This is a genomic window from Bartonella sp. AA81SXKL (assembly GCF_042196945.1).
Taxonomy (GTDB): Bacteria; Pseudomonadota; Alphaproteobacteria; order Rhizobiales; family Rhizobiaceae; genus Bartonella.
The window spans coordinates 1-57,671 of the sequence record NZ_JBHIRH010000002.1; the positions used below are offsets into that span (position 1 = coordinate 1).

At 36.5% G+C, this 57,671-nt stretch carries 46 protein-coding genes, 1 tRNA gene and 3 pseudogenes (1 of these 50 running past the window's edge); 27 read left to right on the plus strand and 23 right to left on the minus strand.

Annotated elements, in window-relative coordinates; translation table 11 throughout:
- The coding region (locus ACFINZ_RS01275) for an Arm DNA-binding domain-containing protein (RefSeq protein ID WP_375701145.1) at positions 1–167 on the minus strand (167 nt) is incomplete at its 3' end.
- Positions 168–493: 326 nt separating this feature from the next.
- Here ACFINZ_RS01275 and ACFINZ_RS01280 point away from each other — a divergent pair.
- Positions 494–712 carry a hypothetical protein gene (locus ACFINZ_RS01280; RefSeq protein WP_375634205.1) on the plus strand — a complete coding sequence of 73 codons (219 nt, stop codon included), beginning with the start codon at positions 494–496 and terminating at the stop codon, positions 710–712.
- Positions 713–773: 61 nt separating this feature from the next.
- Here ACFINZ_RS01280 and ACFINZ_RS01285 read toward each other — a convergent pair whose 3' ends face one another.
- Together ACFINZ_RS01285 and ACFINZ_RS01290 are read right to left on the minus strand one after the other, a co-directional pair.
- Positions 774–1,046, minus strand: a complete 273-nt coding sequence (locus tag ACFINZ_RS01285; RefSeq protein ID WP_375701146.1) for a type II toxin-antitoxin system YafQ family toxin — start codon at positions 1,044–1,046, stop codon at positions 774–776.
- 9 nt (positions 1,047–1,055) lie between these two features.
- A pseudogene (locus tag ACFINZ_RS01290) lies at positions 1,056–1,336 on the minus strand (type II toxin-antitoxin system RelB/DinJ family antitoxin).
- Positions 1,337–1,612: 276 nt separating this feature from the next.
- Between ACFINZ_RS01290 and ACFINZ_RS01295 the strand changes: the two are divergent.
- From ACFINZ_RS01295 to ACFINZ_RS01305, 3 genes are all read left to right on the plus strand, one after another.
- Positions 1,613–2,575 (plus strand): L-threonylcarbamoyladenylate synthase, encoded by a 963-nt coding sequence (locus ACFINZ_RS01295; RefSeq protein WP_375620641.1) that lies wholly within the window; start codon positions 1,613–1,615, stop codon positions 2,573–2,575.
- A gap of 2 nt (positions 2,576–2,577) precedes the next feature.
- Entirely contained in the window at positions 2,578–3,987 is a 1,410-nt protein-coding gene (locus tag ACFINZ_RS01300) for an FAD-binding oxidoreductase (RefSeq protein WP_375634207.1), read from the plus strand.
- Between the two features lie 144 nt (positions 3,988–4,131).
- Positions 4,132–4,659 carry a DUF6101 family protein gene (locus ACFINZ_RS01305; protein ID WP_375628324.1) on the plus strand — a complete coding sequence of 176 codons (528 nt, stop codon included), beginning with the start codon at positions 4,132–4,134 and terminating at the stop codon, positions 4,657–4,659.
- A gap of 1,059 nt (positions 4,660–5,718) precedes the next feature.
- Here the strand turns inward: ACFINZ_RS01305 and purD are convergent.
- The gene (gene purD, locus ACFINZ_RS01310; protein ID WP_375634209.1) at positions 5,719–6,993 is read right to left on the minus strand and encodes a phosphoribosylamine--glycine ligase; all 1,275 of its coding nucleotides are present in this window, start codon (positions 6,991–6,993) and stop codon (positions 5,719–5,721) included.
- Positions 6,994–7,083: 90 nt separating this feature from the next.
- Here purD and ubiA point away from each other — a divergent pair, with 90 nt between their 5' ends.
- A complete protein-coding gene (ubiA, locus tag ACFINZ_RS01315) occupies positions 7,084–8,088 on the plus strand; it encodes a 4-hydroxybenzoate octaprenyltransferase (protein ID WP_375634211.1) in 1,005 nt (334 codons plus the stop codon).
- Positions 8,089–8,325: 237 nt separating this feature from the next.
- Here ubiA and pdxH read toward each other — a convergent pair whose 3' ends face one another.
- The gene (pdxH, locus tag ACFINZ_RS01320; RefSeq protein ID WP_375611119.1) at positions 8,326–8,949 is read right to left on the minus strand and encodes a pyridoxamine 5'-phosphate oxidase; all 624 of its coding nucleotides are present in this window, start codon (positions 8,947–8,949) and stop codon (positions 8,326–8,328) included.
- A gap of 326 nt (positions 8,950–9,275) precedes the next feature.
- Here pdxH and ACFINZ_RS01325 point away from each other — a divergent pair, with 326 nt between their 5' ends.
- The 8 genes from ACFINZ_RS01325 to ACFINZ_RS01360 all read left to right on the plus strand — a co-directional run bounded on the left by ACFINZ_RS01325 (position 9,276) and on the right by ACFINZ_RS01360 (position 17,904).
- Positions 9,276–10,181, plus strand: a complete 906-nt coding sequence (locus ACFINZ_RS01325) for a DnaJ C-terminal domain-containing protein (RefSeq protein ID WP_375634213.1) — start codon at positions 9,276–9,278, stop codon at positions 10,179–10,181.
- 127 nt (positions 10,182–10,308) lie between these two features.
- Complete coding sequence (fabI, locus tag ACFINZ_RS01330) at positions 10,309–11,127, plus strand: enoyl-ACP reductase FabI (RefSeq protein WP_273787904.1); 819 nt, start codon at positions 10,309–10,311, stop codon at positions 11,125–11,127.
- A 148-nt stretch (positions 11,128–11,275) separates the two neighbouring features.
- A complete protein-coding gene (gene aroC, locus ACFINZ_RS01335; RefSeq protein ID WP_375634294.1) occupies positions 11,276–12,364 on the plus strand; it encodes a chorismate synthase in 1,089 nt (362 codons plus the stop codon).
- Positions 12,365–12,379: 15 nt separating this feature from the next.
- Positions 12,380–13,483, plus strand: a complete 1,104-nt coding sequence (gene ribB, locus ACFINZ_RS01340) for a 3,4-dihydroxy-2-butanone-4-phosphate synthase (RefSeq protein WP_375634292.1) — start codon at positions 12,380–12,382, stop codon at positions 13,481–13,483.
- 7 nt (positions 13,484–13,490) lie between these two features.
- Positions 13,491–13,745 carry an exodeoxyribonuclease VII small subunit gene (locus tag ACFINZ_RS01345; protein WP_375618413.1) on the plus strand — a complete coding sequence of 85 codons (255 nt, stop codon included), beginning with the start codon at positions 13,491–13,493 and terminating at the stop codon, positions 13,743–13,745.
- Positions 13,746–13,986: 241 nt separating this feature from the next.
- Positions 13,987–15,894, plus strand: a complete 1,908-nt coding sequence (dxs, locus tag ACFINZ_RS01350) for a 1-deoxy-D-xylulose-5-phosphate synthase (protein ID WP_375634219.1) — start codon at positions 13,987–13,989, stop codon at positions 15,892–15,894.
- A gap of 16 nt (positions 15,895–15,910) precedes the next feature.
- On the plus strand, positions 15,911–16,654 hold the full coding sequence (locus tag ACFINZ_RS01355) for a TlyA family RNA methyltransferase (protein ID WP_375655278.1): 744 nt from the start codon (positions 15,911–15,913) through the stop codon (positions 16,652–16,654).
- Positions 16,651–17,904 (plus strand): class I SAM-dependent RNA methyltransferase, encoded by a 1,254-nt coding sequence (locus ACFINZ_RS01360; protein WP_375634223.1) that lies wholly within the window; start codon positions 16,651–16,653, stop codon positions 17,902–17,904. The genes ACFINZ_RS01355 and ACFINZ_RS01360 overlap by 4 nt, the downstream gene beginning before the upstream one ends.
- Before the next feature lie 555 nt (positions 17,905–18,459).
- Here ACFINZ_RS01360 and tldD read toward each other — a convergent pair.
- A complete protein-coding gene (tldD, locus tag ACFINZ_RS01365; protein WP_375634225.1) occupies positions 18,460–19,884 on the minus strand; it encodes a metalloprotease TldD in 1,425 nt (474 codons plus the stop codon).
- Between the two features lie 110 nt (positions 19,885–19,994).
- The gene (locus ACFINZ_RS01370) at positions 19,995–20,534 is read right to left on the minus strand and encodes an invasion associated locus B family protein (RefSeq protein WP_375611128.1); all 540 of its coding nucleotides are present in this window, start codon (positions 20,532–20,534) and stop codon (positions 19,995–19,997) included.
- Between the two features lie 344 nt (positions 20,535–20,878).
- On the opposite strand from ACFINZ_RS01370, the gene cyoE reads away from it, so the two are divergent.
- The 4 genes from cyoE to rnhA all read left to right on the plus strand — a co-directional run bounded on the left by cyoE (position 20,879) and on the right by rnhA (position 24,480).
- Positions 20,879–21,814, plus strand: a complete 936-nt coding sequence (gene cyoE, locus ACFINZ_RS01375; protein ID WP_375634227.1) for a heme o synthase — start codon at positions 20,879–20,881, stop codon at positions 21,812–21,814.
- 178 nt (positions 21,815–21,992) lie between these two features.
- A complete protein-coding gene (gene ispH, locus ACFINZ_RS01380; protein ID WP_375636191.1) occupies positions 21,993–23,048 on the plus strand; it encodes a 4-hydroxy-3-methylbut-2-enyl diphosphate reductase in 1,056 nt (351 codons plus the stop codon).
- Positions 23,048–24,007 carry a homoserine kinase gene (locus tag ACFINZ_RS01385; RefSeq protein ID WP_375672016.1) on the plus strand — a complete coding sequence of 320 codons (960 nt, stop codon included), beginning with the start codon at positions 23,048–23,050 and terminating at the stop codon, positions 24,005–24,007. Before ispH ends, ACFINZ_RS01385 begins: the two co-directional genes overlap by 1 nt.
- 5 nt (positions 24,008–24,012) lie before the next feature.
- Positions 24,013–24,480, plus strand: a complete 468-nt coding sequence (gene rnhA, locus ACFINZ_RS01390) for a ribonuclease HI (protein WP_375701123.1) — start codon at positions 24,013–24,015, stop codon at positions 24,478–24,480.
- Positions 24,481–24,506: 26 nt separating this feature from the next.
- On the opposite strand, the gene ACFINZ_RS01395 is transcribed toward rnhA, so the two are convergent.
- Positions 24,507–25,385: a protein-disulfide reductase DsbD domain-containing protein gene (locus ACFINZ_RS01395; RefSeq protein WP_375634235.1), complete on the minus strand. Its 879-nt coding sequence runs from the start codon at positions 25,383–25,385 to the stop codon at positions 24,507–24,509.
- A 71-nt stretch (positions 25,386–25,456) separates the two neighbouring features.
- Here ACFINZ_RS01395 and ACFINZ_RS01400 point away from each other — a divergent pair, with 71 nt between their 5' ends.
- Complete coding sequence (locus ACFINZ_RS01400; protein ID WP_375613019.1) at positions 25,457–26,041, plus strand: YqgE/AlgH family protein; 585 nt, start codon at positions 25,457–25,459, stop codon at positions 26,039–26,041.
- 35 nt (positions 26,042–26,076) lie between these two features.
- Here the strand turns inward: ACFINZ_RS01400 and ACFINZ_RS01405 are convergent, their stop codons facing one another.
- The 7 genes from ACFINZ_RS01405 to ACFINZ_RS01435 form a co-directional block, all read right to left on the minus strand.
- Complete coding sequence (locus ACFINZ_RS01405; protein ID WP_375634284.1) at positions 26,077–28,962, minus strand: EAL domain-containing protein; 2,886 nt, start codon at positions 28,960–28,962, stop codon at positions 26,077–26,079.
- 398 nt (positions 28,963–29,360) lie between these two features.
- On the minus strand, positions 29,361–30,635 hold the full coding sequence (locus ACFINZ_RS01410; protein WP_375618402.1) for a M16 family metallopeptidase: 1,275 nt from the start codon (positions 30,633–30,635) through the stop codon (positions 29,361–29,363).
- 83 nt (positions 30,636–30,718) lie between these two features.
- The gene (gene thrC, locus ACFINZ_RS01415) at positions 30,719–32,116 is read right to left on the minus strand and encodes a threonine synthase (protein ID WP_375634239.1); all 1,398 of its coding nucleotides are present in this window, start codon (positions 32,114–32,116) and stop codon (positions 30,719–30,721) included.
- Positions 32,117–32,753: 637 nt separating this feature from the next.
- Positions 32,754–33,116: a hypothetical protein gene (locus tag ACFINZ_RS01420; protein WP_375684139.1), complete on the minus strand. Its 363-nt coding sequence runs from the start codon at positions 33,114–33,116 to the stop codon at positions 32,754–32,756.
- Positions 33,117–33,325: 209 nt separating this feature from the next.
- Positions 33,326–33,688 carry a hypothetical protein gene (locus tag ACFINZ_RS01425; RefSeq protein WP_375634242.1) on the minus strand — a complete coding sequence of 121 codons (363 nt, stop codon included), beginning with the start codon at positions 33,686–33,688 and terminating at the stop codon, positions 33,326–33,328.
- Positions 33,689–33,866: 178 nt separating this feature from the next.
- Positions 33,867–34,223, minus strand: a complete 357-nt coding sequence (locus tag ACFINZ_RS01430; RefSeq protein WP_375684138.1) for a hypothetical protein — start codon at positions 34,221–34,223, stop codon at positions 33,867–33,869.
- Positions 34,224–36,223: 2,000 nt separating this feature from the next.
- Complete coding sequence (locus ACFINZ_RS01435) at positions 36,224–36,919, minus strand: HAD family hydrolase (RefSeq protein WP_375634246.1); 696 nt, start codon at positions 36,917–36,919, stop codon at positions 36,224–36,226.
- 371 nt (positions 36,920–37,290) lie between these two features.
- On the opposite strand from ACFINZ_RS01435, the gene ACFINZ_RS01440 reads away from it, so the two are divergent.
- The gene (locus ACFINZ_RS01440) at positions 37,291–38,379 is read left to right on the plus strand and encodes a site-specific DNA-methyltransferase (protein ID WP_375613050.1); all 1,089 of its coding nucleotides are present in this window, start codon (positions 37,291–37,293) and stop codon (positions 38,377–38,379) included.
- A gap of 757 nt (positions 38,380–39,136) precedes the next feature.
- On the opposite strand, the gene mutY is transcribed toward ACFINZ_RS01440, so the two are convergent.
- Complete coding sequence (gene mutY / locus ACFINZ_RS01445; RefSeq protein ID WP_375634248.1) at positions 39,137–40,195, minus strand: A/G-specific adenine glycosylase; 1,059 nt, start codon at positions 40,193–40,195, stop codon at positions 39,137–39,139.
- A 142-nt stretch (positions 40,196–40,337) separates the two neighbouring features.
- On the opposite strand from mutY, the gene ACFINZ_RS01450 reads away from it, so the two are divergent.
- From ACFINZ_RS01450 to ACFINZ_RS01465, 4 genes are all read left to right on the plus strand, one after another.
- On the plus strand, positions 40,338–40,838 hold the full coding sequence (locus ACFINZ_RS01450; RefSeq protein WP_375684137.1) for a DUF721 domain-containing protein: 501 nt from the start codon (positions 40,338–40,340) through the stop codon (positions 40,836–40,838).
- A gap of 82 nt (positions 40,839–40,920) precedes the next feature.
- Positions 40,921–41,577, plus strand: a complete 657-nt coding sequence (locus ACFINZ_RS01455) for a DsbA family protein (RefSeq protein ID WP_375611143.1) — start codon at positions 40,921–40,923, stop codon at positions 41,575–41,577.
- Positions 41,578–41,749: 172 nt separating this feature from the next.
- The gene (gene ppdK, locus ACFINZ_RS01460; RefSeq protein WP_375684136.1) at positions 41,750–44,416 is read left to right on the plus strand and encodes a pyruvate, phosphate dikinase; all 2,667 of its coding nucleotides are present in this window, start codon (positions 41,750–41,752) and stop codon (positions 44,414–44,416) included.
- A 718-nt stretch (positions 44,417–45,134) separates the two neighbouring features.
- Positions 45,135–45,332, plus strand: a complete 198-nt coding sequence (locus tag ACFINZ_RS01465) for a hypothetical protein (protein ID WP_375683546.1) — start codon at positions 45,135–45,137, stop codon at positions 45,330–45,332.
- Between the two features lie 847 nt (positions 45,333–46,179).
- Here ACFINZ_RS01465 and ACFINZ_RS01470 read toward each other — a convergent pair.
- Complete coding sequence (locus ACFINZ_RS01470; protein WP_375636199.1) at positions 46,180–47,013, minus strand: peptidoglycan-binding protein; 834 nt, start codon at positions 47,011–47,013, stop codon at positions 46,180–46,182.
- Positions 47,014–48,068: 1,055 nt separating this feature from the next.
- Between ACFINZ_RS01470 and ACFINZ_RS01475 the strand changes: the two are divergent.
- Positions 48,069–48,444 (plus strand): annotated as a pseudogene (locus tag ACFINZ_RS01475) (DUF5330 domain-containing protein).
- Between the two features lie 108 nt (positions 48,445–48,552).
- Positions 48,553–48,963 (plus strand): SufE family protein, encoded by a 411-nt coding sequence (locus ACFINZ_RS01480; RefSeq protein WP_375611146.1) that lies wholly within the window; start codon positions 48,553–48,555, stop codon positions 48,961–48,963.
- A gap of 98 nt (positions 48,964–49,061) precedes the next feature.
- On the opposite strand, the gene ACFINZ_RS01485 is transcribed toward ACFINZ_RS01480, so the two are convergent.
- Positions 49,062–49,499 carry a MucR family transcriptional regulator gene (locus tag ACFINZ_RS01485; protein ID WP_012754848.1) on the minus strand — a complete coding sequence of 146 codons (438 nt, stop codon included), beginning with the start codon at positions 49,497–49,499 and terminating at the stop codon, positions 49,062–49,064.
- A gap of 856 nt (positions 49,500–50,355) precedes the next feature.
- On the opposite strand from ACFINZ_RS01485, the gene ACFINZ_RS01490 reads away from it, so the two are divergent.
- Positions 50,356–52,449 (plus strand): S9 family peptidase, encoded by a 2,094-nt coding sequence (locus ACFINZ_RS01490; RefSeq protein WP_375634276.1) that lies wholly within the window; start codon positions 50,356–50,358, stop codon positions 52,447–52,449.
- A gap of 82 nt (positions 52,450–52,531) precedes the next feature.
- Here ACFINZ_RS01490 and ACFINZ_RS01495 read toward each other — a convergent pair whose 3' ends face one another.
- Both ACFINZ_RS01495 and ACFINZ_RS01500 read right to left on the minus strand, forming a co-directional pair.
- The gene (locus ACFINZ_RS01495) at positions 52,532–53,134 is read right to left on the minus strand and encodes a superoxide dismutase (protein WP_375606385.1); all 603 of its coding nucleotides are present in this window, start codon (positions 53,132–53,134) and stop codon (positions 52,532–52,534) included.
- A gap of 492 nt (positions 53,135–53,626) precedes the next feature.
- Positions 53,627–54,336: pseudogene (locus ACFINZ_RS01500) on the minus strand (tyrosine-type recombinase/integrase); the annotation flags it as partial.
- Between the two features lie 559 nt (positions 54,337–54,895).
- On the opposite strand from ACFINZ_RS01500, the gene ACFINZ_RS01505 reads away from it, so the two are divergent.
- Positions 54,896–54,970 (plus strand) — tRNA-Gln (locus tag ACFINZ_RS01505).
- 233 nt (positions 54,971–55,203) lie between these two features.
- Here ACFINZ_RS01505 and ACFINZ_RS01510 read toward each other — a convergent pair.
- The 3 genes in view from ACFINZ_RS01510 to ACFINZ_RS01520 are tightly spaced (at most 6 nt apart) and all read right to left on the minus strand, a layout consistent with a single transcriptional unit that may run on beyond the window.
- On the minus strand, positions 55,204–55,668 hold the full coding sequence (locus ACFINZ_RS01510; RefSeq protein ID WP_375636201.1) for a toxin-activating lysine-acyltransferase: 465 nt from the start codon (positions 55,666–55,668) through the stop codon (positions 55,204–55,206).
- Positions 55,669–55,674: 6 nt separating this feature from the next.
- Positions 55,675–57,000, minus strand: a complete 1,326-nt coding sequence (locus ACFINZ_RS01515; protein WP_375701124.1) for an HlyD family type I secretion periplasmic adaptor subunit — start codon at positions 56,998–57,000, stop codon at positions 55,675–55,677.
- On the minus strand, positions 56,990–57,671 hold the final stretch of the coding sequence (locus ACFINZ_RS01520; protein WP_375701125.1) for a peptidase domain-containing ABC transporter. Its footprint extends 986 nt past the window's final position; 682 of the gene's 1,668 nt are visible here — the last part of the coding sequence; its start codon lies off the right edge, out of view; it ends in the stop codon at positions 56,990–56,992. Before ACFINZ_RS01520 ends, ACFINZ_RS01515 begins: the two co-directional genes overlap by 11 nt.

Genomic DNA, 57,671 nt, shown 5'->3' on the forward strand with positions numbered 1-57,671 from the left:
AAGGCGCCCAAGCCCATTTCACGGCGCCGACCGTGAATGGTATAACGATAAAGCCATTGAGCACCACCATCTTTACGTTTGTGAAGTAGCAAGCCGGCACCATCATTATATTTACCAGCTCCCAATGTTGCTACAGCCCTTGCATTAAGACGATTCATAAGAACCATTTTTACTCCTTTCTTGTACAATTTTTACCCACACATCAACCCCGCTTGTGACGTGCAAACGAATGGTTTTGATTGATTCAAGATAAGCAGATTTGAAATGAGAGAATCCTACAGTATTAGTTTTTTCATTCAATATGAAAACAATAAGTTATCATTATAAATCAATACATTACACACTGGTTGCGCGACAAATAAATATGTTTCTTCTTGTGTTGGTTGGTTACCTATTTATTTAAGCCGGCAAGATCTGAACACCATTAGCTCAAACTTAGCAAGAGAGATCTTAAAGCATAACAAGCAGGGTCAACGCTTGTGTGGGTGGAAACATGGTTAGAAAAAAATCCAAAAAATACACAGAGCTTACAGAAGCAGAAAAAGAAATGCTTCAAGAAATGATCATCACCTATCAAAGCGTGAAAATGATGTCTCGCTTGATGAAGTGGATAGCATTTTTTCTTTTTTTGCTTATCCTTGATTTTGCATGCCTCATGGATGCGATAGACAACATCTTCGCTCATTTGAAGCAGTGGTTCTCAAAGAATTAGAAAAACTGTCATACAAGCAAAAACTTCGAAAAATTCTTTTTACTATGAATTGGAGATCCAATCATAAGCGTAGTTCAGAATGCAAACCAAGTCGTAAGAGCTCGAGTGTTTTGGTATTCGGCTTTCGATAGATCAAAACTAAATCTGGCTTGATATGACAATCACGACAATTGCGCCATTGACCTGTTAGCGCATAATCTCTCCAATGCGCTTTTAGCGGTTCATTCTCCGCTAACGCTTTGACCAAAAGCAGCAAATCCTTCTCTAGTGTATTAGCATACCTACCTTTGCTTTCACGTTTAAGGTCAGACCGGAATGAACGCGTATAGACAATATAGCAAGCTTAGGTTTTCTTTTCAGATTTACGCATTTCGGTTCTATCTTCGCGTATCATGGTCCTTAAGCTGTCTAATAATGTACGTTCGACGCATCCCATTTCGACATCCTCGATAGCTCGTAATGTTTCCGGATTTGGTTGAAAGATCCAAGCGGTAATGTACGATCTCTAGCAATGCGGGTCATAAACATGCGTACTACATCCGATACAGTTAAACCCGTAGACTTAATAACTGCACTTGCAATTTCTTGAACTTGATCAGGTATGCGGGCTTGAATTTTTCCCATTGCTAAATCCCCTATTCAATTGTAGCACAATGTACTGTACGTTAAGTCTATGTCAAGAGTTTCAACAATAGCTTTTCACAAGAGAACTTAGCAAAATTCAAAAAATTATTAGAGAAAGTTAGCAGAATAAGATATGTTTTGTAGAAGAATATTGGAAAATCCTATTCCCTAACCTTTATTTATGAACCCCATACTTAAAAAACATATAAATCAATGTGATATATGAATAAAAAAGAGCATAATATCACTAAAAGAGTGTTATAGAAATGATGTGTCATGACGATTCTACCACTCGATAGTGCTTCGATAAGAGAGGCAATAGCGCTTCTTGAACAAGGGAAGTTAGTAGCATTACCAACGGAAACTGTTTATGGATTAGCGGGCGATGCAACCAATGGGAGAGCAATTTCTTCTATTTATTCTACAAAGGGTCGTCCGCAAATTAATCCTCTTATTGCGCATGTCAGCGGCATCGAAATGGCGGAACGTTATGTTAAAATTGACTTTCTTTCACGCCAATTAATGGAGGAATTTTGGCCAGGTCCTTTGACATTGGTTTTGCCTTTAAAGGAACAGCATAATATCCATCCTTTAACAACCTCTGGTTTGAATACCTTGGCTGTTCGTTTTCCAGACAGTCGTTTTGCGGAAGTGGTACAACATTTTGGCCGCCCACTTGCTGCTCCTAGTGCGAATCAATCGGGGCGTCTTAGCCCTACTTCAGCTGAGGCTGTTTTTGCATCTTTGGGGGAATCTGTTCCTTTGATATTGGACGGAGGACCTGCTAAAATAGGGCTGGAATCAACGATTATTAAAATTTGTGGTGAAAATATTTATCTTTTGCGTCCAGGGGGGCTTGCGGCTGATGAAATTGAAGAAGTTGTGGGGAAGCCTTTAAAACGGATAGATCAAAGGGCGGCGATTGAAGCTCCTGGGATGTTAAAGTCGCATTATGCTCCCAATGCCACGGTTCGTTTGAATGTAGAAAAGGTGGAAAATGGTGAAGCGCTTTTAGCATTTGGTTCAAAGCGTGTTATGGGGGCTGAAAATGCCGTTTCTATTTTAAACCTTAGCGAAGATGGAAAGTTAGAAGAGGCAGCCTCTCATTTATTTCAATATATGAAGGAATTAGATTCATTTAAAGTGAGATGTATCGCAGTAGAACCTATTCCATTATACGGATTAGGGGAGGCTATCAATGATCGTCTTATACGGGCTGCGGCTCCAAAGGAGAAATGAACATGGAGCAGGAATTAATTGAAGGGTTTAGGGAAATTGTTGGTGCTAAGCATGCTATAACAGATCAAGCGTTGATTGCACCGTATTTGCTTGAAGAGCGTGGGCTTTTTCATGGAAAAACACCTTTACTTTTACGTCCATCTTCTTGCGCAGAGGTCTCATCGATTATGCAGTTAGCGAGCAAAACGCGCACACCGATTGTGCCACAGGGTGGAAATACAGGGCTTGTGGGGGGACAACAACCAGATGAAAGAGGAGAGGGCGTTCTTTTATCCATGGAGCGATTAAATAAGATTAGAGCTATAAATATTGAAGGAAATTTTGTTGTTGTAGAGGCTGGTGTTATTTTACAGGATTTACAGAAAAAAGTGGATGAATCAGGTCGTTTTTTCCCTCTTTCTTTGGCATCTGAAGGTTCTTGCCAAGTAGGAGGAAATCTTTCGTCGAATGCTGGAGGGACAGCTGTTTTAGCCTATGGCAATATGCGTGATCTTTGTCTTGGTTTAGAAGTTGTTTTACCGGATGGGCGTATTTTAGATGATTTGCGTTTTGTTAAAAAAGACAATAGCGGTTACGATTTAAAAGATCTTTTTATTGGTGCAGAAGGTACATTGGGTGTTATAACCGCAGCCGTTTTGAAGATGTTTCCAAAAATAAAAGGAAAAGCTGTTGCTTTGGTGGGATTATATAGTCCGGCGAAGGCTTTAGAGTTTTTATCTCTGGCTCAAGAGTATGGAGGAGGGATGTTGACAGGTTTTGAGCTCATGGGAAATCTCAGTTTGCAAATGGCTTTAGATTATAAGATGTGTGAGAAGCCTCCTCTTCAGCGGAAACATGAATGGTATGTATTAATGAACATTTCATCGTTGCAAGGCAATGATGAGGCGTTATCGGTATTGAGTACTATTTTAGAAGAAGCTTTAAAGAATGCGGTGATAGAAGATGCAGTTGTTGCGCAATCTTTAAAACAGCAAGATTTTTTTTGGCAATTACGAGAAAGTATATCATTAGCACAAAAGTTAGCAGGAGGGTCCATTAAGCATGATATTGCAATCCCACTTGCTTCTATTCCTGATTTTATTGCTGATGCAGCGCTTATTGTTGAGGATATTGCTCCAGGAGCACGGGTGATTTGTTTTGGACACATGGGCGATGGAAATTTACATTATAATATTACACAACCTGTAGGAGCTGATACGACAGTGTTCTTGCAGTTATGGTCAACAATGAATCATCGCATTCATAGTTTAGTGGTGGACTATAGAGGTGCATTTTCTGCTGAGCATGGAATTGGTCAGCTTAAGCGCGAAGAACTTCGTTCTTTTAAATCGCCTGTCGCATTGGATATTATGCAAGGGATTAAAAAAACGTTCGATCCTTTAGGGATAATGAATCCTGGAAAAGTATTATAATTCAAGAATGGTGATCATGCATTTTTGTTTAGATTTTAATAACCAAAAAAGAAACCAGTTGTTTTTTATTCAAACTTTTAATAATCCAATGAGAAAAAGCTGCTAAAGGGTGTATGTTATTTAAGATAAATTGGGATAATGTATATGGCTAATCAATGCTTTAATCAGGCAAAAGCGGTGCTTGAATTTCGGTTAGATCCGTGCCATTTGCCACAAACGACGACATATTTTTCATCCAAAACGGGTAATCAGGTTATTTGTTCGTTAAATGAGCGTGGTGTTTCTTTTAAAACGGATATGCCTTCAAGCTTATCGCATTTAATACCCCCTTATCATTTTCAAGGAATTGCAGCACGTACCGTAAAAACGCGTTCAGGAGAAAGAGCTGTTGCATTAGAATTACTTCATGCCGATGAGGAAGCTTGTATACCGCTTTTGGTTTCCAGAGATTTGAATAATGTTCTTCTGGATTGGCGGTTATGGGCGGATACTTATGGCCTTCCCATGCTTATGATCAATGAAGATAATCGCATTCTGGTTGTAAAAGATCGTTCTGATTTACATCGATTTTTTGGTACAACAGCACATTCTAAACAAAAGCATTTTTTACTTCGTTATAGCAATCCGTTAGGCTTGCGTTTGGTGATTGCGAATCGAATTGCACTCCAGTAAATTAACATGCATTCATTTTTGTACTACCGTCAGCATTTATCTTGTTGTGCTGTAAAACATCGTTGTTTGGGGAGGTAACATAAGGCATGTAAACTTCACACATGAAGTGTTTTTAGAAGATATGGCGAATATTCTTAAGTTTGCTTGTAGGTCTTTGTGTAAGTGCAGCATATTAATGAGAATTCAGACCTTTACAGACGGGATTTGGTGTGACTTTTGGTTCTTTAAAACAAAGAGAAAGTCAATGATTGTAAATGAGAGTTTTTTGACACCATACATTGGCAGCAGGAATCGATGATGTAAAACGCTTTTTTCAGAGAGGTAAAAACGGTTTTCATAACAATAGAAACTGTTTTTTTGCGGTATAATTTTGGGTTTTTGCCACATTATTAAAAACACCAGAAGATTACTGGAAGTGTTTTTGAATTTTTTTATAAATCATTTCTTCATGTTGAATGAAAGCTTTGAATATTGCAGAATATTCTTATTTCATCTCTCTTTTATAATCAAAATCATTTAGATAGAAAGGGTTATCGTAATATTGAGAATTGGAAAATACAATGATGGTATAGGTTTTTATTTTTATTCCAGAAAGCTGGCAGAATGGATTTATACTATTTGCAGGTAGTGTCGTAAAATGGGAATGATAAGCATGAGAGATATTGTTTAAGAGTTTGTATGTGAATAACATAACTATCTTTTTTGGGCATTTCATTTTTCGTAAAAGCGGAATTTCACTAAAAACGCGATAAATAAAAGAAATGATAGTATATACGTTTTTCCTCAGGATTTTATAAGAAAGAAAGTGTTTATAAAAATGATGAGAAAATGCGTTTAAAGTAAAGACAACAGTAAAATGATTATTTTATATTACATCTTCAGATTCAGAAAATTTTCCTATTTTATCATGAGTAGATATCCTATTTACAATATTTGATTGTTCAAAGGAAAGCACACTCATTTTTTCAAAATTATGGTCAACGTAAAACAGTGAGAAAATTTTTGTATCATGCTCTTATATAAAATAAGAAAATCGTAAAAAAAGAATATTCAAAGGATTTAATTTTCTCGCGCAACGGCTCTCCATCCGATATCTCGACGAACAAAACCTTCTGGCCAATCAATACAATCAACAGCTTCATAAGCACGTTTTTGTGCATGGGTAATCGTTTTTCCTGTTGCTGTTATATTGAGTACACGTCCACCATTTGCAATGAGTTCTCCATCACGCAACACTGTACCAGCTTGAAAAACTTTCACATCGAGAAGAGTGTTTACTTGATCAACGTTACGGATAACAGTACCTTTTTGGGGAGAGTCTGGATAACCATTAGCAGCCATAACAACGGTGAGAGCTGTTTTTTCAGACCACCGAAGAGGCTGATTTTCAAGTTTTCCTTGAGCTGCAGCAAGAAAAATTGGCAAAATATCATCTTTGAGGCGCATCATTAAAACTTGACATTCAGGATCACCGAATCGTACGTTAAATTCAATTAATTCGGGTCCTTTTTGCGTTATCATTAATCCGACGAAGAGAATACCTTTAAAGGGGGCACCCATTTCTTTCATGCTTTTTAAAGCTGGTTCAACAATTTCTTTGAGAGTACGATTCACTATTTCTTGGGTCATGATGGGCGCTGGTGAATAAGCACCCATACCACCGGTGTTTGCTCCAGTATCCCCATCACCTACACGTTTATGATCTTGAGCAGATCCAAAAGGAAGAGCAACTTTACCATCACAAAGGCAGAAGAAGCTTGCTTCTTCACCTTCAAGAAAAGATTCTACAACAATTTTGTTTTCTGCATCTCCAAATGTACTTTTGAAGCAGGCATCAACTGCGTTAAACGCTTCTTCCATAGTTGTTGCAACCACGACACCTTTGCCAGCTGCTAAGCCATCAGCTTTAATAACAATGGGAACACCTTGTTGCTGAATGTAAGCTTTAGCTTTAGAGGCATCATTAAAGCATTGGTAACTTCCTGTAGGAATGTTATTCTTCCGACATAAATCTTTTGTAAAGGCTTTTGAACCTTCTAGTTGAGCAGCTTTTTGAGTAGGACCAAATACACAGATGTTAGCGCTATTAAGAGAGTCTGTTATACCCGCCACCAAGGGTGCTTCTGGTCCTACAATTACAAGATCAATAGAATGTGCCTTACAAAAATCAATAACAAGGGGATGGTCATCAATGTTCAAATTAATATTTTCACCAAATTCTGTTGTTGCAGGATTTCCAGGAGCACAATATAACTTTGTTAGCAGTGGTGATGCTGCTATTTTCCATGCTAAAGCATGTTCTCGTCCACCTGAGCCAATAAGAAGAATATTCATTGCTTGCTCCTCTCATAAAAGATAATTAATCTCATCCTCTTCTCATAAGAATGAAATGTCTCTATCGCAAGACCAAAGGTAAATCATTTGATGAAAAAAAATAAAAATATCGCGCATGTTCAGTCCTATGATAGCCAAGGACGGGTTATGGATGCATCTTCCAAACAATGGGTCTACAGCTTCCTTCCCCGTTCTTTATGGTTTTATGCGCAATTGGCGCGTTGGGATCGACCTATCGGTTGGCAATTGTTGATGTGGCCTTGTTTTTGGTCAACAACAATGGCTTTTTTCTCTTATAACATGCATTACGATACTCTTTTATCAATGTTTCTTCATTGGGTTTGGTATCTTTTTCTTTTTTTTCTGGGATCTATTGCTATGCGAGGGGCAGGATGTACTTGGAATGATCTTATTGACCATAAAATTGATGCTCAGGTAGAAAGGACACGTTCTCGCCCATTGCCAACAGGACATGTGAGTCGGTTTCAAGCGAGAGTTTTTATCCTTGTGCAATGTTTTGTTGGTTTAGTCGTTTTATCACAATTTAATAGGTTTAGTTTTTTTCTAGGTATTTCGTCATTGATAGCTGTTGCATTTTATCCTTTTATGAAACGCGTAACATATTGGCCGCAGTTTTTTTTAGGCGTTGCATTTAATTGGGGGGCATTAATGGGGTGGGCTGTTGTCTTTGGAAGTTTAAGCTGGGCACCAATCTTGCTTTATGTGGGATCAATTTTGTGGACCATAGGATACGACACAATCTACGCACATCAAGATAAAGAAGATGACGTTACTGTTGGTGTCCGTTCTACGGCTCTTCTTTTTGGTAAAGCAACCAAGCGTGCTTTAGTATTTTTGTATGGTGGTTTTGTGATGTTCGTTAGTCTAGCATTTTATTTAGCTGGAGTCCCTGTTCTTAGTTTTTTGGGGATTTTTGTGGCAAGTATCCATATGTTTATTCAAATTAAAGTCATTGATATAGATGATAGTTCACAATGCCTCAGGCTTTTCAAATCTAATTCGCTTATTGGTTTTGTGATTTTTTCTGGTTTAGTATGTGGGGGTATATGGATGATATTTTATCCTGCGGTCTAAAAATAAGTTAGCTAAAATCATAGTTTCTACTGAATACAGTATGTTTTTTTTAATAAGCTTGTTGCTAATCTATTTTTAAGCAATACAGTAGAAAATATCACCAATTAACCTTTACAGTGAAAATAAAATTCTTCTATTTAAATAGAATAAATCATCTTCTTTTAGAATTTTTCGAATAAAAAATATTTGTTTAATTGTTGCGAAGAAAAAATCTTCATAACGATGAAGTTTGAAGGATTAGGGATAAAGTTTTTGTCTTTTCCAATCGCTGTGTTCAACACAATCCCGTGTAAAAAGCAAACGATCATGTAAACGAAATGGGCGATCGCACCAGAACTCTATAGAAAGGGGTTTAACACGAAACCCAGACCAATAAGGTGGTCGTGGAATATTGCCTAGAGCATAACGCGCAGTATATTGAGCAATTGCTTTTTCGAGCACAAAACGATTGTCTAAAGGTTGAGATTGTTTAGAGGCCCATGCACCAATTCGACTACCACGTGGTCGCGATTGGAAATAGGCATCGGCTTCCTGTTGACTTACTTTTTCAACGATTCCTCTAATTCTGACTTGACGACGGAGTGATTTCCAATGAAAACCTAAGGATGCTTTCATTGATTTTAAAATTTCTTGTCCTTTACAGCTTTCATAATTGGTATAGAAGACGAATCCTTGGGGACTGTAGTCTTTGAGGAGAACCATACGAACATTAGGGAGTCCTGTTTCGTCAACTGTTGCTAATGCCATAGCATTCGGATCATTTATTTCACTTATCGTTGCCTCTTCAAGCCACTTTGCGAAAAGTTCAAAAGGTTTTTGCATTTTCATAAAATGATCATCTGTTGGTATTTTTGTGCTCATAGTTTCTCCAAATATCAGTGAGCATGGGTGAGGCATTTTCTCATTTACTTGATCATCAAGAAGTTACAGTACTATTTTTTCTTATTTTCAAAAAGCCAATGCTATCGTGTATTTCTATGGTAGTTTAATTATTTTTTACTTTAGCATAGACTACAAGGAGCTATATTAAATAAATGTCTCATTTTATCTGGTATTTTAGTTTATTGATAGACATATAAAGAGAAAAGAAGAAATTATTCTCTAGAATAGACTAATGAAGCTATAAGGGATATTGAACAACGTATCAGTTGATATTTTGAAAACGAAGAAATTGAAAAGAGGGCAATATGCGTGATCCCTACACGATTCTGGGTGTGGCACGTACCGCAAAATCGCAAGAGATTAAATCGGCATTTAGAAGATTAGCGAAGAAATATCATCCAGACCATAATAAAGATGATACAAAGGCTAAAGAGAAATTTGCTGAAATTAATCAAGCCTATGAAATTATAGGTGATAAAGATAAAAAGGCACAATTTGACCGCGGTGAAATTGATATGGAAGGAAAACCGCTTTATCAAGCCTATGGTGCTGGTGAAAATTTTAGCAATAAACAAAATCCCTTTTCAGGAAGAGCAAAGGGATTTGATTTTTCCTCTTCAGGTGGTGCAAGTTTTGATGCGAGTGATATTTTTCGGGATCTGTTTGGAGGAGGAGGTAGCTTTTCGAATTCCACACACTATAACCGTCCCCAACAAGGAGCACATGTTCGTGCTAATCTTGCCATAACATTAGAGCAGATGGTTGGCGCAGAAAAGGTGGAGGCTGTTTTTCCAAATGGAAAAAAGTTAAAAATTAAACTTCCAGATTATATTGAAGACGGACAGACTATTCGTTTAAAAGGTCAGGGAGAAGAGGTACCTCACGGGCAAGCAGGAGATGCGTTGATAACCATTCAGATTCAAAAACATCCTCGTTTTCGGGTTGAAGGAAAAGCACTCCATCTTGATTTACCAGTTTCTCTTAAACATGCTGTTTTGGGAGCAAAAGAAGAAGTTGAGACGTTGGAGGGGCGTGTGGTTTTAACGATTCCTGCGTGGTCAAGTTCTGATCGCGTTTTACGGTTGAAAGGGAAAGGGCTTCGTTTAAAAAATGGTACAAGAGATGATCTTTATGTGCATGTTCGCATTATGTTGCCGGGAGATGAAAATGCCGCCGCACTAGAACAGTTTTTGCAAATGCAACAAGATTAATTTTAAAAATTTTATATATAAAAGCGTAGTTTTTGTTTGATTTTAAACCAATTGCTTGAAGAAAAAGTTGACCTGTGTCATAGGCAGGTGAATAATACTAATTTTAAGTAACAATGGGGCAGTGCTGATGGCTAAGGGTAATGGTTTATTGTACGGTAAGCGTGGTTTAATTTTGGGGTTGGCCAATAATCGCTCCATCGCTTGGGGAATCGCTAAAGCGGCAAGTAGCGCAGGGGCAGAGCTTGCTTTTACCTATCAGGGTGAAGCAATGAAAAAGCGTGTCGAGCCTTTGGCTGAAGAATTAAAGGGATTTGTTTGTGGACATTGTGATGTTTCTGACAGTGTCTCTATTGATACGGTCTTTAGAGAAATAGAGAAGAAATGGGGAAAACTTGATTTTTTAGTTCATGCTATTGGTTTTTCTGATAAAGATGAATTAAGTGGTCGTTATATTGATATCAGCGAATCAAATTTTATGATGACGATGAATATTTCCGTTTATTCCCTAACAGCTCTAACGAAGCGTGCAGAAAAATTGATGCCAGATGGTGGTTCAATCTTGACACTAACCTATTATGGTGCAGAAAAGGTTGTTCCCAATTATAATGTAATGGGGGTTGCCAAAGCCGCTCTTGAAGCGAGCGTGAAATATTTAGCGGTAGATTTAGGTCCCCAAAATATTCGTGTTAATGCTATATCTGCTGGACCAATTAAAACGTTAGCGGCTTCTGGTATTGGTGATTTTCGTTATATTTTAAAATGGAATGAATATAATGCTCCATTACGTCGTACGGTAACAATTGAAGAGGTTGGTGATTCTGCGCTTTATTTTCTTTCAGATTTGTCTCGTTCTGTTACCGGTGAAGTCCATCATGTCGATTCGGGTTATAATATCATAGGTATGAAGGCAGTTGATGCACCAGACATTTCTGTCGTTAAAGAATAAAGTTTGGTTTATAAGATTTTATTAGACAGCAGTAATTTGACCAAATTTAAGGTGTCCAAGAGTATTTGGAAGAAAAGAGTTGTCTTGTGTATAGCACACAACATACGTTATCGTTGTATATATTTGACAGAGAAATGGATCTTTTTTCATGTCGCATAATACATTTGGTCATTTGTTTCGTGTAACAACATGGGGTGAAAGTCATGGTGCTGCTCTTGGTTGTGTCATTGATGGTTGTCCACCTGGAATTATTTTTACTCTTGCAGAAGTTCAAGCTTATCTTGATAAACGCAAGCCAGGACAATCAAAATATACAACGCAGCGCCGAGAACCAGATGAAGTAGAGGTCCTTTCAGGAGTTGTTGTTCAAGACGATGGAACGACATTGGTGACAACAGGTACACCAATTTCTCTGTTGATTCGAAATACAGATCAACGCTCTCAAGATTATGGAGCAATTGCTCATCAGTATCGTCCAGGACATGCGGATTATACTTATGATATTAAATATGGCATTCGTGATTTTCGAGGCGGGGGACGTGCTTCGGCACGGGAGACGGCAGCACGTGTTGCAGCAGGTGCATTTGCTCGTAAAATCGTTCCTGGTTTGATTGTACGAGGAGCAGTGATAGCAATTGGTCCTCATAATATTAATCGTGATCGTTGGGATTGGTCAGAGGTTGATAATAATCCTTTTTTTACAGCTGATGCAGAGATGGTTCACATTTTTAGTGACTATATCAGTAAACTCCGTAAAGAGGGGACATCTGTTGGTGCGGTTGTTGAGATCGTTGCAGAAAATGTTCCGGCAGGTTTAGGAGCCCCTATTTACGCAAAGCTTGATCAAGATATTGCCTCGTTACTTATGTCGATTAATGCGGTAAAAGGTGTGGAAATTGGTGATGGTTTTGCGGCAGCCCGCTTGAGGGGAGAAGAAAATGCCGATGAAATGCGAATGGGAAATGATGGAAAACCGCTTTTTTTATCCAATCATGCTGGTGGTATTTTAGGGGGAATATCGAGTGGACAGCCAATTGTTGCACGTTTTGCTGTAAAGCCTACTTCATCAATTTTAACACCTCGTCGTTCCATTGATGTTGATGGTCATGATATAGACGTTATAACAAAGGGACGTCATGATCCATGTGTTGGGATTCGTGCCGTTCCTGTTGGTGAGGCGATGGTTGCTTGTGCTATTGCTGACCATTATCTAAGACATCGCGGTCAAGTTGGGTGATTGAAAAGGTGAACAATGGCGTATGATGAAAAAAAAATTGTTTCTGCACTTAAAGCTTTTGAACGCGGTGAAATTGTTGTGGTGACAGATGATGATGACCGTGAAAATGAGGGTGATTTAACTGTTGCTGCAGCGCATTGTACAGAAGAAAAGATGGCGTTTATTCTTCGTCACACAACAGGTATTGTGTGCACACCTATGCCAAAAAAAGAAGCAAAACGGTTTAATCTTTCTCCTATGGTACCAGATAATAACTCTGCACATGGGACGCAATTTACGGTTACTGTTGATTTTAAACACGGCATAACAACAGGAATTTCAGCGCATGACCGTACATTAGCTGTACGTAATCTTGCGAATTCAAATGCAAGTGCGGATGATTTTGTTCGTCCAGGGCATGTTTTTCCTTTAATTGCGCATGAAGGGGGGGTGCTCATGCGTTCAGGTCACACGGAGGCCGCTGTTGATTTATGTAAATTATCTAATTTGCCGCCGGTTGGTGTTATCGGTGAATTAGTCAATGATGATGGAAGCGTTAAACATGGCGATCAGATTATGAAATTTGCGCAAGAACATCGGTTGCATATTATAACGGTTGCAGATTTAATTTCTTACCGCCAACGTAAGGAAATATTGATCAAGCATGTTGGAGAAATGCTTATTGAAACATCTGTAGGTCCCGCTATTGTTCAAAGTTATCAACTCCCTTGGGAAGTCGTTCAGCATATTGCAATTGTTTTTGGTGATGTCCGTGAGGGTGAGAATATTCCTGTGCATTTACATCATGAAAACATTATAAGTGACGTTTTTTGTCAAACTTCAGATATTATGGTGATGATGCGGCGTATGATGGAAAAAGAAAAACGTGGCGTATTTATTTATTTGCGTGAAGGATCTGTTATACAATCAACTGTTGGTATTCAAAACATGACAAGAAACAGTTCAGAAAACCATGTGCAGGCGATTGAACGCGAAGAAGAATGGCGCAAAATTGGTTTAGGATCACAAATTTTAAAATATTTAGGAATAGGCTCTGTTATTGTTTATGCTTCTAAAGAGCATCATTATGTAGGTTTGGAAGGTTTTGGAGTTCGTATATCCAGAACAGATATTTTTTGAGGTTCATATGAAAAAAGAGATACAAGAGGGGGATATTACGACCTTAAGCTTTGAGCAAGCGCTTAAGCAACTTGAAGTTATTGTCGAAAATTTGGAACGTGGCGATGTGCCTTTGGAACAATCCATTGATATTTATGAACGCGGTGAAGCGCTTAAAAAGCATTGTGAAAAACTCTTAAGAGTTGCTGAAGCTAAAGTTGAAAAAATCCAGCTTTCAGAAGAAGGTTCTCCAGAAGGAGTGGAACCACTTGATGCTAAATAATTTAAATCTTTTTGGATATTTATTGTGGGACTTAAGAGAAGCAATAACCTTAGTTTATAAATAGAAAGTTTTATTGATTTCTTTTTTATAAAATAAGTTAAAAATGAGGAAATTATAGCTCATCTCAAATAGAAAAGAGCATTTTTCAGTAAAAAAGATGCAAAACTGTAAATAAAAGAGTAGAGAAGATATATTTTTATCATTGTGTTTTCTTGAGTTAAGATAATAGAAAGGATTTTTTTTGTCTCAGGTCTTAACACCATTGCTTGACCGTGTTTGTTTTCCGCAAGATTTGCGGGCATTGCCTGAGTCTGATTTGGTACAGTTGGCTGATGAGTTGCGGACCGCAACAATTGATGCGGTTTCTGTAACAGGTGGTCATCTTGGCGCGGGACTTGGTGTTGTTGAGCTCACTGTTGCATTACATTATATTTTTAATACACCAGAGGATAGGATTATTTGGGATGTTGGTCATCAAACCTATCCACACAAGATTTTAACGGGGCGTAGAGAAAAAATTCGCACATTACGTCAAGAGGGCGGATTATCGGGTTTTACAAAACGTTCAGAAAGTGTGTATGATCCATTTGGAGCGGGGCATTCGTCTACTTCTATTTCAGCGGGGCTTGGTATGGCGGTGGCAAGTGCTTTGAAAGCAGAGACAAGACGCAATATCATAACTGTCATTGGTGATGGTGCAATGTCTGCGGGCATGGCTTATGAAGCAATGAACAACGCTGGTGCTTTGAATGCACGCTTGATTGTTGTTCTTAATGATAACGATATGTCTATAGCACCACCTACAGGTGCTATGAGTGCACATCTTGCACGATTAGTGTCTCGTCCTTCTTATCGTCATTTGCGTGAACGCGTAAAGATGTTGAGCGAAAAATTGCCAAAGTTTTTTTTGGATAAAGCCCGTCGTTCAGAGGAATTTGCGCGTGGCCTTTTGGTTGGGGGAACTTTATTTGATGAGCTTGGCTTTTATTATGTTGGCCCCATAGATGGGCACAATTTGGGGCATTTATTGCCTGTTTTTAAAAATGTTCGTGAATATCCTAATGGTCCTGTTTTGGTGCATGTTGTAACCCATAAGGGAAAGGGATATCCACCTGCAGAGGCCTCGTCTGATAAATATCATGGTGTTAATCGTTTTGATGTCACGACAGGAAAACAGGTAAAAGCATCAAGTAATATTCTACCCTATACCAAGGTATTTTCTAAAGCTTTAATAGAAGAAGCTCGCCATGATGATAAGATTGTTGGCATAACAGCAGCGATGCCAACAGGGACAGGTCTTGATTCTTTTGCGAAAAAATTTTCTGAAAAAATGTTTGATGTTGGTATCGCTGAGCAACATGCCGTAACTTTTGCGGCAGGACTTGCTTGTGAAGGGTATAAGCCTTTTGTTGCAATTTATTCTACTTTTTTACAGCGTGCTTATGATCAAATTGTTCATGATGTATCAATTCAAAAATTACCGGTACGTTTTGCTATTGACCGAGCAGGTTTTGTGGGGGCAGATGGTGCAACACATGCTGGAAGTTTTGATATTGTTTTTTTGGCCACTCTTCCTGACTTTGTTGTTATGGCACCTTCTGATGAGCTTGAACTGATGCATATGGTGCGTACAGCTGCAGCTTATGATCAGGGACCAATTTCTTTTCGTTATCCGCGTGGTGAGGGGATTGGTATAGATTTACCGCAACGTGGTGAGTTATTAGAAATTGGAAAAGGGCGCGTTCTGCGTGAAGGAAATAGAATCGCTTTGGTTTGTTTTGGAACGCGGATGTCAGAAGTGTTGCAAGCTGCTGATGCGTTGGAGGCTGAAGGATTGTCTACAACGGTTGCAGATGCACGGTTTGCAAAACCTTTAGATAAGGATTTGATGCGTCGTTTGGCACGTGAGCATGAGGTATTGGTGACAATTGAAGAAGGGGCAATCGGTGGATTTGGAGCGCACATATTACAATTTTTAGCGCAAGAAGGGCTCTTAGAGCATGGTTTGAAAGTTCGTACACTAAAATTTCCTGATGAATATTTGAATCATGGTTCACCAGAAAAAGTTCTTTCACGTGTCGGACTTGACGCTATGGGTATTTTAAGCACGGTTTTTGCTGTTTTGGGACGCGAGATTCGAACAGAATAGAAAATTCGAGTATGAGATGGCTTCCAGAAAAAGACTCGATATTTTTTTAGTTGAAAAAAACTTTTTTACGACACGTTCACGCGCACGTGATGCAATTATGCGCCAAACTGTTAAAGTTAACGGAGAAATCGTTTTTAAAGCTGGGCAAATCGTTTTTGATGATGCAGAGATTACCGTTTGTGATCCAGCACAGAATTATGTTTCTCGGGCAGCGTTAAAATTGATTGCTGCACTTGATGCATTTCCAATTATAACAGATAAAGTGACAGCCATTGATGTTGGTGCATCAACAGGTGGTTTTACGCAAGTTCTCTTAGAGCGTGGAGCAGATCATGTCATTGCCGTTGATGTTGGGCATCATCAATTTGATAAACGTTTATTGGGCAACAGTGCTATAACGTTATTAGAAGGCTTGAATGTCAGAGATTTTAAACAGGAACATTTAGGTGGGCGAGAAATTGATCTTATCGTTTCAGATGTTAGCTTTATTTCGCTCAAACTTGCATTGCCTCCCGTGTTGTCTTTAGCCAAGAAGGGAGCCCAAGCTGTTTTACTGGTAAAGCCTCAGTTTGAGGTTGGTCGTAAACACTTTAGTAAGGGAGGAATATTAAGTCCATCAAGTGCTAAAAAAATTGCTGAGGCGCTTTTTGTTTGGTTAAATACACAAACAGGGTGGAGTGCAAAAAGTTTAATTTCTTCCCCTATTACAGGTGGTGATGGCAACGTGGAATATTTACTATTCGGAGAAAAACAAGAGTGAATGACAATGTCATAATCGATCATATCGGAGCAAATGGTTATGGTACTGCTAAGACGTCTCACGGCTTCGTTTCTGTTCCTTTTACTTTACCAGGAGAGTGTGCTGAAATTACGGTTCATGGAAAATATGCAACATATATAGCATTAAAAGAAAAATCATTAGAACGCATTGATACTCTTTGTCAGCATTTTGGAGAATGTGGAGGGTGTACTCTTCAGCATTGGCATATGGATGCTTATCGCGTATGGAAACAACAATTGGTTGTTGATGCGCTTAAAAAGTATGGACTTAATAATGTTGTTGCGCCTTTAATAGAATGTAAACCTTATAGCCGACGGCGGATTACTCTAACAGCATCTATGACCCCACAGGGGCAAAAAGTTGGTTTTAACCGTTATCTCTCTCATGAGATTGTAGCTCTTGAGGAATGTCCAGTAAGCCGTCCAGAGCTTATTTCTCAGTTGCATAATATTAGAGAGCTCTGTGCTTTTCTAAGCAGCTCTGCCAAACGGTTTCATGTTACGATAACATGTGTTGAAAATGGTTTAGATGTTGCTTTAAGCGGTTGCATTATACACCATGAATCACTTCGTCAGAAAATGATCAGTGCTGCTCTTTCATATGGGATTATACGTTTATCTGTTGACGGTGAAGTTTTGGTTGAACGAGAAAAACCAGAGATTTACTTTGGAGATGTCCGTGTTGAATTTCCTTCTGGTGGTTTTCTGCAAGCAACTTGTGAAGCTGAAAATATAATGGGCAATATTATTTTGACTCATTTTAAAAAAGTAAAGAATGCTGTTGATTTGTTTTCAGGGGTAGGAACATTTACCTTGCGTATGGCAAAAAAGATGAATGTTCATGCAGTAGAAAATAATGAAGATGCATTAAGAAATCTAAATACAGCAGCACGTTTTGCGACTGGTTTAAAAACGTTCACTTGTGAAAAACGTGATCTTTTCCGACATCCCCTTTCTGTAAAGGAACTTGAATGTTTTGAGAGTGTTGTTTTTGATCCTCCCCGTGCTGGTGCAGAGCAACAAGTACGTGAATTAGCGAAGACAACAGTATCACGTGTTGTGGCAATTTCTTGTAATCCTACTACATTTGCTCGTGATTTATCTCTTCTTGTTGCAGGGGGGTATACAGTAGAAAAAATCATACCGATTGATCAATTTTTATGGTCACCACATGTCGAAATTGTTGCTGTTTTGAGCAAAAAGAAAAAAAAGAAAGGTTGGAAACTTTAGCCTAATTTTTTTTAATGCTATGAAGATTTTTTAAAAGTTGACCTGTGTATTATTATAAAATCTCTCCAAAATTTATCTATAATAATAATCTTTTTCTCGTTGAGTTAAGAGCACTGAATGTAGAAAGTGTTTTTTTCTTTTAAGCTTTTTTATTATGAAATATAAAAGACAAGTTACCCCACACAAAAAAACCACAAAAGACTAATGTATTACGAAGAAGATGTGTCTGAATAAGCCTGTGCCGTCGTTATATTTGCCATCCCCTAATGTTTCTTAAAACTCTTGGTACTTGAGACGGCCCATAAGAGGAATCTTTAGTTCTTTCTTGTACAGTTTTTATCCATATAACTCTCCCCGCCTGTAACGTATAAACGAATGATTTTGATTGATCCAACAGACACAGATTTAAAATGAGAGAATCTTACGGTATTCAAGGTTCTAATAAAATATGAATAACGCTAGATTATCTTTATAAATCAATTCATTGTAACATCCCCCTCACAAAATGGTCGTAATAGACGAGAAGGAGGCAATACTGGGAAGGAATGAGCAAGCTTATTCCTCTATAAGCGCAGTTCCACCGATTGTCATATTATTGATTCGAAGATGAGGTTGACCAACACCAACAGGGACATTTTGCCCTGCTTTTCCGCACATGCCAATACCATTATCAAGTTTGCTATCATTGCCAATCATTGTAATACGTTTCATGGCATCTGGTCCATTACCGATAAGGGTTGCACCTTTAATAGGCGCTACAATTTTACCATTTTCTACTCTGTAAGCTTCAGTACATTCAAAGACGAACTTTCCAGAAGTGATATCAACTTGTCCTCCGCCAAATGAAACAGCGTAGATACCGTTTTTGAATGATGATAGAATTTCTTCAGGTGTTTTATCGCCTCCTAGCATGATCGTATTAGTCATCCGCGGCATTGGTGCATGTGCATAGGATTCACGCCGTCCATTTCCAGTTGGATTAACCCCCATAAGTCGAGCATTTAGTCTGTCTTGCATAAAGCCAACGAGTTTTCCATCTTCAATAAGAACATTATATCCTGATGGGGTTCCTTCATCATCAACAGTAAGTGAACCACGGCATTCGGGAATTGTACCATCATCAACAACTGTAACACCTTTTGCGGCAACTTGTTGGCCAAGAAGTCCAGCAAAAGCAGAAGTTTTTTTGCGGTTAAAGTCACCTTCCAATCCATGACCTACGGCTTCATGAAGCATAACACCGGGCCATCCATTGGCTAAAACAACATCAAATGTTCCTGCTGGCGCTGCTTCTGCTTCTAAATTTGTTAAAGCCATACGTAAGGCTTCATCTGCAGCTTTTTTCCAATTGTCTTCATGAATAAATTGGTTAAATGCTTGTCTCCCTCCACATCCATAAAAACCATTTTCACGTCGATTGCCTTCAGCTGCGACCACAGATATAGAAAGTCGCACAAGGGGACGAATATCACGAACCAAATAACCATCTGCACGTAAAATTTCAACATGTTGTAGCGAGCCGGAAAGAGAAACAGTCACCTGATGCAATTTATCATTTTTAGCACGTAAATAGGCATCAATTTTTTGCAAAAGAGCACTTTTTTCTTCAAATGATGGAGAATCAAGGGGATTATGCGGTTGATAAAGTCTTTTGTTTGTTTGTTGAGGTGCTATGCTATAAGTCCCTGCATGATTATTATAGGTAACAGCTTTAGCAGCTTCACTGGCACGTTTGAGTGCAGCAGCTGATAACTCACTAGAGTGAGCATATCCAGTAGCCTCTCCAGCAACAACGCGTAGTCCAAATCCCATATCTTGATGAAATGAGCCGTTTTTAAGCTGTCCATTATCAAATAAAAGAGCTTCGCTTTCTGTATACTCAAGGTAAAGCTCACCATCATCAGCATGATGAAGTGTTTCCTGTATAAGTGATTGCACTTTAGAGGAAGCAATATCAAAATGATCAATCAGCGATTTCATAAGAATTATCCTATTTTTATGGGGGCTTAGAAGATTTTTATCAATCTAATTTTAAGAATCTTTCAAAATATACGATGAGATTTTGATTGTTTAAAATGTATTGATTTCATTCATGTCGGTAAGGTTGCATAGGCGTCGCCAAGACCATGAAGGTCAACAAAACCTCCAATCCCTTGTTCAGGAGTTGTAAAGATAAAATAGGTTGCCATTTTTCCTTTTAAAAAGAGCTGCAATATGTCTTCTTTAAGAAAGGCTTCAGCAACACAATTATCACCAAGACAACGACGATATTCCATTCTGCCCATATTTTTATCGTCAATTTTAATTCCAACGCCAGGACGTAATTCAACGCGAATCGGAACAAAAACACGCATCAAGGCACCTTGCTTTTGAGGAAGTTTATAAAATGTAACGCGCAAGGTAATATCTTGACGCCCTTGTGTGTGAACGTTTTGTACAACTTCACACTGCATGTTAGGTGTACCTGGTGGTAGAGAACACACTTTTGTCCATGCACCATAGGTTTGTGGAGCAGGGACATCTTGTGCATAGGGTGTTTGTGCAAATGCATGACTGATAAAACTACTATAAAGTGTGTAAAGAACAGCACCAATAAAAAAAGTTTTTTTGAGTAATTTATAAAGTATCACAGAAAATCCTATCCGACTCAACACCCACAACCATGCATAGATTTACATAAAAAAATGAACTCCCCATAAAAAACTATAACACAAAATCAGTATTTACCCAAATATATTAATTCATATGATATATTTTTATGATACATTTGTAATGTGGAGAGAACGTTGATTGAAAAAATGTATTTTTATTGCCAATATTTCCATTTACTTTTAGGGGATACGTGCGAAAGAGATATTTCATATTTTCTTAAAAATACGATTGGTCTTAATTGGTCATTTCCATACGCTAGATAATATTTGTCAGATAATATTGGGTTTGTGAATGACAGAAATGGAAAAGGGCTTTGAGTGGAATGTCAGTTTCAGAAGAGTTATCTGTTGTGAATGGTAAATCAACGCCACCAAAATCCGGTATTGGTGATTACATCACATTATTAAAGCCACGTGTTATGTCTCTTGTGGTTTTTACGGCTCTGGTTGGTTTGCTTGTATCGCCTGTTCCTATCAATCCGTTGTATGGTTTTTTAGCAATTTTATGTATTGCTGTTGGCGGTGGTGGTGCGGGAGCATTGAATATGTGGTATGATGCTGACATTGATGCTGTGATGGAACGAACTAAAAAGCGTCCTATTCCCATGGGTAAAATCAGCTCCCAAAAGGCATTTATTTTTGGCATGGTTCTTTCTATGCTCTCGGTATTGGTTATGGGGAGCTTCATTAATTGGTTTGCGGCATTTTTTCTTGCGTTTACGATTTTCTTTTATGTCGTTATCTATACAATTTGGTTAAAGCGTATCACACCACAAAATATTGTTATTGGTGGTGCTTCTGGGGCTTTTCCACCAATGATTGGATGGTCCGTGACAACAGGGACAGTGAGTATTGATAGCTTTTTATTATTTTTAATCATTTTTATGTGGACCCCTCCTCACTTTTGGGCTCTTTCTTTATTTTCATCTCTTGATTATGAGGCTGCAGGTATCCCTATGATGCCTAATGTACGAGGTGAGCATTCAACAAAAAAACAGATTTTATTTTATACTGTTTTGATGGCATTATGCGCTGCTGCTCCGTGTTTTACTGGTCTTGGCGGAATTTTTTATGGTATTTTTTCAACAATTTTAAGCATTATCTTTATTTATTTTGCCTATCGTTTGTGGAAAGCTGATACACATAATGAAACTATTTTGATGGCCAAAAAAACGTTTTTCTTTTCATTACTTTATTTGGCAGCTATCTTTGGAATTCTTTTGATTGAATCTCTTGTTTGGTATTTTATCGCTCTTTAGTCGCGTAAAATGAAGGAGCAAATTTTAAAAGAGCTTTTCTTCAAGAAAATGCTGTAAGAAAATACGATAGAGTGTGTTCTTATACAAAAGATGATATTGCGCGTTTTTTTACATTGCTTATTCATGTATAATGATAGGTTGTTTGAATATGATAAAGCTATAGAGATTAAGGATGATTATGTCTGGACTTCCCCCTTTAACGATACGTCTTTGTGGTCCACGTGGATTTTGTGCAGGGGTTGATCGTGCTATCCAGATTGTTCTGCTTGCATTAAAAAAATATGGTGTTCCAGTATATGTTCGTCATGAAATTGTACACAACCGCTACGTGGTTGAGGGATTACAGCAACGGGGTGCTGTTTTTGTCGAAGAACTTAATGAGATTCCAGAAGAACATCGCAATCAACCAGTTGTTTTTTCTGCTCATGGTGTACCAAAATCTGTTTCAGAAGAAGCACGATGCTATAATTTGTTTTATCTCGACGCAACATGTCCGTTGGTCTCGAAAGTTCATAAACAAGCGATACGACATCAACGTCATGGTCGTCATGTTATATTGATTGGTCATGCTGGTCATCCTGAAGTGATAGGGACAATGGGACAGCTTGAAGAAGGGGTTGTGACGCTTATTGAAACGATAGAAGATGCTTTGCATTATCAACCCAATGATCCAGATAAATTAGGATTTGTTACACAAACAACGCTTTCTGTTGAAGATACTGCAGGAATTATCGATATATTACAACAACGTTTTCCTACATTAGCAGCCCCAGCGGCTGAATCAATTTGCTATGCTACAACGAATCGACAAGATGCGGTTAAAGCAGCGGCAAAGGGGAGTGATTTGTTTTTGATTGTTGGAGCACCAAATTCTTCTAATTCACGACGTTTAGTAGAGGTTGCCGAAAAGTCTGGTGCGCGACAAGCTATTTTAGTTCAGCGCGCTGATGAAATTAATTTTGAAAACCTAAAATCTCTTTCTATTGTCAGTCTTTCAGCAGGGGCTTCGGCTCCTGAAATTATTATTGATGAAATTATTTCAGCGTTTCGTGAGCGTTATGATGTCACAATAGAATTAGCTGAAACAGCGGTAGAAACGGAAAAATTTTTAGTGAGTCGCGAATTACGTGACGTCATTTTAACGTCTCAAGATATGGCTTTCGTCAATGGTCAAGCAAATAATGCAAAAAATGAAAATCAGAATACAGACATGTCTACAACGAAAGCAGAATAATGGCCGTTTATACAGATATTCACCCAAATGATTTAAAAGTGTTTTTAACACGTTATGCAATAGGATCACTTTTGTCTTATCAAGGTATAGAAGAGGGGATTGAAAATTCCAATTTTATGTTAGAGACAACACAAGGGCGATTTATTTTAACACTTTATGAAAAGCGTATTTCAGAAGATGATTTACCTTTTTTTTGTCGCTTGATGCAGCATTTAGGACAACGTGGAATTCCTTGTCCTAAACCTGTTATTCAAAATGATGGAATGATGATCTGTGAATTAGCAGGACGTCCTGCTGCTATTATTACTTTTCTGGAAGGAGAGTGGATCCGCCAGCCCAACATAGATCATTGTGGCGAAGTGGGGATGGGGTTAGCACAATTACATTTAGCAGGACAGGATTTTACACTCAGTCGTAAAAATACTCTTTCTGTTATGGATTGGCAGGTATTGTGGCAACGTTGTCAAACCAAAGAAGATGCATTGTTAAAAGAATTTGGACAAAAAATTGAGTTGGAATTGGCTTTTTTACAGGAAAATTGGCCGTTCAATTTACCAATAGGCATTATTCATGCAGATTTATTTAATGATAACGTTTTTTTTGTGAATCATCGTCTTTCTGGGATGATAGATTTCTATTTTGCTTGTAATGACTTTTTTGCTTATGATTTAGCGATCTGTTTAAATGCTTGGTGCTTTGAGCCTGATCATTCCTATAATCTTACCAAAGCACGTAAGTTATTGGAAAATTATCAAAAAATAAGACCATTGATCCCTTTAGAATTGGACAAGATGGTTTTATTAGCTCGTGGTGCGTCTCTACGTTTCTTACTCACACGTCTATATGATTGGTTTAATACACCGCCTAATAGCTTTGTTATTAAGAAAGATCCATGGGAGTATTGGCACAAGCTTTGTTTTTTCAGTAATGTAAATTCGCTAAGTGAATTAGGTTTTTAAATTTTATGGCAACTCAACAAAAAGTCGTTGAAATTTATACAGATGGTGCTTGCTCAGGGAATCCTGGAATTGGAGGGTGGGGGGCAATTTTACGCTGGAATGGTCATGAACGGGAGCTTTATGGCGGTAAGGTCCATACGACAAACAATCAAATGGAACTCATGGCGGCAATTTGTGCATTAAAGGTGCTTAAAGAGCCCTGTTTGGTCGATCTTTATACAGACTCAGTTTATGTACGTAACGGTATATCTAAGTGGATTGAAGATTGGAAAAAGAATAATTGGCGCACCGCATCAAAAAATCCTGTTAAAAATATGGAGCTATGGCAAGCTCTTGAGGATGCTAGTTCTTGTCATACAGTTAGATGGCACTGGGTAAAAGGGCATGCGGGACATCCAGAAAATGAACGCGCAGATGCCCTTGCTCGCAAAGCAATTACTCAATATCGTGAAAATGGACGTTTTCTAGCATAATTGCTGTTTGAGAGCTTTTTCTTTTATCACGGAGACGCAAGAGGGGTTGGCTGCGTATGGAATATGAATGTTCCACTTAAGGCGTGATCTTTAAAAGAAACTGTATAAAAAATTTTTTGGTTTATTTCTTCTGGTGCGAAATAGAGTGGAGCATTAAAGAGTGTATATTCTGCGTTATCACTGACTTTTCTTGCTGCTCCAATTTGCATTTCTCCTCCATCTAAAAAGAGAGAGGAAGGAGTGGTTTTGTTATTATTTTGTATTTTTATAAGAAGGGTACTGTTATTTTTTTCGGCACTTATTTTTAGTGCATTCTGCGCCATGCGTGGCAAAGAATCTTGCGCCTTTTTTAAGAAGGAAGCAGGAAGCTGTTTATTTTTAAGAGCAGATGGCGAAAAATCAAAGTTAACAGTAAATGGAAGACAGATTTTGTGACATAATCCAAGAGTGAAAGCACCACTTAAATTTTTGCTTGAACTAGAAAGATTGAAGGGCAATATTACTTTATCTTTATAACCTAATGACCAATCATTTTCTGTTTCAAAAAGCTGTGGAGTAGGATAAAAGATTTCATAAGAAATCTGTTGGTTGAAATTAAAAAATGGTGCCATGCCAGAATTACCTGGATTACGCCAGTAAGTTTTCCATTCTGGTTTAAGCTCAATTTCAATAATGCCTTCTCTTATTCCAGAAAGAGAAGGTTCAGTGATCGCTAATCGGATACGACCACCATCTGATTCATACCAAGATGTTGCGAAAAGCTGGAGTTTTTGTTCTGTTTGAGCATTTACAGGAATGTTAAGTAATTCTAAAACTATGAATGTTAAGCTTAAAGTAACTAAAAGCTTTTTATAAAAGAAAGTTGCGATATTTTGTAAATTTGTAAATATATAACTTTTTTTCATTGGAGTTTTATTTTCCTAGTGTGCTAAATGAACAAACTTTTATCATGTAAATTATGGAGAATAACAGATTAATGAAGCGGTGTAATGGCTTTTTAGGTGGACAATTACTCATAGCAATGCCTGGGATGAATGACAAACGCTTTATTCGTTCTGTTATTTATATTTGTGCGCATTCTGATGCCGGTGCGATGGGCATCATTCTCAATCAATTGCATCATATTGATTTTCCGGAGCTTTTGCTTCACTTAGGAATCATAGACAGTGGCCAAAAAAAAAGTCTTTCTGAACCAATAAAACAGTTTCCAGTTCGCTATGGTGGTCCTGTTGATCCTTCGCGTGGTTTTGTTCTTCATTCAGATGATTATGCTTGTGAAGAAACTGTTTTTATTGCAGATAAGATCTGTTTTACTGCGACAATTGATATATTAAAAGCGATCAGTTGCGAACAAGGTCCGCAACATGCACTGGTCGCATTAGGCTATGCTGGATGGAAAGCGGGGCAACTTGAGGCAGAAATTTCTACAAATGGGTGGCTAATCAGTTCTACATCACCTAGTTTTCTTTTTGAAAGCGATTTAAGCTGCAAATATGATAAAAGTTTAACACGCATGGGTATCGATCCAACTTATCTTGCTTCTGAAATGGGACACGCGTAGAGTTTTTTCTAAGCTTTTTAACTTTATTTTATCCCTTATGTTTTTATTTTATAAGGGAAATGGCTCTGAACGAGCGTAATTAATTCTTCTATGGCAATCGGTTTTGTCACAAGTGTACTTTGAACATATTTACAGCCTTCTTGACGGAGGAAGATTGCTTCTTTTTCATTTTCAACACCTTCTGCGATAATTTGCAAATTAAGATCTGTTGCCATATTAATGATAGACTTTAGAACAATTTTCTTCTTAAGAGAGTCGATTGAGATAAGTGAATGATCAAGTTTAACCATATCAAATGGATAACGTACGAGATAGGTCAGAGACGAATAACCTGTTCCAAAATTATCGAGTGCGAGATTCATTCCAAGTGTTTTAATTTGTTCAAGAAAGTGCGCTGATTGTTCAGGATTATTTCTTAAGACAAATTCAGATATTTCAATCATCAGACGCCCTTTGTGGAGCGGATGGCGAAGCAAAGCGGCACGCAATTGACTGATAAAACGAGGATGAATCATTTCTGCGCTTGGTAAATTAATTGAAATAAAGAAAGATTGTTGGGAAAACTTTTCTTGTACATTTATAAGATCAATAATGGCATTATCGATGATAAATTGTGACAAATCCATAACAATTTGTTCATTTTCTACGATTTTTATGAAATCAGAGACATTTAAATTTCCATAAGTGGGATGATGCCATTCTACAATTGTTTCAAAACCAATAATATGTCCGTCTGATAAATTAAGAATAGGATGGTAGAGGATTTTCATCTCATTACGTTTTATGGCATAATGAACATCTTTCTCCAGAGTATTATGTTCGAGACCCAAAGTGCGAAAATTAGGACGAAAAGGTTCAATATGGTTCCCACCCATTTGTTTTGCGCGAATCATCGCTAACTCACTATCATTAAAAATATCTTTAGCCGTCGATCGGCTTTCACTCCATGTAACCAATCCGATAGAGGTTGAAAGGATTATTTTATTTTCTGAAAGTGAAATAGGTGCTGAAATTGTTTTGTGCAAATGATCTGCAAATGCTGCAATTTTTTGTGGTTCGGTTTCACTGAGTAAAATAATTGCAAAGCGGTCTGCTGAAAGACGCGATAAGGTGTCTTGAAAGTTAATGAGACGATTTAAACGACGTGCGATTATAAGCAGTACAGTATCCCCAACTGCTATGCCTAATTTGCGATTAATTTGGCGAAAATTGTCAAAATCAATCATAAAGACAGTCGGTCTAATTTTGATATTTGCTTTCGCTAAAGAGGTATAATTTTGTAGTCTATCAAAGAAAATTTGTTGGTTAGGAAGTCCAGTTAAGCTGTCGTGGATTGCATCATGCAATAAGCGTTCTTCGGATTTTTTATGGTTAGTAATATTGACAATGGTTCCAATAACACGTGTGATTTTTCCATCTTTTTGCATAGCCGGACGTGCACGAAGAGAAAACCAATGATAATAACCACCACCGGAAGAAAGCCGAAAAATTTGATCAATGCGCCCTTTTTTATTTTTAAGAATGATATCCAATACGGCTTGAAAGCGTTCACGATCATCATGGTGCAAGGCTGAAATCCAGTTGCGCATAGGTCCATTGAGGTTATGAATTTCAGTACCAAAAAGGGTTGCCATGTTTGGATGTACAACAATACGGTCACGCTCAATATTCCAATCCCAAATAATATTTCCAGCTCCCTTTGCTGCGAGTACTTGTTGTTCAAGGTCGGAAAATATTCCTTCATGGAAAGCGTCATTAGAAAAAGTTTGTTGCAGGACAGTAAAGCTTATGAGAAGAACAATGAGCACTAATCCCCCCGCTAATGCTGGCTGGATAATATCATTGTTTAAATGTCCAGCTATGCAGGCATAGGCTCCAACGCACCAAAAGCTAACGAGCAACCATGTTGGAATAAGCATAATGGCGCGGTCATAGCTTCTGATTGAGAAATAGATGATTAATATTATACCAAGCACAGCGGTAAGGCCAAAAGACAAACGCGCAATTCCAGCTGCTCTGATGGGATCATAAATAGCAAAGGCTCCTAGACTGCAAAACGCAATGGTCCAAGCGATAGCACCGTAACTAAAATGATAATGCCAGCGGTTAAGGCTGAGATAGGTAAAAAGAAAAATGAAGAGTGTAGCAGTAAGTGCTACTTCTGTACCAGCACGCCAGATTGGTTGGGTTGTGAGTGTAACTGCAAAGAATTTATTTAAAAAGTTGAAGTCAATACCAATATAAAAAAGCACTGCCCAAGCAACTGCCGCTGTTGCAGGAAACAGCCCTGTTCCACGGACGACGAAGAGAACAGTTAACAAAAGCGCTAAGAGACCTGATATCCCAAGAAGAATACCATGATAAAGCGTATAAGAATTAATTGCATCTTTATAAGCTTCAGGTTGCCATAAATAGATTTGCGGTAGATTTGCAGAGTTAAGTTCGGCCACAAATGTAATAACAGCACCAGGGTTAAGGGTAATACGAAAGATATCAGAGTTTGCACTAAGTTGACGATCGAGGGAAAAACCTTCGCTTGGCGTTATGGATTGAATCCTTGATGATCCAAGGTCTGGCCAAAAAAATCCAGAACGTGCCATGCGGTAATGGGGGGCAACGATGAGACGATCAACTTGTTCATCTGTTGGATTTGCAAGAGAAAAAACTGCCCAATTTCCGGAAAATTTTTCATTTTTTGCCTGCACTTCAATACGCCATACAATACCATCTGGTCCTGGTGCTGTACTTGTTTGAAAAATAGAGTTGTTTGTATGGTGAATTTCAATTGCTTTTGAGAGATCAAGAGCAGCATCTTGAGAAGAAATTTTAACTGGTTCAATTGCTTGTGCTGATGTAAGATGGACAAGAGAACTAACGACTACAATGAAAATGATGTCAATTATTTTACGCAAACTCTTCACAATGTCCCACTCTCAATATTTTAGGATGTTTAATTTTCATTTCGACTTTTGAGAAAAAACGTCCACCTTTTATAATTTATTTACATAATAAATTGTTATCACTTTTTCTTAAGTTATGTGATTTTATATACAAATAGACCACACACCCATTTGCTTCAATGGAACCTGAAGCGAATGAAGTTTTATATTTTAAAAGGGCAAAGTTAAACCATGAATTTTCAGATTTCACGGATATACCTTCACTTATTAGAATCTTTATCACATGAAGTATGAATTGGGTAGTTTTGTACACCTCTTTGCCCAATATTTCCAAAACTTATTTAATGAGGAGAGCTTTTGTGGTAAATTTTATGATAAAATATGTGACGTTATTGTGATGCTGCTTTAAAAAGAAGTTTTTACTTTAGCTTGTATGAAAGAGTTGACGTTAAATCATCAAAATTTATGAGGGGGCCTACAGGTCCGACAGCAGTTAGTGTTGGAGTGGAGTTTGTAAAAAGACGATGTGCTAAATCAGTTAATCTTTTAGGAGTGATGAGATTGAGGCGTTCAATTGTTTCCGATATTGGAATTGGTCGACCATAAAGGAGTATTTGGCGAGCAATGAGATGTGCTTGACTAGAGGGATTTTCTTGTGACATTGTCAGATTTGCACGATATTGCGTTTGTGCTCGTTGCAGTTCGTTGGCGTGAATATTTTTGCTGACCTTGGAAAGTTCATCAAGAATCACAGGAATAAGTTCTTTGAGCCCTTCTTGTCCGGTAGCTGCGTGAACACCAAAAAGCCCAGTATCTGAAAATCCCCAATGAAAAGCATAAATAGAATAGCATAATCCACGTTTCTCTCTTACCTCTTGAAAAAGACGTGAAGACATACCACCACCAAGAATGATTGAAAGAATTTGGGCCGCATAAAAATCACGCGCGTGATAAGCACGCCCTTCAAACCCTAGAACAACTTGTGTATCCATTAAATCGCGATATTCACGAAAGTCGCCACCGACATAATTTGCAAGATTAGTAAGAGGTGCGGTTGAATGGGAGCGAAAAGTACCAAGACGACTTTCAACTTCTCGCAAGAAACTTTCGTGCTTTACAGCTCCTGCAGCAACGACAATCATACGATCTGCACTATATTGTTTATTGATGAAATCATGGAGATCAGTAGATGTAAATGATTGAATAGTTTTAGCTGTTCCTAAAATAGAGCGTCCAAGGGATTGATGACGAAAGGCTGTTTCTGTAAAGTGATCAAAAACAATATCATCAGGAGTGTCATGGGCAGCACCAATTTCCTGAAAGATTACTTGTTTTTCTCGTTCTAGTTCATCGTCGTCAAATTTTGAATGCATTAAAATATCGGCTAAAATGTCTATAGCAAGTGGGATATCGCTTTTAAGTACACGTGCAAAGTAAGCTGTTGTTTCAATACTGGTTGTAGCATTGATTTCACCGCCAACATCTTCAATATCGGTTGCAATTTGAAAAGCAGTACGGTTTTCGGTTCCTTTAAAAGCCATATGCTCAAGAAGATGAGCAATACCATGCTGTGTGGAGGTTTCATTGCGTGAGCCCACTTTAACCCATATTCCGAGGGCAACACTATCAATTTGTTGCATTGTATGTGTGGCGATAGTCAAACCATTATTTAGGCGACAGATATCTACATCCATGTATTTACAACTCCATTAAATAAGCTAAATACCTCATTGTAAGGGTATCAGAATCTTCTTGATTTAAATTAATGCAGCTAACTTTAATAAGATGCACGCGATTTTAAAGAAATATAATCTTTTACTATTTTTTCATCATTAGCAAGATTTATAAAATGTTCTTCGTGTTTCATTACATCATTGAGATGAGATGGCCATGGAGCATGAAGGCCACAAGCGCTTTTAATAGTATCAGGAAATTTAGCTGGATGAGCCGTGGCAAGAACGATCATTGGAATATGCGGTTTTTTGTTTTCACGCGCTACTTGAAGAGCGACCGCTGTATGTGGATCAACAAGATAGCCACTTTCCTTATAGACACTATCAATTTTTTGAGCTGTTGCAGCCATGTTGCTTTTCCCAGCGGAAAATAGGGAACGAATATTTTTGAGTTGCTTTTCATCAAGAGTAAAGAGACCCGTTTTTTTCAAGTTTTCCATTGCATTGCGAATCCACATTGGATCACGATTGCCACTTTCAAAGAGCAAACGTTCAAAATTAGAAGAGACCTGAATATCCATAGAAGGTGATGTTGTATGGACTATTGGTTTTGTTTCGTAAGTACCACTGGTCAATGTACGTACAAGGATGTCGTTATCATTCGTTGCGATGACCAGTTGAGCAATGGGTAATCCCATACGGGCTGCGACATAACCTGCAAAAATATCACCAAAATTTCCAGTAGGAACAGTGAATGAAACAGCTCTATCAGGTGCTCCTAAAGAAAGTGCAGATGAAAAATAGTAAACAATTTGCGCCATGATACGCGCCCAATTTATAGAATTAACACCTGAAAGCGCTGTTTTTTTACGAAAATTATGATCATTAAACATTGCTTTGACAAGAGCTTGGCAATCATCAAAATTTCCTTCAATGGCAATGGGATGAACATTGGAACATTGATTGGTTGTCATTTGCCGTTGTTGAACAGGTGATACACGTCCTTTAGGAAATAAAATAAAAATATCTGAGTGTTCTTTTCCAGCAAAAGCTTGTATCGCAGCTCCTCCTGTATCACCTGATGTTGCAGCAATAATCGTTGCACATCTATTTTTTTTAGTCAAAACATAATCCATCAGTCGAGAAAGAAACTGCATTGCTACATCTTTAAAAGCTAAAGTAGGACCATGAAAGAGTTCAAGGATAAATTCATCTGCTCCAGTTTGTCGTAACGGACAGATTGCTGGATGGTGAAAGGTTGCATAAGATTCAGCGATCATATTTTCAAAAGCTGTATATTCGATTTCGTTATTCACAAAGGGCCACAGAATAGTTTTAGCAATTGTTGTATAGGACTGACCACGAAGTGCTCGTAACGCATCAAATGATAATTGCGGAAATTTATCTGGAAGATAAAGCCCACCATCACTCGCCAACCCTGTCATGATTGTTTCCGTAAAGCTTAAAGCAGGAGCTTCACCTCTCGTGCTGATATATTCCATAAGTCTTATCCTTTTTTTATTTCTGGCAAATTGGTGAAGTTATTTATTTCACGTTTTTCATAATATTTAAATTATTAAATGGATAGAGCTTCTTTTCTTCTTTTTAACTCAATAATGAAAGGAAATAGCCTTAAGCATTTTTATTTTTGAGATATAAACGCCAAATGTTCACAGAAAATCTTTTACAGTCGAAAATTTTCTCTCTATTATTCATTCACTTAAATTTTACAACGTATCTTCATTTGTACACCTTCTTAAATAATACAATTAAATAGATAGAATGGCATTTACTGAAGAACTTTTGTATAAAACTCAATCATTTATAGTTATTTTATGCTCTTAATACTTTGTAACAATTAAATCTGCTGAACTGAATGTTAAAATGATACACCTCAGAACTCACATTGGAAGATTTATAAGGTAAATTTATGGCATTTCGTGCGCAAATCTATACTTTGAATAATCTTTTTTAGCTTAATTTATCACTTTGTATAATAATAGATATTATATTTGTGCTATACAGTATGGTAACCTAAAGTTTATCCATAGAAAACATACAACAGCCTGCTAAATGATGGGAAGCAGGCTGTAAAGTATTTTCATTTTAAATAGAAAAAAATAACTAAGTATCTTTGAATTATTTGCCTTTAATTTTTCCTATTGCCCATCCGATTATCGCACTAAATATGGCCATAACAGATCCGGTTAAAAATCCAAAACCCAAAGCTCCCATTGTAGAAAAAACTCCTAGCGTAATGGGTTCAAATACTTTCTCAAATTTTCCTTCAAAGGCAGATTCACTTTTTGCTCTATGAGTGAAACTTGGGACATAAAGAGCAGCTATATCGATAGCTTTTTTCTTTCCTTGTTCTATTAGAGAGACAGTTTCCCATTGAGTATCATTTTTCAAATGATTGGCATGAACATTTATAACTTGTGAAAGTAAAAAAGCAACTGCTATAAAAATATTTAATACGTAAGTTTTCAATACTTTAATCATAGTTTACCACCAATACTTTTATTTTAATCTGAATTGAATAGATGCATCGGCAGAATTAGTGCACATTGAGAGAAACAGAAGCATTTAAAGCTTTTTTCACTCTTAGTGTGGTAATTCATTAGTTTTTGTCATCAACAATGGATAAACACAGAATATGTTCATAGTTTATATTTCATATGAGAAGGTCTTATTCTGATGAAATTTCAATTTTAACGAGATTTAAAATACAATATTATTTTACTTATTATCCATCCTAAAAACATGCCTATCGTACTTGATGCATATCCAAGTGCCATCCCCATACCAAAAGCCCCGAGTGTAAGAGGTTCAACAACCTTTTCAAATTTTCCTTCAATAGTAGCTTCATTACCCACTCCACGATTTAGACTAGGTCTATAGAGAGAAACAGTATGGACTACATCCTTTCTTTTCTGCTCTATTGCAGAAACAAAAATATTCTCACGATGAGTACTATTTTGTAAAGAGTTTGCATGCACATTTACAACCTGAGAAAGAGAAAAGGCAGACATAATGAAAATACTTAATATATGATTTTTAAATAATTTAATCATAATTTACCTCAAATATTTATAATATTCAATATATATGCGTAAATTTATACTTTGGATATTTGGATGTAATCTACGAAATTTATATTTCATGGAAAAATAAGCTTCATTATGTAATTATTTACAATTAATTATTGACTCATAATGAAGCTATTATTCTAGAGTTATAGACGAGGTTGAATTATTTGAACATCAATACTATGTCCTTTATCCAACTTATTATTGATCCTATAAAACTCAGTGCATATCCAGCGTACAATAGTCCCATTCCTATAGTCATAGGCCCAACGACCTTTTCAAATTTTCCTTCACCTGTTGTTCCATGTTCTGTTTGATAATTTACAGACGGAGCATAGAAAGCAGTCGTAGAAACTACATCGGATTTCGCATATTTTACTTGTTCCATTGGGAAAACAGAAAGTTCCTCTTTTGGAGTATCGTTTTTCAAATAGTTTGCATTAACATTTACAGTTTGTGAAATAAAAAAAGTGCTCGCTATAAAAATGCTTAAAATATAATTTTTAAATATTTTTACCATAAATTTACCTCAAATATTTTTAAGTTATATATGTAATAAATATACATAATGTTTATGTATATCACACTATATACAAGCCATATAGTTCAATATGTATTTTTAGTCAATAATAAAAATACATATAAAAATATAACTATAATTTTTATAAACGTTATTGTAAAAAAGTAACAGTAATAATTACAAATTATATTTTTTAAAAACTTTATACAATATTTTATTATGTGTTATATATAAAACAACATATGGTTATCGTATAATTTTTATAAAACGATATTAATATATTTTTTAAATACATTTATAGATAATAAAAGTGATCAAAATTTTTACATATTAAATATATAAAAATTTATTTATTATCAATAGTGTAATAGAAAACATGAAAATTATGATGTAGTTATAAAAATATTATTAACAATTAAAATATGAAAGGACACGATAAAATTTTATTATTTATAGTATTTATTATAGATAGTCATTATTGTATAATGTGTGTTATATAGATATTATTTAAGTTATTATTCAATGGTTATTTAATTGCATCGTGATAGCAGAATAATAATTCTTAATTTACTATTAAATATATACATTTATCTTATAGATAATAATATGTTATAGATACTAAAAAATGTACAATTTTCTCATAGTATAAAGTAGAGCTCGAATTGGATAGAGATAAATGATATTATCTTTTTCTCGCCAATGTGAACAGCATATTACTATGATGGAAGGCGGTGTATAGAAGAATATAATTTAGACATATTTATGAGTGCCGAAAGATCAGCATTAGATAATATTTTCAACACTTTCTTTTTTCCAAACTGAAAAGCCGCTTTTATTTTTAGAAAGTGGATTACTTTTGAAAAGATCTGATTTCATTGCTTATTTAAAAAGGCTATTAAGTGCTTTCGGAAAATTTTAAGCAACTATTGGTATCTCTGTAGCTTGTTTAACATGATTATATGTTTCATATTTATGTGCTTTTTTAAAGAAACCGTTCTCAAGGTACTCAAGCCTATTTTGCAATGATAGATATGATGATAAAGCCCCCATAATATAAAATTCTTAGGGCATCAGAATTTTTGACGTTTATAAAGAAGAAAGATGGCATTGCCATACACTTTTCTCGCTCCTAATGTTGCTATAATTTTTGCCTTTTGAGATGATTCATTAAAAGGCATTTTTATTTCTTTATTTATTTAATTCAGCATATCCAGATTTGAAATGAGAGAATCTTACAATATTCGTTTTTTTTGCTTAATTTGAATAATGATAAATTATGATTATAAATCAATATATTGTCTGTAAATTACTTGGTATGAAATGTTTTTTATAAAATGCAAATCTTTATAAGAATGTATTCTTTTTGTTTTTTGTAATCTTAGGGAGGTTGTACCGATTGAAGCTGTTAAAATACTGTTTAAGCAGCAAAGTAAATAAGCCTTCAACAAGTTTATGAGATTTGGATTGAGTAAATATAAGTTCTTCTAACTCAACAAGGACGCTTTTGTTGTTTTCAATAAACTCTTGTATTCCATAGATTCCGCGAATTTTAATATGCTTTCCATGACCAATACGCACATACTCTAAAATTTTACCATAGTGTGTGATTTTTTTGATCAGATGGAAGAGGCTAGCAATTTTCACATCTTATCGAGCAGGGCATCGTCATATTCCTTTTTTGAAAAATATAATAACTTATCAGGATGGGCTGCTGAGGTTGGGAGTGAGATATCGGATTTGAGATAGATAAGCAGGGTTTGATTTTTATGAGTTTTCCTCCCTGTTGTTTGCTTTTTTAAAGCGCGTGCAATGGTTAACTGACTTATTGATTGCTCAACGAGGTGCTATATTTTTTCCTTCACATTGAAATGCAATTCACCCGTATCGTGAATTACGCATTTATTGAAGTTATTATAAAAGAAGCAACGAGAAGAGAAGGGCATTTGAGTAAAAATGCTTCTTACATAAGAGTTTACAAACTAATATATTCAAGAGATTTTTTATAATAGATCCCTCCATACTGCCATTGCTTCTAAGACTTCTCCTAAATGAGCATGTTTTGCGATAACTGTTTCTGCACCAGCTTCTGCAAGTGCATTAGAGTGGCCAAGATAGCTATGTGATCCTCCCGTAAAGCCGATGACACGCATGCCTGCTGCTGTGGCTGCGTGTACACCATGAAGGGAATCTTCTATAACGATAGTGTTTTGGGGCTCTGCCTGTAATTGTTGTGCGGCAAAAAGGAAAACATCAGGGGCCGGTTTCGTTCTTTTTGTTCCAACTTCAGGTGCTGAAAATATTTTACCTTCAAAAAGGTCATAGAGATCAACCGTGGTGAGCATCTCTTTTATATCTACGCTTTTTGCATTAGAGCAGATACAGTAGGGATAGCGTGTTTGAATAATTTCTATGGCTTCTCTTACATCATCAATAGCCCGTAATTTAGTTTTTATTTGTGTACGAAAAATATTAGTCATCTGATCTATGAGATGAGCGGAAATTGGTTTTTCTGTTTCCTGTTCAACGTGTTTAAGAATATCGCGAAAAATAAGCCCTGCAAAACGCTCACTCAATTCTTCGGGTGATATTTCATATCCTGTTTGTTTGAGCAATTGAGATCCAATTTTTGCTGCAAGATATTCAGAGTCGACGAGAACTCCGTCACAATCAAAAATAATAAGATCTATCTGAGGCATAAGATATTCCTTTACATGTTACGAGATGGACAACTTTCATGAAAACGATATTGAGAGGATCTTATTTCATAAAAATACGCTTTGAAAATGATTCTTAATTCTTTTACGAAATAAAAGATATGGGAACAGTACATTGAAAAAAAGAAAAATAAGGTTTCATTCATATGAAAGTTTTTTTACTTAAAAAAACAAAAACAATTATCAATTTTGTAGAACTTTAACGATACGTTTACGCTATTTTGTAAATATGGATTGGTAATGCGGGCCTATAAACTATTTTGGTTGATTATAGGGCAAATTCAGTTAATTTTGTTGGGTTTTTCATGACAGTTATTCAGCTTCAAAAAGATTTTCTTCGTACTCCCTCACAGATGCCATGGCGCAATAAAATTTTTAAAGGAGATTGTGTTTCCGTTCTAGAAAAACTTCCAAAACATTCCGTTGATATGATTTTTGCGGATCCACCCTATAATTTGCAATTGGACGGAGCTTTATATCGTCCAGATCATTCGCTTGTTGATGCGGTTGATGATGCATGGGATCAGTTTGAGAGTTTTGCTGCTTATGATGCTTTTACTCGTGCATGGTTGCTTGCTTGTCGTCGTGTATTAAAACCCAACGGAACACTTTGGGTTATCGGATCTTACCATAATATTTTTCGAGTTGGGACGGCATTACAAGATTTAGGTTTTTGGATGCTTAATGATATTATTTGGCGCAAGAATAATCCGATGCCTAATTTTCGAGGGCGCCGTTTTCAAAATGCTCATGAGACGCTTATTTGGGCTGTGCGAGATCAAAAAGATAAAAAGTACACATTTAATTATGATGCCTTAAAAGCGGCAAATGAAGATCTACAAATGCGTTCAGATTGGCTTTTCCCTCTCTGCACTGGAGCTGAACGTTTAAAGGATGATTCAGGGCGTAAATTACATCCAACACAAAAACCGCAAGCGTTATTAGCGCGTATTATTATGGCTTCTAGTAAACCTGGAGATGTTATTCTCGATCCGTTTTTTGGTTCGGGAACAACAGGTGCTGTTGCCAAGCTTTTAGGGCGTGATTTTGTTGGGATTGAACGCGAGCAAGATTACATCGATGCAGCATGTGAGAGAATTGCAGCGGTTCAACCTTTAGCGCAACCAGAACTAGCGATTTTGGATAGAAAAAAAGCAGAACCACGCGTAGCATTCAACAGTTTGCTTGAAGCAGGTTTACTCTATCCTGGAGAAGTTCTGTATGATCGTAAGAAGCAAGTATCTGCTATTGTAAGAGCTGATGGTACGATTATGCATGGTGGTGAAGCGGGCTCAATTCACGCAATGGGAAGAAAGGCTCAAGATTCGCAGAGTTGTAATGGTTGGACCTTTTGGTATTATGAGGAAAATGGACGGTTGAAGTCCATAGATCATTTAAGAATGATCATACGTTCACAAATGTTAAAAACGGGTGTTTTATGAACTAAGCTGATCGCTTCATTCTAGAGTGATCATCAATGTACCTGATCTTGATTGAGATGGACGGGAGGGTGTTTTTGCCTTTCTTAGATGTTTTTTATTAAAACACTAATCCGCTTATAAGCGGCAAGCGAGTATTTTTATGCTTCTTTTAGAAGAAATTAAAATGAGAAATTTTCACTCTATGTTCTGATTTTAGTTCCAAAACAGTAAAATTTCAATATAAGCTTATAAAAATGAAATATCAGAATTAAAAGGTTCATTCAGAAGTTCAAAATTAAGTGCGTTTTTGAATACGTACATCTGTAAAGTGCGTAAGATGTATTGGTTTATCAAGCTAATTTAGCGTTATTCATATTGACGTCCTCCCCGAATATCGTCAAATTTTCTTATTTCAGACCTGTTTCATATTGAATCAATAAAATTTACTTGCTTGCATGTCATAAGCGGGGGTGGCGTGTGAATAAAATTATTAAAGAAAGAATTAAAAAGTACCTTTTATGAACCGTTTCAAGTGCCAAGGGTTGTTGTAGGAGGCTGGTAAATATAATGATGGTGCTGACTTGCTCCTTCATAAGCAAAAAAGGATAGATCCTGAAATTTAAATCTAAAGCTTCTAAGCGTTTCTATCCCTCCTTAATTTTTGTCTGTAGAAAAAATTGGTTATTTCATTTTTTAAAATTTTTCTTTTACAGATTAATAAATGATCGCTAGAGATACAAAAGTCTCCATTAGAAAACATTTTTATGAATAGGGAAGGTTATTTAAATCTGAAAGAATTGGGAAGTGCTACGGAAATGGCTTTTTTCATAACAGTAGGTAGTGCTTCTTCGGCAAGATGTTGAATGTTACACCACCAACCATTTTCATAATTCATTTCATGAACATTCTCAGTATAGTAAACATCGAGTTTTAGAGAAAAGTGAGTAAAAACATGCGTAATTTGTCCTTTGAATTGCCAATTGGCAGTAAAGGGTGCATTTTGGAGCCCATTTTCGTTGTTTATGCCAATATTGTTAGGAATTTGGGTCATTCCACCAAGGAGCTTTTGCGTCTGTCGTTTTTCCAAATAAATTTGTTTCTTTTTATTAAGGACCACAAAAGCAATACCTGTTTTTGAAGGGCGTTCTTTTTTAGGGGCTTTAACTGGAAAAGACTCCGTTTGTTGCATCTTTTCTGCTTTGCATAAACATTGAAGAGGGCAGGTATAACAAGATGGTTTGCGTGGAGTACAAATTGTTGCTCCCAAATCCATCATTGCTTGAGCAAAGTCACCAGGACGATTTAAAGCAGTAATTTTTTGTGTTTTTTCTTTAATTTCAACTTTTGCTTTTTGCAATATTGAAGTGATAGCAAAAAGTCGCGCTACCACACGTTCGACATTACCATCAACCACTGCTACAGGGTGGTTAAAAGCAATCGCAGCAATGGCTGCGGCAGTATAATCTCCAATACCGGCTAGAGTTCGCAATTCTTTTACAGATTGTGGAAATTGTCCCGCGTAGTTTTCAACAAGCTGTCGCGCACATTTTTTAAGATTACGTGCGCGTGAATAATAACCAAGTCCAGCCCATGCTTTCATGATATCATCTTGTGAGGCTTTTGCTAAAGAGGAAAGATCAGGCCATAGTTTTAGAAACTTTTTAAAATAAGGCTTAACTGTTTCAACGGTTGTTTGTTGAAGCATGATTTCAGAAAGCCAAACTTGATAAGGATCAGGACGGATACCTTGTTTTTGCTTTTCTGGGGTAATCCGCCACGGAAGATGTCTGTGATTTTGATCGTACCAAGCAAGGAGGTGCGAAGAAATTTCATACATGATTGCTTTCAAGCATAGGGAGATATAAAATGCAAAAGAAAAAATTATTTATTTTGTTGATATTTCATAAATTGAGGAGGCAACAATTTTTAGATGAAACAAATGATTTTAATTTAGTAAGCGGTTGAACAATGATCTAAAAATGAGAAAACAACTTAAAAAACGTATCTTTTATTCTCTTTCTGAGACGGTATACAAAATACTTGATCCAGTTTTACGCAAACGGACAGGGCTTAATGTAGCGCTTATAGAACATTGGCCACAAATTGCGGGCTATGATATCAGTGAACATACAATGCCGCTTAAAATTATTTGGAAACGTCGTGCAGATCAAGATGAAGTTTTTCAGCCAGCAACACTTTTTGTCGCATGTGAAGGATTTGCTGCGTTAAAATTGATGCATGAAACAGAGGAATTACTTCATAGAATTAACGGATTTTTTGGCTATATTGCTATTGATCGCATCAAGATTGAGCAAAGGAGTATGTCGGTTTTTATGAATCACTTGCCTCTAAAACCGCCTTTGAGTGAACAAGACAAAAAATGCGTGGAAAAAATGCTTGAAGGAATTGAAGATAAAAGTTTGCACCAAGCACTTTATCAACTTGGCTGTTGCATTTTTTTGGAAAAAAATAATAAATAGAAAGATATTTTATATATTTTTCTTTAATATATGAGAAAGCATTGGATTCCTATTCGTTAATAACAACAGAAAAGTATTATTTATGGTAAAATATCGTTCTTTTTTATCTTTCGGGATAATTTTTCTCTTCATAACGATTGTACAAAACAGTGTAACAGTTGCTTTAGCGCGTGATCCCAAATCAGTGGCAACTGTTGATATGGCAGAGCTTCTTCAATCGGGTAAAGTAAAGGATCGCTTTGAGGGAGAGGCGGATGCACCAGTCGTCATTGTTGAGTATGCTTCGTTGACATGTACCCATTGTGCGCATTTTTATAATGATATACTTCCCCAAATTCGTAAAAAATATATCAAAACAGGAAAAGTAAAACTTATTTTCCGAGAATATGCTTTTGATCCTCGGGCAACAGCAGGTTTTATGTTGGCACGGTGTGCACCGGAAGATCGCTATTTTCCTTTGATAGAAGTTTTATTTCAAAAACAAAATGAATGGGCTTTCGGAAAAAATGCTCTAACACCATTGAAGAAAATTGGCTTAATGGCTGGTTTTACAGATGAAAGTTTTACTGCGTGTTTGAAAAATCAGTCCATTTTAGATGAAGTAAATGCATCTTTTGAACGCGGTAAAGAGCTTGGTGTCACAGCAACACCTACTTTCTTTATTAATGGTAGTAAATATGAAGGTGCCATGAAAGTAGAAGAATTTTTTTCGGTGATTGATAGTTTTCTAAAAAACTGAATCTTAATCTTCCAGAAGATGGATAGTGATTTTTGGTCATTATCTCTTTTGGAAGGATTAATATTATGCATTTATGAAGCGATATCGTTGAGCCAATTTTGAATCAAATCATTGCTTTTAAGTGAGCCTGGGTTGAATGATGTTTTGAAGCTGATATGGGAGGATTTGTACAGTGAAAAAATGGGTTTATAGTTTTGGAGATGGAAAGGCAGAAGGAAGTGCAAGTGAGCGTAACCTTCTCGGAGGTAAAGGGGCTAATTTGGCAGAAATGAGTAATCTTGGTTTGCCCGTACCACCCGGATTTACGCTGACAACAGAAGTTTGTAATTTTTATTATGCCCATGACAAATCATATCCAGAAGAGCTACAGGAATCTGTTAAGCAAGCACTAAGATACGTTGCTGAACAAACAGGACGTGAATTTGGGAATGAACAAAGACCACTTTTGCTGTCTGTTCGTTCAGGGGCTAGGGCTTCTATGCCAGGGATGATGGATACAGTGCTGAACCTTGGCATGAATGATAAAACTGTAAAAGCAATTGCTTTACAAGCCAATAATGAACGTTTTGCTTATGATAGTTATCGGCGTTTTATCCAAATGTATTCTAACGTTGTTTTGGGGCTAGACCATTCGTATTTTGAAGAGATTCTTGATGAAGTAAAAGCATGCAATGGTTACACTATTGATACAGAAATGACAGCAGATGATTGGAAGAATGTTATTATTTCTTATAAAGCCTATGTTGAAGAAAAATTAGGAACCCCTTTTCCACAAGATCCTGAACAACAGTTATGGGGGGCGATTGGAGCCGTTTTTTCAAGTTGGATGACAGCACGTGCAGTTACTTATCGCCGTTTACATAGCATTCCTGAAAGTTGGGGAACGGCAGTTAATGTGCAAGCTATGGTTTTTGGTAACATGGGAGAAGATTCGGCAACGGGCGTTGCTTTTACACGCAATCCATCGACAGGGAAAAAAGAACTTTATGGTGAGTTTTTAGTTAATGCGCAAGGGGAAGATGTTGTGGCGGGCATTCGAACGCCTCAAAATATTACAGAAAATGCGCGTATTGTTTCTGGTTCAAATAGACCGTCGTTAGAAAAAATTATGCCTGAGGCTTTTTTGAAATTATGTCAGATTGCGCAGAATCTTGAGCAGCATTATCGGGATATGCAAGATCTCGAATTTACCATTGAAAAAGGTAAATTATGGATGCTTCAGACTCGTTCAGGAAAACGCACGGCTCGTGCGGCTCTCAAGATGGCAATTGAAATGGTTGAGGAGGGGTTAATAAACCGTGAAGAGGCTGTGATGCGTATTGATGCAAAGTCGCTTGACCAACTTTTGCATCCAACACTTGATCCCAAAGCAGAACGTTTTGTTATAGGACGTGGTTTACCTGCTTCTCCTGGAGCCGCAACTGGTGAAATTGTTTTTACTTCAGAAGAGGCAGAAACTGTGTCGGCGGAAGGTCGCAAAGTTATTTTGGTCCGGGTAGAAACAAGCCCAGAAGATATTCATGGTATGCATGCTGCAGAAGGAATTTTAACAACGCGTGGCGGTATGACAAGTCACGCTGCTGTTGTTGCGCGGGGGATGGGAAAACCATGTATTTCTGGTGCTGGCAGTGTGCGGATTGATTATAACACAAATACGTTGTTTGCCTCAGGAGAAAGCCTAAAAAAAGGTGATGTTATCACAATTGATGGTGGAAGTGGAGAAATTTTCAAAGGGAAAGTTGCAATGTTGCAGCCTCAGCTTTGCGGAGACTTTGCAAAATTAATGGAATGGGCTGATGGGATGCGACGTATAAGAGTTCGCGCTAATGCTGATACACCATCTGATGCCCGTATGGGGCGATCTTTTGGGGCTGAAGGTATAGGTCTTTGCCGTACGGAGCATATGTTTTTTTCTGATGAACGTATCGTTGCCATGCGTGAAATGATTTTAAGTCATGATGAAAGTGGTCGTCGTAAAGCACTAGATAAGCTTTTGCCAATGCAGCGTTCAGATTTTAGTGAATTATTTGAAATTATGTGTGGTTTACCTGTTACTATCCGCTTGCTAGATCCACCATTACATGAATTTTTGCCTAAAACGAAAGCAGAAATTCTTGATGTTGCAACAGCTATGGGGGTTTCTGCTGAAGTGCTTGCTGAACGCACTCAGCAGTTGCACGAATTTAATCCTATGCTTGGATTACGAGGATGCCGTTTAGCTATTACTTATCCTGAAATTGCAGAAATGCAAGCGCGGGCGATTTTTGAAGCAGCAGCAGAAGCTGCCCAAAAATCTGGATCTCCTGTTATGCTTGAAATTATGGTGCCACTGGTTGCGCTTAAATCTGAACTCGATTTTGTGAAAGCGCGTATTGATCAGGTTGCTGAGGAAGTGATGAAAGAAAAGGGAAGCACTATTCAATATATGGTTGGGACGATGATTGAACTTCCAAGAGCGGCACTTCGAGCAGATGAAATTGCTGAAACTGCTGAATTTTTTTCATTTGGAACAAACGATTTGACACAAACTACTTTTGGGATTTCCCGTGATGATGCAGCTCCTTTTTTGGCAACCTATTTTCAAAAAGGTCTTTTAGAGCAAGATCCTTTTGTGTCTATTGACCGTGATGGAGTAGGGGAACTTATTACCATTGCTGCACAGCGTGGACGCTCAAAGCGTGCAAAAATAAAATTGGGAATTTGCGGTGAACATGGAGGCGATCCTGCCTCTATTGCTTTATGCGAAGAAAATAACCTAGATTATGTTTCGTGTTCTCCTTTTCGAGTGCCAATTGCTCGTTTAGCAGCAGCTCAGGCTGCAATAGCAAAAAGGATGTAATGGGTTAATATTTTTTGTTGTATCGTTATTACTGAAATAAATTTTTATATATTCTTTTATTTTCTTTAATAAAGGGAATAAAAATGCTTCTAAAATGCACGATAAGTTGTGTTACGCGAGAAAGTGTTTTTTTTAGAGGTTTATGAGAGAAAATATAAAGCAGGATAGACAAAGATGTATTATTAATACTACTTTCTATTGGCGAACCTCTTGATAGAGAGAAACGTGTTATTGTGCAGTCAATTTATGCGTTTGCTTTTTTATAGGGGAATGAGCTCCTCACGTAAAATAGAATGCTCCAAACAAATGCATTTTTTTTGCACATCATGCTGTTTGAGATAGACATTTCTCAGTGGATGCTCCATTTCACATTGATATTCGTGGAATGGGGATTATGTAAAACTCCCCGTAAGTTTATAAAAATCTTCCCAAAATTTATAAACTCCATTATGCACTCCCATCTTTACATTTATAAAGGAATATCAAAGTTACACAATCTATTGATTTATAAAGATAATTTTTTATTTCTCATATTGAATGAAAGCTGTAAATATCATAAGATCTTCTTATTTCGACTTCTTTTATAATGAATCAATCAAAACCATGTTTTTTGTATGTTACAGGCGGGATGAGCGTCTGTGGATAAAAAAATAAAGCAAGGATATGCCTCTTATGAATCATCTCAAGTGAGAGCTATCACAAATTGAAGGTAGGTACAGTGTGTAATGGTGCCGGCTTGCTTCTTCACAAGCGTAAAGATGATGTGCGCTGTCGCGCAGTTGTTGTGGGGGGGGCTGCTATTATTATTCACGGGCGTTGTTGCGAAGTGGTTTTGGGTGCTTTAGAGATGTTTTTTAAGAAAGCCCGTGAATGGCAATCCAAGTATATTCCGTTTGGGACATTTTGTTTTAGGTGAGGGGGAGTGAGACTAAAAAGACATGTGATAAATAAGAGCATGAGGCAATAGGTAATCTCCGTTATTTTAAAGATATTGCTTTAGATGTCTTTGAAAGGCGTAAAGCTGAATTAAAAGGAAATGGCAAAGATGAAAACTGGTTTTTACCTTAAATTTTCATATTCTTCCCAAATTAGGCTGTTTTCCTGTTTTAAGAGATTATACAAACAGAGATGCGCAATATTCTTGCTTCCATTTGGCATACAAAAGCTATAACAGCTGAGAGAAGTACTAAACTGTCTTAACATTTGTTTCAAACATACTGCTGCGTTAGGTTTGGATGTTGATTTATAGGCAATACTAAACGCACACGCTCTCTTAAGAAGACAATGTCATAAAACACATAACTTTCCAGCAGTAGATTAGAGAGAAGTGCCGGTTTTTTATCAGACACTTTGCAAAACAACAACCATAACACAACTAGCTTTATGTCTACTTATCCTTACAGGTGTTTGCACAAATTCTTTGCATCATATTTATAAAGATCAAATTGACGATAATATATGGACAATTCGTGGTTCGATAATATGAAAGGTTTACGTGATACTACAAAAATTTCGTGTCCTTTTATCATCAGAGGCAATAAAAATGCTAGAACAAGCGCGTTTGCTATTTTGCAATATTCTTTTTTCTGCAATCGGTTGTGGTTTTTTTGAAGCAAATTATACGGCTCAATATGTAATGTGTAAGAAAACCATTCTGATTGATTGAATATAAGAGGGCTTGAGATGAAGGAATGTTTGAGGGGAGCATTAAACAAACGAAAGATGAATTATCATTATAAATTAAGAGATTATTATGATTAGCTTCAATTTAATAAACCAATTTCACGCATTTTCATTAAAATTGTGTGATTAATTTTACCTGTTACAGGAAGATCAAATATTTTTTGAAACTGTTTTAAGGCTTCTATCGTCTTTTGATCTTCTATTCCTGTGACAATAACCTCCTCATTCCCAAAAATATGTAAAGCTTTTTGCACTTGTATAATATCTTCAACAGAAGGCTCTAAAATAGCTTCTTTTAAGTGTGTCATATTTTTTGTATTGTTTGTTTCTATTTCGCTTTGCTTAATTAATATCGCGATTTCATCTGCTGCGGGATTAGATAGAACATTCTTTTGCATTCTCTGAGCAGTTTGCTGTTTCCATAAAGTGATGGCTCGGCGTGTTTTAGGTCCTTCCAGTCCATCTAATGGACCATCATAAAATCCTAATTTTGCTAGTTCTTTTTGCTTTTCCAGCATGCTTGCTGATTGAGAGGGTAAAGGTGAATTTGTGTGGTTATGACTTTGAGAATGTACAGAAGCTACACGGGAGAGTTCTTGTGATTTTTCTTCTTTTTCCGATAAAGTAGAGCTCTTACCTATACTTTGAACAGAGGAAAATTTCATTTGAGTTAAAATATTTTGATGCGTTGTCATTTGCGAAAATAAAGCATTAAATGAAATAAATAAAAAACTAATGCTAAAAAGAAGAAATCCAACAAAAAATAAAGTATTTTTTCGTGTATAGAAATAAAGAGTTTTTGCACTCCAAAAAATAAAATGAAAAGTTATAAGAAGAAGTGTTATAACAATACTACTGTAGTATTTACGGTGTTTTACAGTTTTTTTTCGGTATGTCTTTCGTTTTGTTGCCATTACTTTTATTTTCAGTTGCGTTTATTTTTTACAAAGAAACAAATATAAATTAGGAAACGAATATGAATCAGTTCTTACTTCCAGCCAGAGAGAAATGCATTGACATTATTGATTTTTCCTTTCAAACTCCTAGAATGAGCAGCTTCATTATATCAATTTATAAGTTGATAAATCAACAAGAGTTCTTACCAACTTTTATTCATTTCATTTTTTTACAAATCTTTAATGTGTATAAAGAGAGTACCAAATGATTAGCATTCAAGATCATTTTGGTGTTTGCAAACTGCATTATCACATATAATTATCTAAACAATAATGCCACGTTATTCTTCATTTTGTGGCATATGTTTGCCTATTATTTAAAATAAAATTGAAAATATTTGCCTATAACGCTAAAAAGATGACAATCGTTATCTATTCTTTATAATTTACATATAGATGGTTACTGATCCATAAACGGTTTGGTAAGAATAATTATCTCTTAATATTATTATATTTTGGTATAAATTCCTTCTATTAAATAATTTTCATAAGTATCAATTAAATTGATGTTTACAATGTTATAGAAAAAAAACTGGCTTGAGATGTAATCATAAGAGATGCAGTTATTTTTTTGATGTTTTTATCGACATGTTGACCATTTTCATAACATTCCAGTAAAAATTTTATAGATAATATAAATATTTTATCGACACTAGAGTCAGAATAACAGAATTTTACTCTTTTTAGCCTTTTCAACTAAGCTAATATGGTGGACTATTATTTAAAATAATTATGTACACAACATGATTATCTCTCTCATTTTTTATCATAGTATGTTCATTAACATGACCAGCTTGTAAGTGTATAATTTTGATGTTAATTTTTTACTGAATAGACAATGTATCCCATTTTATACAGCGGAATTGTGCCATATTTATAAAAAAGCCAATGATATAGATCCAATACATGAATACTCAATTTTATAAAAAGCACATTTTATAAATTGTTTATAAAGCAACAGTGTATAAAATGCTTCTTTTATTGTATTGACCACTGCGGTACATTGATTATCCATGATACGTTTTTTAATCAAATTATCATTTTTTTTATTTTTTATTTTTGTCATTATTTCATTTTTTGTAGCAGATCCAAGCAGTAACCATTCTTCTAGCCCCCAAAATAATGAGACAACAACGAGCGATGTGATTATTGCTTTTAAGGAAGCCTTAAATGACTTAGGCGCATTTTGTGACCGTAATATAAAAACCTGCAAAGTAGGAAAATCCTTTTTAAGTTCACTTGGCGAGCGCGCATATTACGGTGCAAGAGCTGCTTATGAATATTTAGGGAACATATTAGGAAACAAAAATGATATCAGAGACTTCCCCTAATGTTTCTTACAAAATCGAAATACAAGAGTTCTTACAAAACCATGCAATGTTATCTTGAAATAAGGATTTTTAACGTTCTTCGTGTTATTTATGTTAGGAAGAATAAATATTTATTTTTTATAAGTGTATTCAAGAATGATTATTCAAACGAAACAGGACTAAAATAATGGCGGAAACAATCGGTAATATTATAGAAAACTTTTCGCTTTTGGATAATTGGGAAGATCGTTATCGTTATGTCATCGAGCTTGGCTATGAATTGCCACCTTTTCCAGAAAGCGCTCGAAACGATGCTCACAAAGTTCCTGGTTGTGTTAGCCAAGTGTGGCTTTTATCTTCACGTAATAACTCAAAAGATCCAATATTGACGTTTCAAGGTGATTCCGATGCTCATATTGTGCGTGGACTCATTTACATACTTCTTGCTTTTTATTCAGGCAAAAAAGCTTCTGAAATTCGCAATTCTGATGCTCAAGAGCTCTTTGAAAAACTTGGTTTAAATGAAAATCTTACACCACAACGATCAAATGGTCTGAAATCAATGATTAAACGGATTCGTAACGAAAGCTATATGTAATCCCCTTGGTAGAAATTGCTATATATACAAAAGCTTCACACAAAACATGTATACTAAAATCAACTTTATACATGAAACCATTTTTTCGCAAAATAAGATTATTTAGTTTTTTTCCGTTTGCTTTTGCGTCCAAGCCCCATTTCTTTGGCCAAAGCTGATCGTGTTTTTGCATAATTAGGCGCCACCATAGGATAAGAACTATCTAACTGCCATTTTTCACGATATTCCTCTGGCAACATTCCATAATGTGTCATGAGATGACGCTTTAGAGATTTAAACTTCTTTCCATCTTCAAGGCAAATGAGATAATCAGGAAATACTGAACGCTTCGGATTAACGGCAGGCCTTTGTTTTTCAACTTCGACTTCTGTTAACTCTAGATTCCCTGCTTTACGAAAAGCAGCATGGACATCAGCAATTAAACTTGGCACTTCAGTCGGTCGAATAGAATTATTACTCACGTAGGCAGCAACAATATCAGCAACCAATGTAATAACTAAATTGCTTTCAGTCTCTAAGACTGCACGATGTTCCATTCTTGTTTCCTTTAATTTAAAATTGAGTAATTCAAAATCGAGATATAGTGCATATACTCATGATATAAAGATCTCATGCACATGAGCTTCATATTGTACAAAAATCTTTTTTGTCAATTCAATTATTCTATAAAATTGCCAAAACACAAAAAAATCAAATAAATACCCATTTTTTGTCATAATATACAATAAGAAAAACGAAATTATTACATGCTAAAATATATTTTTACCCTATAACATATCATACATAATATATAATACATCACAAATATAAAAAAATATATGATAAAATTTATTTATTTTTTTTGAGAACGTAAAAATAAAATTACTAATTATAAAAATATAATATATAAATTATTATATTTTGTTTTGAATACTTATAGTTTAGTAAGTTTATGTTTAATAAGTTTTAAATTAATTTTTATTATTTATATTTATAAAATTTAATAATAAAAAAACATTATATATTATAAATATGACATAATAATATTTATTTATAATATAAAACTATTCATTAAAAGGAGATATGACATTTTTATTTTTATACAGTAATAATAATATTTTAGATATATTTATTCCTTTCTGTAAAATTATGCGATTATACTGTTTCAAAAAAAATCACTTCTTTTTCTCATAGTTTAATTGTTTTACCAGTCACTTTCATTATAAAAGTGGTGTTATATCCCTAGAAAACAATAGCTGTGATATGTAATGAACAGAAAGGTATTAGTTTTAAAAATTATCATGGTGCTATTTTTGCAAGTGAATAGAACTTATAGACTTTTACACTTGCATCAATCACTGTGATTCTAACATATAAACGAAGCTATTAACATATTTTAATATAGGATTGTGTATGACTCGCACTTTTGCAATTCCTCCCAAAGCATCTAGAATCACTCATAAGGAAATATATCATGGTATTTTTCGTGATGATCCCTATCATTGGCTACGTGCGTCTAACTGGCAAGATGTTTTTAAAGATCCTAACTGTCTTGATCCCAATATTCGACATTATCTTGAAAAAGAAAATGCTTATCAATCAGCTCAAATGGCTGATACAAAACCATTACGAGATTTGCTTTTTACCGAAATGAAAAACAGGATCCAAGAGAATGATAGTTCTGTTCCTATAAAACATGGTCCTTTTGCTTACGGATTCTCTTATGTTACCGGAGGCCAACAACCACATTATTTTCAGACACCAAGGAATGGCGGAGAAAAAAACGTGTACCTTAATGGTGATGTCTTGGCAGAAGGCAAAGAATATTTCAAATTTGGTTCAGTTCAAGAATCTCCTGACCATACACATGTGGTATGGACCTATGATGACAAAGGATCAGAATTCTATACAGCTAAAATTCGTAATTTTGAGACATTGTCTGATTGTACGGACACAATTACTGATACATCTGGTCAAATTGTATGGGATGCTAGGTCTGAAGGTTTTTTCTATACTAAGATGGATAAAAACCACCGACCTTCAGAGCTCTATTATCACCAATTAAACACAGATCAATCACAAGATAAGCTTATTTTTCGTGAAGACAATCCAGGTTTTTTCTTAGATGTAAGCGGTTCTAAGCTTAATGATGTTATTTATATTAATATTCATGATCATGAAACATCCGAGATCTGGTTAATTCCTGCTGAGGCGCCTTTTACTGTTCCCCAATGTGTACGGAAACGACAAAAAGGTATTGAATATTCACTTACAGAGGGTGGTGATGTCTTTTATATTCTGACCAATTTAGATAATGCAAAAGATTTCAAAATTATGGTAGCGCCATATACATCTCCACAATCAGAAAATTGGTCTGAGTTTGTCCCACATCAGCTTGGGTGCCTAATATTATCCCATGATGCTTATCAAGATTTTCTTGTCTGGATCGAACGTTTTGAGGGGCTTCCACGTATAAAAGTGATGGAACGTACCACTAAACAAGTGAATTCCATTGCTTTTACTGAAGAGGCTTATTCTTTAAGTTTGCAAGGAGTTGCAGAATATAACAGTCCAACTATTCGTTTTTCCTATTCATCTATGACAACACCTGATCAAGTGTTTGATTATGAGATGAAAAATTGTAAACGAATGCTTTTAAAAACGCAAATAATTCCCTCTGGGCATAATAAAGATGCATATGTAACACGACGGATTACAGCAATAGCAGACGATGGTGAGAAGATTCCTATTTCACTTTTTTACCACAAAAACACTCTCCTTGATGGTGGTGCGCCTTGTCTGCTTTACGGTTATGGTGCTTATGGGATCTCTATTCCTGCCAGTTTCAATAGTAATGTACTTTCTCTAGTAAACAGAGGTTTTATTTACGCGATTGCTCATATTCGCGGAGGAAAAGAAAAGGGAGTAGAGTGGTATGAGAAAGGAAAGCATCTCTTTAAGCACAATACATTTACAGATTTTATTGCTTGTGGGCGTTACCTTGTAAACAATAAATTCACTTCTCACGACCGGCTGATTGCTCATGGTGGTTCAGCAGGGGGGATGTTGATGGGAGCCATTGCCAATATAGCTCCCCAGGATTTTGCTGGGATCGTAGCGAATGTGCCTTTTGTTGATGTCTTAGCGACAATGTTAGATGCTTCATTGCCACTCACACCTCCAGAATGGGCCGAATGGGGGAATCCTCTTGAATCAGAAGAAGATTATAAGCTTATTGCTTCCTATTCCCCTTACGATAATGTCAAAGCTCAAAACTATCCCCCTATACTTGTGATGGCAGGATTAACAGATCCTCGTGTAACTTACTGGGAGCCTGCAAAATGGGTGGCAAAATTACGAGACCTAAAAACAGACGATAATGCAGTTTTATTACGTATTAATATGGATTCAGGGCACGCTGGTGCAGCTGGACGTTTTTCAAAGCTAGAAGAAGTTGCCTATATCTATGCATATATTCTAAAGATAGCAGGAAAAGACTTTTGCTAATCCATAATACTTCTGTATGAAAGTCTCCGATAATTTATTGGATTATAGAGACTTTCATACACTAAAAAGTTATCTAGATAGTTTAAAATTCACATTCTTCATAAAGTTCCAAAACATAGTCCCAATTAATTAAATGGTCTACAAAGGATTCGAGGTACTTCGGTCGAGCATTGCGATAATCAATGTAATAGGAATGTTCCCACACATCGACACCCAAAATAGGGCGAGCATTGTGCACTAAGGGATTTTCACCATTAGGCGTTTTCATAATTTCAAGCTTGCCATCTTTAACAGCAACCCACGTCCATCCAGAACCAAATTGGGCACTAGCAGCAGCAATAAAATCAGCGCGGAATTTGTCGTAACCACCTAGATCAGCGTCAATAGCTTTTGCTAACTTTTCAGGAAGTTTTTGGCCACCACCATTTTTTTTCATCCAAAGCCAAAAGTGGTTATGATTGTAATACTGCGCTGCATTATTAAACAAACCAATATTTTTTCCAAAACTTTTTTTAACAATATCTTCAAGGCTTTCATTTTCTAAGCCTAACTCTTTCACAAAATTATTGGTGTTGGTAAGATAAGCAAGGTGATGCTTATCATGATGATATTCAAGCGTTTCGCGTGACATATAAGGCGAAAGGGCATCGTAATCATAAGGCAACGGGGGCAATTCAAAAGCCATTTAAAAATCTCCTCGATTCTAATTGTTAAGCTTATTTCATAAGTCTAATTTGCCATTTACCGCATTTAAAAGCAAATGTTGAATACCTAGTTTGTATGAAATAGTTTTAATGTTTCTCTTTTTGTAAAAGAAGCTTTTAGGAAATGTATATTCATCAATCAAAAAGGGTATTGGTCTACATAAAGATTGCTTCTGAAGATTTTTTTACATCTATGAGTGGGTAATAAATATCATTATCTTTTGAATAAAAAGTAAATGGAAATAGTTATTATTCCTTGTTTTTGTATCTCTATTTTTTCAAATACCATATAAAATGTTTTTAATTTTTGCAAAACTCTTCCAGTTTATTGGTGTATCATAATGTTTTCAACAGAATATTAAGTGTTATTTTTTAGGAAATATTTTTCAATGTGCTTGATTTTATTTTATGGTGCTACCCATGAATAATATAATGTAAAAATTAGTGGACATTACCATCTTTATGCTTAATGCAAGAATAAGCAAACGCAAAGCCAGTTGTGTCATTGTTGTTGTTTTGCAGAGTGACTGATAAAAGGCAGGAACATCTTTCCAGTCCATTGCTGGTAAATTTTGTGCTTTATGGCGTTGTTTCCCTAAGAGAGCCCGTGCTTTTATCGTTGCTTGTAAATCAACATCCAGCCCCAAAGCAGCAGCATGTTTGAGACAAATATTAAGACGATTTATTGCTTTCTCTGCGGTTGCAGCTTTTGCATGCCAGATGGGAGCAAGAACATTGCGTATCTCTGTTTGTGTAATTTCTGAAATAGGAATACAGCCTAATTTGGGGAGAATATAAAGTTGTAAAGGTAGAAACCAATTCCCAGCCTTGCCATCTCCTTTTAATTCAGCTTTACGACTTTCAAAAGCATCTAAGGCAATGTCTTTTAGGTAATGGAGATTACTTATTGCCTCACGCTTTTGTTTCTCACGTTCTTTAATGGGATCACGCCCCTCATGCAAAACAGAACGCCATTGATTTGCTAATTCACGGGCTTTTTTTAAAGAAACATGTCTTAATGCACCCAAGCCCATTTCGCGGTGCCGACCATGAATGGTATAACGATAAAGCCATTGAGCACCACCATCTTTACGCTTATGAAGAAGCAAGCCGGCACCATCATTATATTTGCCAGCCCCAATGTTGCGACAGCCCTTGCATTAAGACGATTCATAAGAACCATTTTTACTCCTTTCTTGTACAATTTTTACCCACACGCTAGCCCCGCTTTTGACGTGCAAGCAAGTGATATTAATTGATTCAATCTGAGAGGGTTTGTGATGAGAAAATCTTACTATATTCGGAGTTATGATTCAAGTTGAAAAAGGATGATTTATTATTATAAATCAATGTGTTGCTAGAGCACAGCAGCACTATTATACACTTACCGATTGCCAATGTGGTGACAGCTTTTTTCTTAAATTGAGCAAGATGGGATTTTAATATATCAAGAAAAGTAAATCATATGCAAATTTATTAGATACATGAGTAAACTGCAAGATTTTCATTTTCTGTTCCTAGAAAATCAATACAAAGAGCAAAATAATTGATGGATAAATGGTTTTTTCTTATGTTAAAATCACAACTGTATATCAGTTTCTGCTACGAATTTGTATCGATGGCAATGCCATACAAAACTCAGAAATTTTATGATAAAAAAGTAAAGTCTTTGATTTTCAGATATTGCGTCCAATCACAGGAATCGCTATAAAGTGCAAGAGTTGCTATAAAGCGTGTTTTTTTGGGGTATAGCCAAGCGGTAAGGCACCGGTTTTTGGTACCGGCATTCCCTGGTTCGAATCCAGGTACCCCAGCCAATATTAGTGAAATTAGTTAATCAAAGTTCAGCTTGAGAGTGAATTAGCCCCCTTAACCATCTATTGCTATTCATAGAAAGTCTGGTAAGTTGAAAAACACCTATTTGTAGCGGGGCAGCTCTAAATAATGGTAAAGTTTTCTTTTAATATAGCTATCGCTTAAAGAACTCTTTTAAAAGCTTATTTTTTATAAGAGGGGAATAAATGATTTATGCGCACTTGCTTTAGAAAAACTATTTGGCTGGATTTTGCGCTCTATAGCAACACCAGCGTGCAATTTTTCGTATTCCACCATCTTCATTACGTCGTACAGCATAACAATAACGCTGATCAGGAAATATATTTCGTTGCATATCGCGTACAATATGAGCAGTATGGCCATAGGGTGCTACACAATCAATAAACCATACGTATTTTCCATTCTGCCAATTGACATCGGGTAAAAATTCTCCCTTTTTAAGCATAGATTGATGATTTTTCTCATCTAAAAAAGCCCAAGTGATAAAGGCACAAAATTCTCCACGTTCATTTTTATAGAGTTTATATTGCCCAGTCTGTAAGGCGGGTCCTATGTTGCGTTCGATATCCCAAATTCGCCAGCGGCGGTATAAGGGAGATGTAAGCATTAAAACCATCATAGCTCCTAACGCTGTAAGAGGGTCTATGAATGATGATGAAGGATTTTTATGCACACACATTAATCTTTATCTTTCCTTTAGAGATTGTTCTAAAACTTTGGTGATAGGTTCAAAGAAATAAGAAATGAGCCGTCGTTTTGAGGTAATGACATCCGTTGTCACAGTCATGCCAGGGATAAATTTAAGTTGTTTGTTATTCAAAGTGATGTGATCTTGGTCAATTTTGATTAAAACAGCGTAGACACCATTAATTTCTTTATCATAGCGTGCTGTAGCGCCTACATTAACGACTTTACCGTGGATAACACCGAAACGTTCAGGCGGAAAGGCAGAAAACTTGATGTAAGCGCGTTGGCCCTTTTCTAAAAAGCCGATATCGCTGTTATCAAAAAACGCTTCGACAATGAGTCCGCCGGCACCAGGGACAATGCGCATGAGAGTTTTACCAGCCTCTACAAAGCCGCCCAAAGTATGGATACTTAAATCATCGATACGTCCATCAACAGGTGCATAAAGTGATAAGTGGTCAAGATGGTATTGAGTGCTATCAAGCTTTGCTTTTAATCCTTGAAGATTCAGTTCTGTTTCACGCGAAAGTTGCCGATAGCGGGCGATTTCATCGGAAATGAGACTTTTCCGTTGTTGGCGGAGGGTGTTTATTTCGGCGGTATTTTCTTCCAAACGTCTTTGATTGGTTAAAATTTCATGCTCGACATTTTTAAAGTCATGTAAACGCTCTAAATAAACGGCTTGGCTAATGACTTTTGTTTCCATTAGGCTTTTTGCAGCCTTTAATTTCCCTTGGCTTAATTGACGATCATCTTCCAACCTATCTAATTGCGCATGTTGTGTTGCACCGCTGCGTTCGACACGGTCCGCTTGTGCTTTTAACGCTCTTAATTTATCTTGGAGAGATTGAAGGGTAGCGCTAATGAGTTTTTCCCCTTCTATTCTTGCAGTCGTGTTGCCAGAAGGAGGAACTGGCAGATAGGCAAGCCCTTTGGTTACAAAATCTTTATCCAAAGGATCACTTTCATGCAAAGCTGTTAAAATAGCTGTTGCGATTTGTGCTTGAAGGGTTTGTTGCGCGATATCTGCTTGAACACGTGCACACTCATTGAGGGCTTCACGAGGATCTAATTGAATAAGGAGATTCCCTTGATGAACAAATTGCCCTTCTTTTACAAGAATTTTCTCAATGCGTCCTGTATTTTGCGCTTGGACCAGCTGAACGTAAGCGGTGGGAATAACACTTCCTTGCCCCCGTGCAACAATCTCTGTTTTTGCGATAAAGCTGCCGATTACAATAAAGAGAAATAAGGTGACCAAAACAGCAACCACCATATGAAGCGTTGGTGACAAAGGGCGCAAATAGGGAGCTTTATCTGCCATTTTTTGCCTCCAAATCAGTAAAGTTTAAGACGGTTGCATGCTGAGGAAAGAGGTCACTTTTGTGGGTAATAACAAGAACAATACGTTCTTGCGAAAGTTTATATAAATGCTCAACAATTTGTGCACTGACAGTGTCATCCAATGCGGAAGTAGGTTCATCCAAAATAAGAAGGTTTGGATTTATCAGAAAGAAACAAGCCAAAGCCAAGCGTTGGCGCTGACCACCTGATAAAAAACCACCTTGCTCTCCTACTTGAGTATTGAGTCCTAGAGGCAACTGAGCAATCAAATCATGGCAAGCACTAACATATAGTGCAGAGTCGATTTCATCTTTAGTGGCATCTGGTTTAGCAAGAAGCATATTCTCAAGAATGGTTCCGGAAAAAAGGCAAGGATTTTGGGGAAAATACGCGATTGTGTCACGCACGCTACGGACATCAAAATTCTGTAAAGGTTGGGCGTTAATCAATATCTTTCCGCTTGTTGGGGGGTAGAGTCCACAAAGGAGCTTCGCCAAGGTTGTTTTTCCGCACCCTGAAGGACCAAGTAACATAATTGGTTGCCCAGGTTGTAAACAGACATCAAGATGATTGATAATGGACTTATCTCCATAAGAAAAACAGAGATCGTTGGTTTCAAGATGAGGAGGAGCGCTGAGTTGAAGAGGCGGC

What these genes read in the sequence shown, in the direction of transcription:
- ACFINZ_RS01280 (WP_375634205.1), top strand. Translation starts at nt 494, where the DNA reads ATGGTTAGAAAAAAATCCAAAAAATACACAGAGCTTACAGAAGCAGAA.
- ACFINZ_RS01295 (WP_375620641.1), top strand. Translation starts at nt 1,613, where the DNA reads ATGACGATTCTACCACTCGATAGTGCTTCGATAAGAGAGGCAATAGCG.
- ACFINZ_RS01300 (WP_375634207.1), top strand. Translation starts at nt 2,578, where the DNA reads ATGGAGCAGGAATTAATTGAAGGGTTTAGGGAAATTGTTGGTGCTAAG.
- ACFINZ_RS01305 (WP_375628324.1), top strand. Translation starts at nt 4,132, where the DNA reads ATGGCTAATCAATGCTTTAATCAGGCAAAAGCGGTGCTTGAATTTCGG.
- purD (WP_375634209.1), bottom strand. Translation starts at nt 6,993, where the DNA reads ATGAATATTCTTCTTATTGGCTCAGGTGGACGAGAACATGCTTTAGCA.
- ubiA (WP_375634211.1), top strand. Translation starts at nt 7,084, where the DNA reads ATGAAAAAAAATAAAAATATCGCGCATGTTCAGTCCTATGATAGCCAA.
- pdxH (WP_375611119.1), bottom strand. Translation starts at nt 8,949, where the DNA reads ATGAGCACAAAAATACCAACAGATGATCATTTTATGAAAATGCAAAAA.
- ACFINZ_RS01325 (WP_375634213.1), top strand. Translation starts at nt 9,276, where the DNA reads ATGCGTGATCCCTACACGATTCTGGGTGTGGCACGTACCGCAAAATCG.
- fabI (WP_273787904.1), top strand. Translation starts at nt 10,309, where the DNA reads ATGGCTAAGGGTAATGGTTTATTGTACGGTAAGCGTGGTTTAATTTTG.
- aroC (WP_375634294.1), top strand. Translation starts at nt 11,276, where the DNA reads ATGTCGCATAATACATTTGGTCATTTGTTTCGTGTAACAACATGGGGT.
- ribB (WP_375634292.1), top strand. Translation starts at nt 12,380, where the DNA reads ATGGCGTATGATGAAAAAAAAATTGTTTCTGCACTTAAAGCTTTTGAA.
- ACFINZ_RS01345 (WP_375618413.1), top strand. Translation starts at nt 13,491, where the DNA reads ATGAAAAAAGAGATACAAGAGGGGGATATTACGACCTTAAGCTTTGAG.
- ACFINZ_RS01355 (WP_375655278.1), top strand. Translation starts at nt 15,911, where the DNA reads ATGGCTTCCAGAAAAAGACTCGATATTTTTTTAGTTGAAAAAAACTTT.
- tldD (WP_375634225.1), bottom strand. Translation starts at nt 19,884, where the DNA reads ATGAAATCGCTGATTGATCATTTTGATATTGCTTCCTCTAAAGTGCAA.
- cyoE (WP_375634227.1), top strand. Translation starts at nt 20,879, where the DNA reads ATGTCAGTTTCAGAAGAGTTATCTGTTGTGAATGGTAAATCAACGCCA.
- ispH (WP_375636191.1), top strand. Translation starts at nt 21,993, where the DNA reads ATGTCTGGACTTCCCCCTTTAACGATACGTCTTTGTGGTCCACGTGGA.
- ACFINZ_RS01385 (WP_375672016.1), top strand. Translation starts at nt 23,048, where the DNA reads ATGGCCGTTTATACAGATATTCACCCAAATGATTTAAAAGTGTTTTTA.
- rnhA (WP_375701123.1), top strand. Translation starts at nt 24,013, where the DNA reads ATGGCAACTCAACAAAAAGTCGTTGAAATTTATACAGATGGTGCTTGC.
- ACFINZ_RS01395 (WP_375634235.1), bottom strand. Translation starts at nt 25,385, where the DNA reads ATGAAAAAAAGTTATATATTTACAAATTTACAAAATATCGCAACTTTC.
- ACFINZ_RS01400 (WP_375613019.1), top strand. Translation starts at nt 25,457, where the DNA reads ATGAAGCGGTGTAATGGCTTTTTAGGTGGACAATTACTCATAGCAATG.
- ACFINZ_RS01410 (WP_375618402.1), bottom strand. Translation starts at nt 30,635, where the DNA reads ATGGATGTAGATATCTGTCGCCTAAATAATGGTTTGACTATCGCCACA.
- thrC (WP_375634239.1), bottom strand. Translation starts at nt 32,116, where the DNA reads ATGGAATATATCAGCACGAGAGGTGAAGCTCCTGCTTTAAGCTTTACG.
- ACFINZ_RS01420 (WP_375684139.1), bottom strand. Translation starts at nt 33,116, where the DNA reads ATGATTAAAGTATTGAAAACTTACGTATTAAATATTTTTATAGCAGTT.
- ACFINZ_RS01425 (WP_375634242.1), bottom strand. Translation starts at nt 33,688, where the DNA reads ATGATTAAATTATTTAAAAATCATATATTAAGTATTTTCATTATGTCT.
- ACFINZ_RS01430 (WP_375684138.1), bottom strand. Translation starts at nt 34,223, where the DNA reads ATGGTAAAAATATTTAAAAATTATATTTTAAGCATTTTTATAGCGAGC.
- ACFINZ_RS01435 (WP_375634246.1), bottom strand. Translation starts at nt 36,919, where the DNA reads ATGCCTCAGATAGATCTTATTATTTTTGATTGTGACGGAGTTCTCGTC.
- ACFINZ_RS01440 (WP_375613050.1), top strand. Translation starts at nt 37,291, where the DNA reads ATGCCATGGCGCAATAAAATTTTTAAAGGAGATTGTGTTTCCGTTCTA.
- mutY (WP_375634248.1), bottom strand. Translation starts at nt 40,195, where the DNA reads ATGTATGAAATTTCTTCGCACCTCCTTGCTTGGTACGATCAAAATCAC.
- ACFINZ_RS01450 (WP_375684137.1), top strand. Translation starts at nt 40,338, where the DNA reads ATGAGAAAACAACTTAAAAAACGTATCTTTTATTCTCTTTCTGAGACG.
- ACFINZ_RS01455 (WP_375611143.1), top strand. Translation starts at nt 40,921, where the DNA reads ATGGTAAAATATCGTTCTTTTTTATCTTTCGGGATAATTTTTCTCTTC.
- ACFINZ_RS01470 (WP_375636199.1), bottom strand. Translation starts at nt 47,013, where the DNA reads ATGGCAACAAAACGAAAGACATACCGAAAAAAAACTGTAAAACACCGT.
- ACFINZ_RS01480 (WP_375611146.1), top strand. Translation starts at nt 48,553, where the DNA reads ATGGCGGAAACAATCGGTAATATTATAGAAAACTTTTCGCTTTTGGAT.
- ACFINZ_RS01485 (WP_012754848.1), bottom strand. Translation starts at nt 49,499, where the DNA reads ATGGAACATCGTGCAGTCTTAGAGACTGAAAGCAATTTAGTTATTACA.
- ACFINZ_RS01490 (WP_375634276.1), top strand. Translation starts at nt 50,356, where the DNA reads ATGACTCGCACTTTTGCAATTCCTCCCAAAGCATCTAGAATCACTCAT.
- ACFINZ_RS01495 (WP_375606385.1), bottom strand. Translation starts at nt 53,134, where the DNA reads ATGGCTTTTGAATTGCCCCCGTTGCCTTATGATTACGATGCCCTTTCG.
- ACFINZ_RS01510 (WP_375636201.1), bottom strand. Translation starts at nt 55,668, where the DNA reads ATGTGTGTGCATAAAAATCCTTCATCATCATTCATAGACCCTCTTACA.
- ACFINZ_RS01515 (WP_375701124.1), bottom strand. Translation starts at nt 57,000, where the DNA reads ATGGCAGATAAAGCTCCCTATTTGCGCCCTTTGTCACCAACGCTTCAT.